We start from the raw sequence: 57,671 nt of genomic DNA, 5'->3' as shown, positions 1-57,671 counted from the left end.
CCCGAAAATATAGCCAAAAGTGCCACCAGACCGCTTAATAATATATTCTTTTTCATTTCGTATAATCTCCTATTCTTTAAAATGTAACATTCAGGCCGATGCTGAACGACTTCATCATCGGGTAATTATATCCATCACCACTGTTGCTGGAAGTCAAGTCCTTATCCGATTCACCGATATTCGATACATTGACATCCTTGGAATACTTGTAAAGCGGAGACCATGTAAAGAGATTTTCCCCGGAAAGATAAATTCCTACATTTGTCAAATGCAACTTCTTAATCCATTCTGATGGCAAATTATAGCCAACCTGTATGTTCTTCAAGCGTAGATAGGCCGCATTCATCAAATAGCGCGTGTTGGCGTTCTTATGACCTCCATAGAAAGGCGCATAGTAACCCGTGTAACGAGGCAAGAAAGCATCCGGATTCTCTGGAGTCCAATAGTTGTCCACATGCCAAGAGGGCATCTGGTTATACGGACGATTGTACTGCCCCCAGAACGTAGAGGCTTCATTAGACGGATACCAATCTTGCTTACCCACCCCTTGGAAGAAAGCACTTACCCAGATATTGTTCCAATCGGCAGAGAGCGTAAAACTATAAATATAACGAGGCTCCTCGTTACCAATGATCTTACGGTCGCCCGGATCATCTACCGTATTCTGTCCGCGGTCAATATAGCCGTTGCCATTCAAGTCTTCGAACTTAATATCGCCCGGATACAACTTATAGGTTTTCGATGTTTGCATAAGTGGGTTATAATAGGATTGCCCCGCAGCTTTCGCAGCGGCCTCAGCCGCATCGATGCCAGCTTGATCCTGCCACAAGCCATTGGATACAAACCCCCAAATCTCACCGATACGCATTCCCTCGTAATAATTCTTGTCGAGCGACTGATTTGCGTACTCGCTCAATGACATATTCGCGTTATTAAACTTGTCGATCACTGAATAGTAATCCGCCAATGTTCCCTTGATACTATAATTAAACCGCTTACCAGCTAAATCAAATCCATCTTTCCATTCCAAAGACAACTCATAACCATAGGTAGACATATCCGCATAATTACCTTTCGGCGAGGAAGCACCGAACACATCCGGTACGGTCGGGCCATTCACGATCATGTCGGTTGTTTTACGGATATAATAATCTCCGCTCACGGTCAAACGATTGTCGAAGAATCCCAAATCCACTCCGATATCATACGTCGTGGCGGTTTCCCACGTCAAGTTGCCGGGAAGAGCCGCCGGAGATGACATATAATTCTGCCGCAAACCGTCAAGAATATAATCAGACTTGCTGATACCCAATGTCTGGATATACTGATAATTACTCAATCCGGCCGCATTGCCCAAAGAGCCCCAAGAAAACCGGACCTTAGCGTTAGAGATATGTTCGGACTTAACATTCCACCAAGGTTCTTGCGAGATTCGCCAACCCACGGAAGCCGAGGGGAAGAAAGCCCAACGCTCATCACTCGGGAAGCGGGAGGAACCATCGTAACGTCCGTTTACCTCCAATAGGTAGCGATCGTCAAAGGCATAATTCAAACGGAAGAAAGCGCCACCAAACTGATAAGCCTTCCATTGTGAGGTAATGCTCCGGTTATCAGTACCCATCACCAGATTCATGTTGTCCACGTCATCCGTCAACAGGTCATCATTATAAGCATAGATACGTTTGAAGCTAGATTTCTCGTAATTCCATCCAGCCATAGCCTTAAAATAATGTTTCTCGGCAAAGGTTTCCTCAAACTCCGCAAAAAGGTTCGTTGCTAGATAGTTCGTATGATCAGTTGTCTCCGCCAAGTTGGAGTAAGTACCCGTGATATATTCGATCTTACTTTCGCCATTCGCATCGGCCGACCGCGCATATGGCGAACGCACCTGTTTCTTAGTCTTCTCTTGCGTCTTCTGTTGATAAGTAAAATCACCATTCACACGCAAACGGTCACCCAAGAACTTCGCATTGAATGTCGTAGTATTCTTCAAGTTGGAGTTCTTTGTCGTAATACCGCTACGTCCATAAAGCAAATCGCCTACGGTATAGACGGCAGAATAAGTCATCGTACCATCAGGGTTGAACAGTGGCGATGACGGGTGTCCCTCGTCCGCGATATTTCTCCATACCACACCAGAACCTTCCGAATAGGTAATCGGATTGTAGTATTTATTATGGGAAAACTCAAAGTTATTGTTGATCTTCAACCAAGGAGTCAACTGATAACCTCCTTTGAAGCGCATATTATAGGTCTTGAACTTATCCGTTTGCTCATCGCTATCGAAAAGTCCATCGTAACTATAGAAACGTCCTGACAAATAATAATCAAACTTCCCGTCGGAACCCGAGATGGAAAGATTTTGATTCTGCGCAAAGACACTCTTCTTATACATCAGATCATAATAGTCGGTTCCTTCCGGATAATATACATAACGGCCTTTTGTACCGATAGAGCCATCAGAGATCACCGTCCCGAAATCGCCCGTCTCATGACGGCGCTTATACTCGTCCAGCCAAGCCACGGAAAATTGCTGTGTCTTGTTGATACCAGAAGGATTCGCTTGATTGTAATTAAAATAAGCGTCATAAAAATGCTTTGCCCAAATATAACCATCGGAAACTACATCCGGCACATTCTGTGGTGATTGTAATGAATAGCTAGAAGACCATGTCACCTTCGGCTTACCTTCCGTAGCGTTCTTCGTCGTGATCAAAACCACGCCAAATGGAGCACGTGCGCCATAAATAGCGGAAGCGGCAGCATCCTTCAATACGGAAATACTCTCAATATCATTCGGATTTAACATAGAAGGGTCTCCTTCCACACCATCAATCAACACCAAAGCACTACCCCCATTGATAGAACCGGCACCACGTACGTTAAAATCCGCCGTACGCCCCGGTTTACCATCAGACAAGGAAATATTCAAGTTCGGGACAACTCCTTCTAACATCTGAGTAGCGTTAGCCGTAGGACGCCCCTCGAATACATCACTAGTCACTTGCTCTACCGCACCAGTCAAATTCACTTTTTTCTGGGAACCATAACCCACCACGACTACCTCATCCAGCTTCTGCGTGTCCTCATGAATAGATATAACCAAATTATCTTTATTGCCTACCGGAACATCTTGAGCCACATAACCAATATAAGAAACCTGAAGTATCGCATTCGGAGTTACCTCAATAGAGAAATGACCATCTATATCCGTGATGGTACCATTGGTAGATCCTTTCACGACCACATTCGCCCCGATGATTGGTTCCCCTTTCGGGTCTGTAATCGTACCGGTAACTTTCTTATTACCTTGTTGCTGAACAGTTTTTACCGATGATAAAACGATCTGATGACCCGATTTCAATACATAAGCCACATTCGCTTGCTTTGCTATCGCATCCATTACAGCATTAATATCCGCATCTTCCACGTCAACAGAGATCGGAGAATTCAGACCTTTGATCCCATCATTATAGAAAAAACGATATTCAGTCGTTTCCTCTAATTCTTTAATAACCTCCCGCATCGGTCTATCCTTTACCGACAACGATATCTGGGCGGCAATCGCAACTCCGGAAAAGCCCGACAATAATTGGGCATACAAAAGTGTCCGGAAAAAAGAGTGCTTGAAATTACTCATTTTTAAAAATTTTTTAATAATACATAGATTTTAAACAGGTAACTTTACAAGCAAATCATTTACATATTCTATCTTATTTATAACCGGCTAGTTATTTCCTTGAAGATATTATATACAAGTGATTTTGCTTAAGAGGAAGAAGGGCCTTGCCTTTCTTCTTTTTTTACTACAATCATCTAGCTCATCTCATAGGCTTCTTCTTTATTAGGTTAACACTCAACTTTCTATTTCTCATTTAAATAAATAGTATCACCTACCGACACATACGTAATCGGAGCCGTAAGGCTTATTATTTCAAATACATTATCCAGACTATTATTCCGGATCACCCCCGAGAAACTGTAGCCTTTAATCTTATTGGACAAAAAACGAACTTCAACATTATACATTCGATTCAACAATACCACGATCTCCTCCAACGACTCGCCAGAGAAGGCCAGTTCATTCGTACGCCAAAGACGGGCATAAGAAGCATTTGTCGGGTGATTAACAGATAATATATGACTAGACTTATTAAAAACCGCACTCTCATCCGGAGACAGAATCACAAACTCTTTTCCAACCGCTGTTCGTACACTGCCTTCAAACAAGGTCGTAACCACCTCGTCATCTTCCTCATACGCCTTCACATTAAAAGCTGTGCCTAGCGCCTCGACTTCCATATCCCCCGCATTTACCAAGAAACGGCGCAATGTATCTTTCGAAACTTCAAAATAAGCCTCACCAGATAAAGAAACTGATCTTTCTTTCACGCCATAATCACTCTTATAATTAAGTTTAGTATGCGAATTTAACCATACTTTCGTCCCATCAGGAAGAACCACGCTAGCACGTTGCCCATTATCTGCCAACACCACATAATCCAATGGATCAGGTGGTGGGACCTGTCTCATATTATACCAATGGGAGCCAATTCCAAGGCCTATACATATTAAAGCCACCGCCGCATAAGAAAGCCACTTCCATAAGGTATGCGGTTTCTTCTTTATCTCCAGAGTTTTTTTCTCTTGTCTCATCCGCTTTTTAATCTCACAAAACATCTGTCCTTGTAGCTTAGGAGGAAGCTTTTTCCCGGAAGATTCTTCCCATCTAGACTTATAAAAAGCCATGATCTCTTCCTTATGATCGGGATCTCTAAACCACGCCAAAAGAGTTCGCTCTTCTTCCGGTGAAGTCTTACCACTCATGAAGCGATCCAATAATTCGATATGTGTATGCATTTTTCTCATCGTGTAATAAGTATATCCCGAAAAAGAACTTTACCCTTACACGGAAAAATCAAGAAAGCCTTGATTTAACACAAATTAATACCACACTTGTTTTCCGCCTTCATAAGTAAACGGGCGATGTTCTTTTCCTCGTGTATGGTTATGAATACGAAAAATAGATTCCCGTGGAATATTTTGATAAATTAATTTATTGTCTTCGGCATACTGTTTACCTAATGATATCCACTTTTTGTCCCAATAGAAGAGTTCATATAATTCTCCCGTTACGATCTTATTATCATCATTCCTCGGATAAAATTCCACCTTCGCTATCTGTTTAGGTTCGCCTAGATCTAGAACAACAAATTGATCTTTTTGAAATTGATCTGGTTGATAATAAGACACTCGGTCCTGATCTGTCACCAAATCGAGACCATGTCCTTTAGTCCCTTCATTTCCACCCCACTCTCCGGAAAACTGCTGGCCATCGCCTCCAAATACTTTTATTTCCGCTATAGCGTAAAAATAGCCCAATGGCTGTGTTTCTTGAAAATCACAGATCAAATAACGATATTTTTGGGAAACAGATATACGGAAACTATCCACATAAAAGGGAGGATTTTCAATAGAATATATCAAAGAACGATCCGAAAGATCTTTCTTGTTACAAACATAAAAGCGGGTTCCTATCGTTCCTGCGGCTTGAAGCGCCGTATTCATTCTATATGGAACTTTTGAATAGAATGTAGCAGAACTTTCCGCTTTTTCAAAATCTGGTAATAACTTACGTAATTTACCTTCACGAGTCAGAATAAACGCATCTCCAGCAGGTCGTATCTCTCCATCATTATAATAAGCGGGAAGATAGAGCATGTTAACCCCCATTTTAGGAAAACGTACCTTGGAACCTTCCGGTCGCCCCCAACACACTGGATTCCAACCAATAATATCATAGCAACATAAATAGACATATTCTTTGGGATGTTTCTCATTCCAAAGTGGTACCTCTATATCTTCGCATACGACATACTGGTCCGTGATATCTTGAATCCCCGGATTTTTGAATAAAGGAGGTATTTCTTCTTTAGACAAGATAGCGAGCGAGTGGGGTTGTATCCGATAGTTATACCTATAGACTTTAGGAGCAGTCCTACAATATTGAATAGTAATAGTCGACGGAAACATATCAATTTTAGATTGATAGACATCTCTCCAAAACATCCCGTCTATCTTAATGTCATCCTTAGTAAGGAAAGGTCTTTGTGTATTATCATATATCATGCCGAATTGCTTACTCCCTATAATCTCGACCCATGAATGAGGATATTGTGAATTTCCCCAACAGGGAACCATATTTAATGCAGCAGGTATACCATTCGCCCTCAATGCAGCAATTTTATATGTAGACTTTTCTAAACAAGTTCCCATTTGAGTGGCTACTATATTTTGGAAAGTCATAGGGCGCAATCCTTGATATTTACCGGTAAAGATTATCCATTCATTGAGAAAGCCCTGCTCTACCTCATCCGATATAGCTTTACCAATTTCTTCATACGAACACATATACATAGAATCTCGTAGTGAAGCATATTTTCGATCAAAATAACTCCCAGCATGTTCCCAATGACAATTATCTGTAGTGTAAGGGAGTACATAATCAAAGAAAATATCCCAGTCCATATTCTTACACCAAGGATATCGCTCTTTATTTTGAAAACACTGATCTATATGATGTATAAGATAATCAGAAGACAATTCTTTCAAATCAGATAAAAAGCGAGGATTTACTTTTGTATAAGAATACAATTTGTTTATACTATCATATATAGCGTATTGGATATCATATAAAAAGGAACCGTATGTCTCTCTATAATTAGCGAAAGCATCGAAATACACATGGTTTCCTTTCACCGAGTTACTATCTAATACTTGCTTCCCTATCATATTACTTATTAGAAAGCGGGCAGCTTCCTGTTTCTTCTGATTATCCTTATAATGATCTAGAACAGCTTCTAACTCCGATCTATTTTCTCCGGAGTTATCCAACGCTAATTCCAATAGAACATTTTCATTCGAAGAACAAGCATAAAAAGTTAAAATAATAAAGAAAAAAAAGTATCTTACTATCATAGCTAAAATGCTTTTTTACTACCATGTAAATGTAACCTTTGATAGATCAAAAGAATACAGATGATAATCATCATCCCAGCCCAAGGCTATTAGTTCTTTATCATCGTTTGTCACACAAATATTGAATAGTTTTATATCAGTAACTAATCGACAAATACATTTTCCACTCCAATCATATACTAAAATGTCATTACTTAACATAGTATCTAACATTCTTGTATTAGTATGCTGATTCAACTTTTTCCCTGAATATAAAGTATAAATATAACGATCAGTCGCATATATATCCGTATAACCGATTACATTCTCTTTGCCATGCTTTATGCCGTTCCTGCCAGATCTACTATCATCAATGTATATAGGATAAATATCGTGATAACGTTTTATGAGCATTGGAATCGTATCTATCTGATATAGTTCAAAGATAGCGCCAGAGGCCGCAACCGTAGCCAATCTATCTAATACTGAATTATAAACCATATAGCCTTGATAGGCAAATGTTTTACTTTTACCTCTACTATCGTTCCCATCATTTGGAAAATCGCCAAAAGACTTCACATATTTACCTGCACAATCAAACAAAGCATATCTCTTAGTATTTGTTTCCTCTTTATCAAGGAGTCCAGAAACGACATACCCATGCTTTGTTTGAATAGCAGAGAGAAACATATATTCCAAATTCACAATAGAAGAAATACTTTTAGATAAACTTTTGGTTATAATTTGTTTCTTTTGTATATCCAATATAATCACATTTGATTTATCTTTCTTTTGCATCAAACGAGGTATGATGTTTTCATCTGGGCCTTCTCCTGTTTGGGAAAAAGATAGAATACTGTCTTTTGTATAATATATTTTATCCAAAAGAGAATCACCTAAATAATTCTCTTTGATTAGACATTTCTCACTCTCAAATAGCATCATCCTCCCAAACGAACTTAACTTATAAGTATCCGCATTGAGTTGATTTGCTTTTATATTAACGACTTGTAGAAAGTACTCTTTGGGATCTATTTCGTTCTGTTGACAAGAGGCAAAGTGTATAAAAATAAAAATTATAATTAATATATATTTCTTCATATTATTCTTTTCAAACAGCTGAATCATTATACTTCTCTTTGCTTTTACATAGCCTAAATAGTCTAAATATCAGTTTATCATCATCATAATTTGGATTTTTATAATGATTTTCAGAAATATACAATCCTTTTTCATCAATATACATCAGATTTGGATTATATGTATATTCAGGAAAAACAGTCTCACCTATTATATTAAAGTTTTTATCTAGAATTATAATAGAAAATATCTTTCTTCCAAAATCCCACAATTCCATATAGTTTTCTCTATTATCTATCTCTGTTTTCAAATAGCAAACTCTATAATACACATCACGGTATTTATCATATAATAAGTTACCATAATTTGGATTTTCACACATAGATTTTAATGTTCCATTATAATCATTCGGCATCACAACCCTATCAATATAATTACTTTTTACATTCACTCTTTCAACAATATTGTGATCTATAGAAGTTATAAATATATCTTCTTCATAGAAAAAAGAATAGATAAATTTATCACCATTAAAACATCTACTAAAATACAATTCTACACCAGCATTCTTTTTTTTATTATCTGCACCACTAAATCGGGGATATTCAAATGGAAGTTCTTGTACATTCCCTGTATTTAGATCAATCATTGCAGATACAGGGTTGGGATATTTCCATCGATTACACTCCGACAATACAAAAAGATTATTATTAAATTTAAGTATAGGGTGATAACTAAACGACAAAGAGTTACATGCGTTTAAAACATTTCCATCTTTTGATTTTCCATAATAAATTTTTTTATTTATTTTCCCCTCTTTATTTACACTATATATTTCCGGGAGCTGTAAACTCGTCAGATAAATACTATCTAGACTGTCAATATAATACCCTAAGAAAAAACCAACTCCATTATCTCCCTCTATATCAAGATCTATTTTGAAGGCCATTTCTTTTGTCTGTATATCATAAAAAACAATCTGATTTTTGAAACCATTTTGAAAACTAATATATTGATGTCCATCTTTATCTGTATAAGGAAATAGAGCTTTAATATATGGTTCTACATCATAATTCAAATCAAATGTCATATTACTATCCTTTTCCAAGTAATACATATAATTTATTTTTTCACAAGACAAAAGAGCAATTAAGCTTGATAATATTATTAGTAAATAATATCTTTTCATTTTATAAGTATTTGAGATAAGTTTCAATCGTAATAATTAGGTTCTACAACGAATTATATAGATAAAAACAAAGTTATTTTATTACATATTTCACTACAAAAACGTTATAGAACCATAAAATTAATCACATGGAGCACAACCGATAGACCCACTATTACAACAAGCTCTTGTATCTAAGTTCAACCAGCAACTCCAATGAGTAGTACATTCTTCACCCGCAAGAGCTTCTATATTGCTTAACGCTAATCCAGACAAAGAAGGATCAATATTATTTTTTAGAATATTAATCATCACCAAACAGAAAACAATAACAATAAGAATAATTCTTAATTTCTTCATAACGCTCATAATATAATTATTTATAAGATCTTTATATTTTGCCTAATCCTCTTTAGTTAGAATAAGATATCCTCTGTATCTTTTTTTACATTTAAATAAATTTTAGACTTTCGCATCACCTCCTTTCTGATAATATTTTGGAGCGAATAACTTGCTGTGATAGCTTCTAATATATCAGGCAAGTTTCCCTTTTATAATTTGACTTTATCAAATCGTATTTCCCCGTATATTGAGTTTAATTAATTGATTTGTATTACATTTTACCGTGATTGTCTCATCAAAGAGTCCCTTATTTTCAGGTGTCACTCCCACTTTAATATGAAGAGATTCACCGGGCTGAACTGGATGTTTATCAAACAAAGTTTGAGCACATCCACAAGTGGTAGTTACATCTATAATAACTAAAGGTTGGTCTCCTGTATTGACAAGCGTAAACAAAGTGTCTTTACTCTTCCCTAAAGGAATAGTTTCTAGTAAGAGTGATTCCTTTTCCACTTTTACGGTTGTCTGAATTGGTGCAACAGGTTGTTTCCTACTTATTTCTTCCAAATATAATTCTTTTACGTTCGGGTTATGGACAGGATTACCTATCACTACCACTTTATTATTCTTGTCTAATAAAAATACTTGAAACCGAATATCTTTTGGAAAATGATTGAGCTGATTTAGACTGTCTGATCGATCCAAGCAAATCGGCTTGTCAAAATTCTCTCTTATTAATAAAGAATGTATCTCCCACTGATCATCAAACTGAAAAAAAAATAAGAAAGGGATATTCTTCTGACTGATAGAATCTGTATATCGGATAAATTCTTTCCAACGGGATAATTGCAATTTACAACTCGTACAACCAATTGAGTCTACAAAAACCAAGACTTTGTAATCCGAAGTCGGGATTACGAAATTAGTTGTATCAGATGCAAATCTGGTAAAGACCATATTTTCCGGAAATAGAATCTGCTTACCCTGCCATTCTTTAACCAACAATGTTATTATTTCCTTTTGCTTATCTTGACAAGCTGATAGGAAAATTGTTAATAGTAATATGATTAGATCTAAAGGTTTCATTTTATGTAAATGTATATACGTTTGTTCATCATATAATATAATACGTATATCCGATAAAAACTATCTACCCCTACAAACCACAAGATATTTAATGCTTATTAACTATAAAAAGAGTGTTATAAGGCAAAGAAAGCCATCAGAAGAAAGTCGATCTCGCAAAAAACGCAAAGCCCTACTCAACTGTGTCTCCACAGTCTTTTCTGAGATAGAGAGGCGTTCCGCTATTTCTCTATATGATAAATGTTCATGACGGCTCAAACGGAATATCTCCCGACGTGATGGCGGTAATTCTTCTATCAAGCTATTAATATATTCCCGTAAAGACTCTGCGTCGATTCGTTCTTCCATAAGCGAATCGACATCTGATAGCTGTCGTTGTAGGCTTTCCGTCAGTTTTTCAGAGAGTAACCGGTTTTCTGTCTCTTTATAAACCAAGTTACGGGCTATGGTGAATAGATAGGCATCAAAGTTTTGTTCCGGATCTATAGTCTCATGCTTCTCCCAGATTTTAAGAAAAACGTTTTGGGTCAAATCCACCGCCATAGATTTATCATATAGCAACGAATAAACAAAATGATATACATGCTGATTATATTCCCAAAATAGAGTTTCAAAAGCCTTTTCATCTCCATTCTTCAGATCTATAAGCAAATTTCCATCCATTTTCATATCACATATATATTATATATCCCCGCCATACCAACTTATCTCCATTCTGCTTATTCGCAGTTCATATACTTTAGTTCTGATGAAACTACGTTGATTTGAATAGAGGATAAAGGTGATAAGAGATAGAAAATCAGTGAGTAACTAAATGGTAGAATAACCAATAGCAGTATAGATCTAAATAAAAATAGATATAGATGATTGTTATTTAGGGACTTACATTAGATAAAAGACGTAGTTTCATCAGAACCTAGAACAAGGTTACAAGTGAAGATTCAAATATAAACAAACATCATTACATATCGCAAATATACAAAAAAATGTAAATACAGTATGAGTATCCTTGAAATCTAGTTAAATTCTACTTGAGGACAAAGAATGTCCTCACTAATTATCCGCTTCGCAAATGATATATTGATAAAGGTCGGAATGCCCGGTTTTATCGATTATCTTATGCTTTTCGAGTTGGAATTTCAGTTGGGCCAAACCAAGAGCGCCAAAGCCGGGAAGGTCTAATAAAGAGTCGAGTCCGTTTTTGAGGGCGTAACGTAGAATATCTTCTATGGTTTCTATTTTCAAGGTTGTAAGGCATTTACGGATATAGGGCGCTAAGGTGAGACGGGTAATGGGTTGGCATATCCGTTTCGCGGCATTTAAGGGAACGGGGGTAAGTGATCGGGGAGATTCGATACATAGACCGTTTTGGAGCGCCTTTTTATATAATCTTCTCAATTCGTATTCCATGTTCCTGTTCTCTATCCACAGACGTTCTATCTCAAGGTCTTGGTTCGTGATTGTTTTCTTGTATTCGGTCAGGAAGCCCATGTTTTCTTGCAAGCGGAGCGATATGACCTTATATCGGCGACAGATTCCGTCGTAGGATATACCACAACGTTTGGCTACGTCTTCTATCTTGGCTCCGGAAGTTATTTCCGTAAAGATAAGTCGGTCTTTCTTGTCGTGTATGAATGTTGATAGTTCGGCGATAATGAGTTTAAGTAGGGGAGAGATGTTTTTAAGGGATCGCAGGCAGAAAAGGTAATCATCGAATTGGGAGATGATCTCGTTTATCTCTTCTTCCTTGTCTTGGATGATAAGTTGCAGGTATAGCTTTTGTATTCCCATACGCTCGATATGGGAAATGAATTCACGCAAATTGGTCAGATCGACTAGGCGAACACCTTGCTTCACGACGTAAGATGCTATTTTTTTAGATATCGCCCATTGCTGGATTTCTTCAGATGGAAAGCCGGTGATACGAGCGGCTTCTTCAATAGTAATAAACTCAGGCATAACTATTTGATTAAAGTAAAACTTATACTATTTATCTTTAAAAAGGGCGTTATTTGGCGTTATATTGAAGAGCTGGCCTTTCATTATAAAATAAAGAAAGGGCGATTGGCTGAACATTACGTTGACAAAGGTTCCGCTAAAAACCCACATTAGAGTAAAGTCAGCCGCACGCCCCCTTTATCTATATACAATAATCTTATCCATACTTTAACAGCATAGATAACACGTATATTCGGTAAAGGGTTGCGGGGCCTTCTTTGCGCTTCTCTAAAGTTGAAAAATTTAGCGGATTCTGTCAACTCGCACAAATATCGCACGCAACACAAGGCTTCTAACTTAAAAGCCTTTTATTGTCGCAAATATACGTATTTAAAAATATTTTAGTCTATAATAATCCATACGTTTTCTATTTTATCATTGTTTTACTACCAACAAAGAAAGAATAAGTAGATAAAAACCTACGCTTTTACCTTTTGCTTTTCTGTCTTAATTACTAGCTAGGCAAATATATGATATATTCTTTAATTATAATTGATTATTAAGAAAAAAATCAAGATGGCAATCCATTAAACAGTACGAAGACTACTACCCTAAAGTCTACGGAATGACCTTACAAAACTCTTTTAACTCTTCCTTTATACTACTAAGCTCTCTTTCCATAGATTGTTTGCTGCTTTTCACCTCATCTTTTACAATGTTCAAGACACGCTTAAAACCATAATAAGGCATAAGAAACGGGAACAACAGACCGCTGATCAAGACAAACAAAATCACAGTGATTTTAAGCGCAACAAAATCCTCATAGGTAAAACAAACAGAAGATACATCATCTGATAGCGCACACCCACCGGTCGTTACCACAGCAAAAAGAAATGATATAAGAAACAATCCCCCAAAGTGTTTGAAAACATATTCATAAGTATAGAAGCCAAACTCATAATGGCTCTTAGCTTTTAACCATGCCATTACACATATAGGTATTCCTATAGTGAATGATATTAAACATTTAGCCCAGATAATAGGGATAAAAGTTGACAAGAACAAACAAGTCGCATAAAACATAGGAAATGCGAAACACATCCATTTCCACCTTATCCACCTAGAAACAAACACTTTCGTTTTTTGAGAAGAACCTTCTTCAGTCTCTATCCGTATATCTCTAAAGAAAATCTTCCACATCATCAACCAGAAAATACCCGAGAAAACCACAAAGATAGTCAAAAAGGAAACAACAAAATCGCTCGTTCCCGCAACTCCCACAACAATCTCATCACAAATAAAAACTGTTAAGCAGAACAAAAGCGCATATAACGGAGCTATAACCTGTTCTTTTGACCTTTGAATTTTCTCTATCAAGTCATGAGCTGGCTTCAAGAATTTAGAGGAATATCCGGATTTAAGTTGATCGAACGTAGCTTGAAGTTTCATATCCATAGCCATAGCACTAATTAGCAACTGCTTGCATTCTGGTCTTGTTTTCGCCTCTACACGCAATTCATTTATATAGCGCTGCAATAGTTTATAATCAGAGTTTGCCGGCACATCGTTGATCACATCGAACCCCACTGCTTTATCCAAAGATTTGATCTCTTCATCAATACGTTTTCCTATCTCATCAAGAATACTATGTATAAAATTACTTTTGTCCAAAATGACACATAATACAATCAATGATGCCAATATACCAATAAATGTCTGGCTTCCTCCAAGAAACAGCATACCAACCTTCTACTAATTCAACTTGATCTCCTCACCTACCAACGACATCGACTTAAAAGTAGCTTTTACCTTGCTCAAAATCTCTTCAGGTGGATTTATCGCACATGTAGCTTCGTGCGTCTGCGGATTTCTTTCCATTCTAACAATGTTGGTATCCGTATATGAGACATGCGCCATATCGCTTTTCAAGAATAAATTATCTTCCAATTTAAAAAGACGTATCTTCTCGGAACTTACTCCATCACTAAAAACACGAAGATCGATTAAATCTCTCAAGAACTTACGATCAAACCTTTCAAAATAAATATTCAAGGATACATTGGGACGGTTTATGAACTCTCTCAAAGACTTAATAACCTTTTTCTTGATCTCATCTCCTAATGCAGTCTCTCCTTCCTTGAGATCATAATTACTATCTTGATTGATATGATTGTAGAATCCCTCACGGAAAACAGACATTTCGCCACAATACATATTAATCACATTTGATTTATTAAGTATAAAGCATTCAATAACAGCATTATGAGCACGGTCATGGTTCATAACAAAATCCATCTCTCCACGGTCAAAAGTATCGCAGAGATTATCATAATATTCATTTAGATCTTCTAATCTCATCAAAAAGCACAGTATTTAACTATATGGGAAACATCGTTTTATCCTTAAACATCTGGCAAAGATACTAAAAAACACAAACAAAATACTTTTATAGCGCAAAAAAGATTAGGTACATTGCCAAATGGCTTTTTTAGGTAGAAAGTTACCAGTTAACTAACATTTCAAATGTAAGTTAGCTTCAACGGCAAAGTAAGTTAACTTCATTGGCAAAGTAAGCTAACTTAAATGACCAAGTAAGTTAACTTCATAAATCCGGGTTGAAATCCGCAAACGACATACAACACGCGTCTACACTCCCAACACTATATAACCGCTATGGATATTTAAAGTATTGATAATAGGAGGTTTACTTCTGTTATCCGTAACTCCAATCTTATCAGTCAACAAGCCTTTCATTAAAAGATAAGCACATCATAATGGCACGACTGTGCCATCTCAATGGCACACCATTGCCATAAGGAAGGCACAGCTATGCCACGCTGATGGCACAGCCGTGCCACGATATGGAAAATGATTGGCACTGCGGAAGTCTGTTAACTAGACAGTTAAGGATGGATAAATAATTATTCCCCTAACTTATCAAGCAACTCATACGACGGAACGAAGAAAAGAGTTCCCGTTATCGGCGTGCTGAAGTCCAGCAGACGATCCGTATTGCCTACAGGATCACCGACGAACATATTCTCCAGCATTCGTCGGGTGGTGCTGAACGTGCTGGCATAGGCGATAAAATAGGTACCGTATTCACCTTTGGAGGTATGGGCGAATGGCATGTTAGCACGGACTATTTTCAGATCGTCTCCGATGTTCGTCACGGCGTTATGGGCGTTCTTCGGTTTTTCCTCATCTGATAGCTCAACATCGTTGAATTTACGGCGACCGATGACTTTCTCTTGCTCTTCCACTGGAAGCGCATTCCATGCCACCATATCATGAATGTATTTTTGCACAAATACATAACTTCCGCCCATAAACTCGGGGTCCTCATCGCCTATTACCGCGAAACGATAGGGGTCTTCATCCACGGCAGGATTCTCCGTACCGTCCACGAAACCGATAATCGCCTTACCGTCTCTATACCGAAAACCGTGGGTCTCATCGATCGATTCCACGACACCTCGCAGTTTCTGGTCTATAATGGAGGCGAACTCAAAGCACAGTCCCATCTGCTTACAGCGGATGTGGAATAGTAAATCCCCGGGGGTAGAAACAGCCGTAAGCTTAACTCCTTTGATCTCTTCAAACGGTTGCAATTCTTTGGGGTTTCCTTGCTCCGGAAAGAAACGTTTCCAAGCATCCGCCCCGAATCCTATCGTACAACTGAATTGCATATCAGGATAGCGATTGCGCATACTACGTATCAAAGCGGAGAAATTAGCGCACACATCCTTTACCTTATCAATCGTGTCGGGGAGATCTTTTAGAGCATAGACAATGAAAACCGCATTCTCGCCCGGTTTTTGGGTAACATCTTGCGGATAGTTAGCGTTCAATGGATTTTGTAGAGAGTTCATAGCACATCTTTAATTATATTGTTATTATATGGATATAACTCTATAGATGCGCTCTTGTTCAAGGAAATGTAACGAAAAATGTCCTAGCGGTTATTTTTCAATATCTATTTGTAGAGACGGGGCACGCCCCGTCTCTACAACTGGGTAGTTATTTCACCTCCACGCTGATTCTCTGCTTGATATCTGAGGCGGAGGCTCCTAGTTGGAGGATGAACTCGCCGGGTTCTACGACGAATTGGCTTTGTGCCTCACTATAGAAAGCTAAAGAGGATACGGGGATGTCCAACGTGATTCGCCGACTCTCACCGGGTTTAAGGAATACCTTCTTGAAGCCTTTTAACTCCTTGACCGGACGCATCACGGAGCAAACCGGATCGCTTACATACAATTGGGCCACCTCAGCTCCTTCACGGTCTCCGGTATTGGTTAGGGTGAAAGTCGCTTGGATCGTGTCCGCTTGATCATACGTCTTTTTATCCGTATTCAGATTGGAATAGTTGAATGTCGTATAGGATAAGCCGTAACCAAACGGATAAACGACCGGAAGCCCCTTCGTATCGAACCAGCGGTAACCGACCAAGATATCTTCCTCATAATTCACTTTCAGATCCCTGCCGGGGAAGTTGCCCAACGCATGCGCCGGAGATTGATCCAAGCTCACGGGAGTGGTGAACGGCATCTTTCCGCTTGGATTCACCTTGCCGGATAATACGTCTACCAAGGCATTTCCTCCTTCCATGCCGTTGAACCAAGCCCAAACGATAGCCGGGGAACAAATATCTACGGCAGCCATATTCAACGGCGATCCGGCGATCATGACCACGATCGTACGAGGATTCGCCTTTACCACCTCTTGAATCAACTCAACCTGCCCGTATGGGATATCCATATTCAGACGGTCGAACGACTCGGTATCATAATCATGGTTCAAACCACAAACCAAAAGGGCCACGTCACTCGTGCGGGCAACCTCTACCGCCTCTTTCAATAATGCGTCGCTTTCCTGTGTCTTGGAAGAGAAAGTACCAGAGCTTTGCCCATTATTGCTTCCCTCCACGAAAGTAGATAACTTCTCATAGCCTTGGGCAAAACGGATATCCACCTTATCGCCCCATTTCGCACGAAGCGCCTCTAATGGAGTTACCTCGTAAACCGCCTTGATCTCGGAACTCAAGCCACCATTGGAATGTTTGCGGGTAGCGTTATCGCCAATTACCGCCAAACTCTTGATCGAGGAGAAATCCAACGGGAGAAGATTATTCTGGTTCTTCAATAAGACAATGGCTTCGGCAGCCGCGTCGTAAGTGGCTTGCTGATGCTCTTTCGTATTCATGGAGCCGGGACCGAAACGCTTTTTCGGGTCCAAGACATTCGTCTTGATCATCACACGTAAGACATCGCCCACCTTCTCGTCCACCAAGCTCATAGGAATCTTACCAGATTTAACAGCCTCGATCAAGGGGTTGGCATAATACCAATCCTCATATTTATCGATCAGCGTGCCCATCTCCAGATCCAAGCCGGCCTCCATAGAAGGAACCGTGCTATGGGCGGCTCCCCAGTCGGTTACATATACGCCATCGAATCCCCATTCATTCCGAAGGATCTTGCGAACCAAGTAGTTATTCTCCGCGCAGAACTCCCCACAGAATTTATTATAAGCGGCCATTACCGTCAAGGCGCCTCCCTCCTGTACGGCCGCCTTGAAAGCGGGTAAATAAATCTCACGCAAGGCACGCTCGCTACATTCCACATCGACAGTCGTACGGTTTGTCTCTTGGTTATTCACGGCGAAATGCTTTACGCTGCAAGCCACGTCACGGCTCTGCAAGCCTTTGATATAAGCGACCGCCAATACGGAGTTCATATAAGGATCCTCGCTCATATACTCGAAGTTACGGCCACAAAGCGGGGAGCGAATGATATTCACACCCGGGCCCAGCAACACATCCTTCTTACGCCAGCGAGCCTCCTCGCCCAGCACCTCGCCCCGACGGTAAGCCAACTCCGGATTCCAAGCGGCGGCGAAAGCCGTGCCGGTCGGGAAATAAGAGGCGGAATCATTTGTCCAACCCGCATATGCCCAGTCGTGGCGATTGATCTCCGCACGTACCCCGTGAGGCCCGTCGCTCAAGCTCCACTCGGGAATCCCCAGACGCTCTACTCCGGCAACATAGAATTTTGAGTTACCATGCAATAATCCGACCTTTTCCTCCAAGGTCATCTTCTTAATCAGTTTCTCGATACGTTTCTCCATTTGTACCTTCTCTTTATCCGTGACCTGCGAGCTTGCGGCAGCCGCGTTCAAGAATAGCCCGCAAGCGATCACGCCTATTATCTTTTTCATTTCCTTTTTATTTATAGGTTTATTATTGCGCTTGAATCGTTACCGTCGCCTCGGGTAAGCCCTCGGCTATGGCTTTTAAGTGGATGTCGCCTTGTCCGCCCTTGTTCCGGATCACGACCAAGGCTTTTCCATAGTAAGCTTGCCGTTTCGGTTTACGGAGGCTGTTCGGATCGTTCGGATCTCCGTTATCCGTTCCGGCGATCTCACCCGGGCCCTCCACGAAGAAACGGATCAATGGAGTAGCGTCGGGAACCCGGTTACCATCGATATCGCATACATCTACGGTTACAAACGATAGGTCCGAGCCATCCGCTTGGATGACGCTACGATCCGGTGTCAAGACCAAACGGGCCGGCTCTCCTGCCGTATGGATCTCTTTCACCAAGACCTCCTTACCCCCTAAGCGGGAGACGGCTCTCAAGGTTCCGGGCGTAAAAGGCATACGCCAAGAGACATGATAGGTACTGTCCGTTTTTTGTCGTACGCCTAGGCTCTTTCCGTTTAGGTATAGTTCCACCTCATCGGCATTGTTATAATAGGCCCAGATATCCACCGGTTCGCCTTCTTTCCAGTTCCAATGCGGGAAAATGTGCAATACGGGTTCATCCGTCCACTCGCTTTTATACATATAATATACATCCTTCGGGAAACCCGCCAGATCCACGATACCGAAGAAGCTGCTCCGGCTGGGCCACCAATAGGGGGTAGGCTCTCCCAAGTAATCGAAACCCGTCCAGACGAACAGGCCGGATACATGCGGAAGCGTCTTCACCAGATGCCAAGTCTTCTCGTGCGTAGAGCCCCAAGGTACATGGCAATTATCATAAGAGGAGCAAACATGCTCGGGAGCCTCGAAAGGCTTGTCCCACGATTCCGGACGGATATAAATATGATCAGACGGCATCTCATAATAGCCACGGGTCATCAAGGCCGAGGTAGATTCGCTCACGATCAGTTTCTTTCCGGGGAAATTCCGGAGGAACGGCTCGAAATATCGCTCATGGTAGTTGAAGCCCAGCACATCCAAGGCATCCGAGCGGAACAGATGATTCGCAGGGTTTACCTCGTTACAGCCGGCGGTAACGACCCGGGAGGTATCTAGCCGTTTCACGATAGCCGCCAGATGACGGGTGATCAAGGATTGACGGCTAAGGGTCGTATCCTTCAGCAAAGCGGGATCGATGGCATGGCCGGCATTCAAGATCAGGTTCGCCGCTTGCAGATCCAGCTCGGTAGCGTCGGCATGACTCCATTGCTCAAGTACCTCATTGCCTATACTCCACATGAAAACAGAGGCGTGATTCCGGTCACGCAAGATCTCGTCCGTCAAATCCCGCTCGTGCCACTCCGCGAAATACCGGGCGTAATCGTATGGGGACTTACGGCGTTCCCACATATCGAAAGACTCATCCTGTACCAGAAGGCCCATACGATCGCAAAGATCCAGCAACTCGGGTGCCGGGGCGTTATGGCTGGTACGGATCGCGTTCACACCCATCTCCTTCATGATCTGTAGCTGGCGCTCGATAGCCCGTGTATTCACGGCGGCACCCAGACAGCCTAAATCATGATGCAGGCAAACCCCTTTTATCTTCAAAGGCTTATCATTCAAATAAAAGCCGGTAGCGGAATCCCAACGGAACGAGCGAAGGCCGAATACCGTCTCGTAACGATCTACCACCTTACCAGCCACTTTCACTTCCGTGACGGCCGTGTAGAGCGAGGGAGAATCGGGACTCCAAAGCTTGGGATTTGGGATCGAGAACTGATGATCGACAGATGCCTCCCGCATACGGGCGTCGTAACAGGGCGTATACGGTACCCGTAATAGAGTTGTTACGGGTGCCGTAACAACTCTGTTACGGTCATCGTAAATAGAGGTAGAGATTTCGGCATCCCTATCCGCCTCCGAGCTATTCCTTATTCTCACCTCCAACGAGAAGGTAGCCTCCTCCGGCGAGATCCTCATGTCATGCACGAAAGTACCCCAGTTGTCCACATGTACCGGATTCACCTTTACTAACCATACGTTACGGTAGATACCGGAGCCTGAATACCAGCGGGAATTCGGTTGCTCGCTATTATCCGCCTTCACGACAATCACGTTCGGTTGGCTTCCATACCTCAAATAAGGCGTCAAGTCATAACGAAACGATACATAACCATTCGGACGGAATCCCAGCGAATGACCATTGATCCAGACCTCGCTATTCCGGTAAACCCCGTCGAAATCAACATAAACAACCTTACCCCGATCCGTCTCCGGAAGGGTAAATGTCTTTCGATACCAACCAATCCCGCCCGGTAGCGCGCCGCCGCCCGGGGTAGACGGGTTATCGAGGGAGAAATCCCCCTCGATACTCCAATCATGCGGTAAAGATAAGATACGCCAAGTGGAATCATCGCTGTCCGGGGATGAATAATCCTGAACGCTATCCGACAAGGCAAATTTCCAATCGTCATTCCATGGGCTACGTTCACGCACCTGCTCCCCGGTGGGGGAACAGGCGGTGAGCAATAGGCCCAGAAGCCACGCAAGTGGCCGATTCATCAGTGGTATCATTAGTGATTATATAGTTTAATTGATACTACCCAGTTGTAGAGACGGGGCGTGCCCCGTCTTAGCACAGACTGATGGGTATTATTTAAAGTTACCATTTAGAGGGGTTGAGACGGGGCACGCCCCGTCTCTACAACTAGAGGTTTACCTTGGTAAGATATTGTCACGTCCTTGCCAGCGGGGTTCTCCGGCGTGATGAGACGTACCGTGATCTGACGCTCGCGGATCATGCCCGGATAGTCGCCCTCCCGTGCGCCGATCGTGAGCGTTCGCCTCGCATCATCATAAACAAACGGGATGGTAGCGTAATTTCCTTTCTCGTAATCGTAGGTCACGCCATTATCCTCATATAAGGTGAAGGAACCGTCGGCACCGGCGTAAACAGAGACGATTAAGTCTTTCTGTTCCTCTTTCGTAGACTGGATTACCTTTCCGGTCGGTACGATAGAGCCGGCTCTCACGAACAAAGGCATATGCTCGTAAGGAGCATCCACGTCCATTGTCGTTCCGCCTTGTATACGCTTGCCGTTGTAGAAATCGTACCAAATGCCGGCCGGGAAGTACACCTCACGGTCGCGAGCCTTATACTCATACACCGGGCATGCCATGAAGGCCGGGCCAAACATAAACTGGTCGTCTATATCGTAAGTCTTCTCATCGTCCGAATAATCCATCACCAAGGCACGCATGATCGTATAATCCTCAAAATGCGTCTTGGAGGCCAAGCTATAGATATACGGCATCAATTGATAGCGCAACTCGGTATAATACTTCATCGATTGGTACGTAGGCGATCCTTCCGGAGCGATATTATAGATCTCGCGGCAAGGATATTGCCCGTGGCTACGGAACAACGGACAGAAAGCTCCGAACTGATACCAACGGTTGTTCAACTCCCTCCATTCCCTCAAATCCTCGCTACCTTCCTTAGCGGCCATATAACGGTTCTCCACGCTGAAGCCACCGATATCCATCGTCCAGTAAGGGATACCGGACATGGCGAAGTTCAAGCCGGCGCTGATCTGCGCTTTCATATCCTCCCAGCGAGTACCGATATCGCCACTCCATGTAGCGGTAGAATAACGTTGCTGGCCGGCGAAACCGGAACGGGTCAATAGGAATACACGGTCATCCGGGTTTACGCTACGTTGTCCGTCGTAGATCGCCTCGGCGTTAGCCAAAGCGTAAGCGTTGAAGTATTTCGTGGACGGGCCCAGATAAGTCGGTCCGCAAAGCGCCTTGCGATACTCGATATCCGTATTATCCTGTACGTTCGGCTCGGAAGCGTCCATCCACCAAGCGTCGATGCCCAAGGAATACAGATGCTCGTTCATCTGTTCCCAGAAAAGCTTGCGGGCTTCCGGGTTGTACGCGTCATAGAAAGAACCGATATAACCCGGATAAATCCAGTCGCGGATACTATCCTTAATCGCCTGCTGATACATAGCACCCAGTGCGTCCAACTCTTTATAATGCTCTGTCGTATAATAGAACTTCGGCCATACGGAGATCATGATACGGGCATCCTTATCGTGGATTTCCTGAATCATGCCTTTCGGGTCCGGGAAGCGTTCCTTATCAAACTCGTGGCTACCCCATGCGTCTACCGGCCAATAGCTCCAATCCTGTACGATCACATCCAAGGGAACCTGCCGCCGGCGGTATTCGTTCAAGGCGGTCAATAGCTCCTCTTGCGTCTTATAACGCTCACGGCTCAACCAGAATCCCATCGCCCATTTCGGCATGATCTGGCTCTTGCCCGTAACCGTGCGGTAACCGCTGATCACCTTATCCATGGAAGACTCTCCGTTGATGAAGTAGTAATCGATATCATCCCCCATTTCCGACCAGAAAGCCAACCGCTCCCGCTCCTCCTCCGGTAGCGGAGATAATACCTTCAAGCCGATATAAGATACATCTCCATCCGGCAACCATTCGATACGGATCGGATAACGTTTGCCCTTTTCCAGATCGGCCGTAGCCTTGTAATCATTCGGGTTCCATGCCGCACGCCAACGTTCCGGGATGATCTCCTCGTTATTCACAAATACCTTGGTATAACCGGCGTAATGTAGTTTGAAATGATAAGTACCCGTCTCTTTCGCCTCGATCTCACCCTCCCAAGTAGCGGAAGCGCTCGGCTTCGGGAAGTCTGCCGGCAGGTTCTTGATGGTTTTCAGATTCTCATAATCTACCTTATCTTCATCCCGCTGGATTAAAACGGAATTCTTCGCCTTATCCGTATAGTAGGTAGCGGTCAACGCCCCTGCCCTCCCGTCTTTTCCGTATAGACCAAAGACATCGCCCAAATCGGCGTATGGACGCTTGTCGCCGAAACGGCTCAAGGAATAGTTATGCCAAAGTACACCATACCCTTTTGAGGAAACGATAAACGGCACGCTCACCTTCGTGTTATATTGGAAAAGCTCCTCGTTCTTGCCTTTATAGTTGAACTCATCGCTCTGATGCTGTCCTAGGCCGTAAAGCCCTTCCTCGTCCTCACTCTCAAATACCTGACGTAAGGTATAGCCTTTGGTTCCTTCCACCTCGATCGGCGTAAATTCCTTGCCTCCGTTTGTCTTCTCACGAAGGATCGTGTGTCCGTTGGCGTCGGTAAAGCGAACCTCTCCGGTCTCCCGTGAAAGACGGGCCTGTGTGGTTTGCGTACTTACGATGATCGTATCCCCCGAGGTCGTTATCTGAAACGATGGGGCGGGCAACGATTTCGTGTCCTTGATCAAGTTCACTTGGTTGGAAAACTTACCATCCGGAGAGGCGATTACCCGGATAATATCATCAGAGATTACTTCCAATTTAACAGCCTTCGCCTGTCCGGAACGGATATCGGCGACCAAGCCATTCTCGACCTTCCGGTAAGCGGAATCAGTCATGCAGGAAGTCAGCAGGGAAAGCCCTAACGTGAATACCGCGATGTGTTGTTTCATATTCTATAGATTCTTTAATTATTTCCGATCAGCAATGAGTCCGAACAGGTTTTTCCATACAAGAAAAATGGTTCTTCATTCGTTGGCAAAATTAAAGGGTTTGCGGCGGACAGGAAGCCATAAATGTTTTGGGTTACGGGGAGAACCGTAAAAAGGTAGGGGAAGAATGTTTATTTTAAGGGGATATTTTGTTATATCCCCTAATTACGTGGCATTTATTTAGAAGAAGTTTATTTATGATAGTCAGAGGGAAGCCTTCCGAACTCATCCTTAAAATACTTCCGGAATAACTTCACATCATTGAAACCGCACTCCAGCGCGACCTCATTGACCCGCATCTGGCTCTTCTCCAATAACTGCGCCGCACGCTTCAAGCGCACCGTACGGATCAACTCCACCGGAGTCTTACCCGTGATGGAAAGGCATTTCTTGTAGAAGTTCACACGACTCATGCCCATCTCCCGGCTCAACCGTTCTACAGACAACTCCGGATTGGCGATCTGCTCCTCGATATAGGCGATGGCCTTACGCATCAACTCCTCATCCATGGAGCTAGCTTGTACCTCCGTCAAGGCGATGCCCATGGTAGAGGACTGCATAAAGGCCTTTTGCATCTTCTTCTTCATCTCGATCAAATGCCGCACCTTCAAGAGAAGCATCTCCATATTGAATGGCTTGCTGATATAATCATCCGCACCGGCTTCCAGACCGACCAGTTGGCTATCTTTAGCGGACTTTGCCGTCAGTAGGATCACCGGGATGTGGGAAGTCCGGATGTCTCCCTTGATCCGGCGGCATAAGGTGATACCGTCGGTGATAGGCATCATCACGTCGCTGATCACCATATCCGGCAGCTCCTCCGGAATGAGTTTCCACGCATCTTCTCCATCCGCCGCCGTGAGTACCGAATAAACGCCACTCAAGCTTAACTTCATAAATTCCCGGAAATCCGTGTTATCGTCTACGACCAGCAACGTAGGTCTTCCCGCCGGAGACGCATCCTTATCGGCGATCTCCGCATGCTCCTCAACCGGAGGCAAGATATCCCCTTCGGCAATTCCTTCCGGAGCCGAGATAATATCTTGGTTATCCAAGGGGATCACCGGCAGCGTAACCGTAAACGTACTACCCGCTCCCGGCTCGCTTTTCACGGTTATCGTCCCATGATGCATCCGCACGAATTCCCGGCATAGGTGCAGGCCGATACCCGTACCTACCACGGGATTTCCCTTATCCGGGGAAGACACCTGATAAAAGCGATCGAAGATAGCTCCTTGTTTATCCGCAGGAATACCGATACCGCTATCCGACACCTCGATAACCAGTTTGTTCTCTCCCTCCTTCTCCAACCGCAAGCTAAGCGTCACCGAGATAGTACCTCCCTCCGGCGTAAACTTAAAAGCGTTACTCAGTAGATTAGAGACGATCTTGAAGACCTTATCCGTGTCAAACTTCATCGGGAGAGACGTGAAGACCGAGGAGAAAGAGAAATGAATCCGCTTTTGCTCCGAAAGCTCCTTGAAGGAATAAGCCACGTCACGCACGAACGGGACAATATCGCCGGTAGACAAGACCAAGCTATCCCCTTGCATATCGATCTTGCGGAAATCCAATAACTGGTTCACCAATTTAAGCAACCGGTCGGCGTTCCGGTAGATCAACTTCAATATTTGCTGGGATTCCAAGTCTTTCTCCGTTTTCATCAACTTCTCCAAAGGAGTCATGATCAATGTTAGCGGCGTACGGAACTCATGGCTTACGTTCGTAAAGAAACGAAGCTTCATCTCGTCCACCTCATGCTGCTGACGCACAGTAGCCCGTTCTTGCTCCTCCTCCAACTTCTTTTGCTGGATACGGAAAATAAAACGTATCACGCCATACGCCAATAATATACCAGCTATGATATACAACGCTATTGCCCATCCGGTAGCCCAGAACGGAGGCAAGATCGTGATCTGCAAGCTCGTGATCTCCTTGCTCCAAATCCGGTCGTTATTCATCGCCTTTACCTTGAAAGTGTAAGTTCCCGGGTTCAAGTTCGTATAGGTAATACGACGTTCCAAGGCGCTTACGGTAGTCCATTCCGAGTCGAAGCCCTCCATCTTAAAAGCATATTTATTCTTCAAAGGAAGGAAATAGCAACAAGAAGAGATGGTAAAGGAGAAATTACGTTCCGTATAATTCAGTTTCAATTGCTTGGTACAGGTGATATCTTTATCCAAAATCACATGCCCGTCATACGCCTCTCTCGCCGTTATCGGGACATTATTCACCATAAGTCCGGTTATCACCGCCGGTGGAGCATAGCTATTATAACGTATCCGGGCAGGATCAACGAAGGTAAGACCGTTTGTCCCGCCAAACGCCAACTCACCCGTTTCCAGTCCGCAAGCGCTATTCACGTTAAACACACGTCCTTGAACGCCCTCATTCTCATCATAGCTATTCCAATCGAACGTATAATTATTATCCGTATCCCGATTCGGAACGATATTCAATAAGCCGTTCTTCGTTCCCACCCAAACCGTATGATATTTATCCTCCAGAATAGACATGATGCTGTTATCCGGTAATCCGGAAGAATGGTTCAACCGATACATCTTATCATTCAACCTATCATATATATGTAGCCCATGATTACTCCCGATCCATACCCATTGACGGCTATCACAAAATACGACATTGATGATTTGATCCTCAAACACGGAACGTCCATCCTTCGTGCCGTTAAAAGAAGTAACAGCCCCCGTCTCCGGGTTGATCCAGTTCACTCCTAAAGAAGTTCCAACGACAATATTCCCCTTCTCATCCCCGGAAAGGCTATATACGATATCCGAGTTAATCGCATTCTCCTTATCCCCCATGCGATAATACGTCCATTTCCCGGTAGATTGATCCAAGCAATCCAGGCCGCCTTCCAACGTACCGATCCACAAACGATTCTTGGCATCGACATACAAACTATACACGCTATTATTGGATAAGCCGTCCTTACTGCCCGGGATATCCCGATAATGCTTGAAACGTTTCCCGTCAAAACCGGTCAACCCCTCCATATAAGTACCCAGCCATAACTTGCCATCCAAATCTTTCGCCATACTAATCACGACATCGCCGGAGATAGCGTTCTCGCTTTCCCGCCCCGCCCGGTAGCGGACATACTCCCCGGTTTCCCGATCGTAACGTAATAGGCCGTTTCCGCTAGTACCGATCCACAGATCCCCTTCTTTATCTTCTACGATACAATTAAAGTCATTGTTAAAGATATCCCGCATCAACTCCAAAGGGTACCGGATAGTCTGGAATTTAAAAATGCTCTCATGATAATAGTTGATGCCGTTTTTATAAGTGCCGGCCCACATAATCCCCGTATCATCCCGATACAAGCAGATCACGCTATTCTGGCTCAAACTCGTTTGGTTAAACGGGTTATTTCGTATATAACGCATCCGGTCCAGACGTTTATCCAAGATATTGATACCGCCATGATCGGTAGCGATCCAGATATTACCGTTCATATCCTCCGCCACGTCACGCACCATTATAGAGGATAAAGCGACCGGGGTTTCGGTCGTATAATGTTTCCACTCCTTGCTTTTGGGATTTAGGCGAAAGAGACCTCTACTATATCCGGGATTTAAGAAAAACCACAGATCCCCGTCACTATCGGCGAACACATAGAATAACTGGGCATTCGCATATTGAGTCAGATACTCATCCCGATAGACAGGTTCTCCGGATGCCTTATCGATCCCCTCTACCACTCCCGAGGTATGGACTACATATAGACGATCGCCCACGTCACTCATATCACAAACCCGGCCATCCTCTTTATTTAGCGGATACGAATAAATCTTTCCCCTCGCTTGATCATAACGGCAAAATTCATTCGTATAGGTAGCGAAATAGAGTTGTTTATCATTGTCGACAAATATCTTAGCGGGAGGATTCTCTAGACGTAAGCTATCTAATATTTCCTTCTCCGGAATAAAACGGTCATTACCGGGCTCATATACGCAAAGTTGGTCCGTATTATAGGTAATCCAAATACGCCCATCGGCGGTTTCTTGAAGCTCGGAGACATGCTCCTCCCTAAAAGGCAACCCGCTTTCCTTGTATTTATAATGCTTAAACTCATACCCATCAAAACGGTTCACCCCAGAAGTGGTACCCAACCACATAAACCCCTTCCGGTCTTTCAGGATACAAGTGATCTCATTGGAAGACAGACCGTCCTGTACTCCCAGACGGTTGAAAAGAATATCTTCCGCCGCTAGTCCGGATCCCAACATTCCCCAAGACAGGATCATTATAATACAGAGTAGAGTTTTCGTTTTCATACTTAGCAAATATAGATATTTCCCGAGAACGAACCAAACCAACCTGTATCTAATTCTGCTGCAACGCGGGTTGCAGTAAACATACACGTAAAGTATCTATATATAAGAACATGATTATTAAAAATTATCCCGTACATTTGTCTTTCGATTGGAATAGAAATGAATAAGGCGCAATGATTGTTGTAAGAGATTTTGACAGACTGAAAGGAAAGGAACTGGTAGCTACGATCGGATTTTTCGATGGTGTGCATCTAGGACACCGTTTTTTAATCGACGAGATGAAAGAGATAGCCAAAGCACGTAACCTGCCATCGGCCGTAATCACCTTCCCGGAACATCCCCGGGCCGTATTGCATGCGGATTACCAACCGAAGCTATTAAATTCTTTCGAGGAAAAGTTACAGCAATTAGAGACTACCGGAGTAGATTATTGCATCGTATTGGATTTTACGATCGAGCTATCCCGGCTCTCGGCCAAGGAATTCATTACCTCTATTTTAGCGAAGAGCCTGCATGTAAAGACCTTATTGATCGGATATGACCATCGTTTCGGGCACGATCGGACGGATGGCTTCGAGCAATATGTCGTTTATGGCACCGAATGTGGTATCGAGGTGCTGAAGGCATCTCCCTATGACGAAGGGAATACGGCCGTCAGCTCTTCCGAGATCCGGAAATTACTTCAAGCCGGAAATGTAGCGGAAGCCGCTTATTTACTGACCTATCCCTATCAATTGCTGGGCCATATCGTCAGCGGCTATAAAGTAGGACGCACGCTAGGATTTCCCACGGCGAATATACGGGTAGATGAGCCTTTTAAAGTCATTCCGGGTATTGGCGTATATGCCGTATGGGTGGAGGTGGAAGGCGAACGATATAAGGGAATGCTTTATATCGGTGACCGTCCGACACTCAATAATGGGAAGGACATATCCATGGAGGTCAATATTCTGGATTTCTCCGGAGATATCTACAATGATAGCATTCGTGTCTCATTCGTTCAATACGTACGCGGAGACATCAAATTCGATTCCTTAGAAGAATTGAAAGCCCAACTGGAGAAAGACAGATGCACCGTAAATAATTTATTATAATATGGAAAGATATTACGAAGCGATTGATTTATTAAAAGGCATGATCTCCCGTCCGTCTTTCAGCCGGGACGAGACCGCCGTAGCGGATTTCCTGCAAGCAGAATGGCAAAAGGCCGGACAAAAGGTGTTCCGCAAAGGCAACAACCTGTGGATCATCGCCCCGGATTTCGATTTCGGTAAACCGACCCTTTTACTCAACTCCCATATAGACACCGTCAAGCCCGCTTCCGGTTGGACCAAAGACCCGTTCACTCCCGAAGAGACCGAGGATGATCAATTATATGGACTGGGCAGTAACGATGCCGGGGCGAGCGTAGTCTCCCTCTATGAAGCCTTCTGCATCTTAAGCGAGAAAGAGCAACCTTATAATCTAATCTTCCTCGCGTCTTGTGAGGAAGAGGTATCCGGGAAGAATGGCATTGAAAGCGCATTGGCCGAGCTTCCTCCTATCTCCTTCGCTGTCGTAGGTGAACCCACGGGTATGCAACCCGCCGTAGCCGAGAAAGGGTTAATGGTACTGGATTGCACCGCTATCGGAAAGGCCGGACATGCCGCACGTAATGAGGGCATCAATGCCATCACTTTAGCGATGAAGGATATAGAATGGTTCAGCACCTATCAATTCCCGGAGAAAAGCGACTTCCTCGGACCGGTGAAAATGACTGTCACCATCATCCATGCCGGTACGCAACACAATGTCGTTCCCGATAAATGCGAATTCACAGTAGATATTCGCACCAACGAATTTTATACGAACGAACAGTTATTCGAGCTAATCAAGGAAAAGGTTCATTGTGAGATCAAGGCCCGCAGCTTCCGCCTTAGCTCCACCCGCACGGATCTGGATCATCCTTTTGTGCGACGGGCGATCTTGATGGGAAAAGAGCCTTTCGGCTCTCCTACGCTTAGCGACCAAGCCTTGATGCGTTTCCCCTCCGTAAAGATAGGGCCGGGAAACTCGGCACGTTCCCATTCCGCGGACGAATACATCAAGGGACCGGAGATCCGGGAAGCGATCGATACCTATGTAAGGTTACTGAATGGATTACAACTATAGCTTATGTTAAAAAAGATACTGGGGACAATAGGCTCGCGTTATCTGATAGCCTTCCTTAACCTAGCGCTGATCTTCATCAACGCAAAGGTACTGGGAATCGAGGGCGTGGGGATGATCGGGTTGATCGTGGCCTCGGTAAATATAGCGGTAATCGTCAACGGGATTTTATGCGGGAATACGATTGTCTATTTCATGAACCGTTACTCCATGCGGACAATTTTCCTTCCCGCATATCTGTGGACACCTATCGGCTCTTCCCTAGCTTGCGGCTTCATGTATCTTACCGGGCTTTTACCCACCGGCTATCGGCTGGATATCTTCTTGTTGGCGATCTTGAGCTCTACGGTAAACGCCAATGCCCGCTTCTTGTTGGGTAAAGACAATATCAAAGGGTTTAATCTCACGTTTATATTGCAAGGAGGACTGCTATTTTTCGTCTTACTCTATTTCTATTATATATTGAAGCGCCCGGACGTACGGTCGTATGTCTGGGGATTATATGTCACGAACGGCATAGCCTTTATTGCCAGCCTATCGATGCTTGTTCCTTATTTCTTAAAGGAAACATCCCGGTCTTCCGGCAAATCACTCTACGGTCTATTAAAAGAAATGTTTGCCTACGGCCTGTGGGCCGGTGCGGACGGGTTGGCGGAAACCTGTACTACCCGACTCAATTATTTCTTGATACAACGTTTCGCCGGGTTGGGAAGCGTAGGCTTGCTAGATGCTGGGACCAAGATCTCCGAGAGTGTATGGAATATTAGTCGCAGCGTAAGTTTCATCGAATACAGTAGCGTGGCCAAGACCTCAGAGGCAACGGAACAAAAACGTATTACCTTACAGCTTTTCAAATTGACCTTTTGCGCTTTAGCCCTCGTGATGGGATGTATCCTATTGGTACCGGAATGGATATATACGGATTATCTTTTCAGCGCCGAGTTCAAAGGCATACGTAAAGTGATAGGCGGATTATCGATCGGAATCGTAGCGTTAGGCTGCAACAGCATCATCAGCCATTATTTCATCGGCAGCGGAAAGATCCGGTACAGTACGGCAAGCTCGTGCGTAGGGCTTATTGCCTTATTAATCTCCGGCTTTTTACTCATCCCGTCTTACGGGGTCGTAGGTTCCGCTATCACGACCAGTATCGCCTTTACCTCTATGCTGGTTTTCTCATTGACGGTCTTCTCCCGGCAAACACTTACACGCTGGAATGAGTTCCTTCCGAACAAAAAAGACTTCCAAGCTTGCAGAATTCATATACAAAAATCCTTGTAATTCTATCACGAATTTTATCGATAACGCCATCAAGTTCACGGAAAAGGGGACAATTACGCTTGAAATGATTTCGTGCAAGATACAGGTCTCGGGTTATCAAAACATGGACTGTACCTTATAAACAAACTCCATCCAAACCCAATAACGGATCGCTTTTCCTAAGAACATGGAGATCGCCACGACCCATATATTAGCCCGCAAGAAACCTAGAGCGACAGCGATAAAATCACCGATACCGGGAAGAAAAACAAAGAAGCCCATCCAAGAGCCTTTTCCCTTGATCCAATCCTGCACCTTCTGTAGTTTTACCGGATCGAGTTTGAGGTATTTCTCGATCCACTCTACCTTTCCCAGCATCCCCAGCCAATAGCAGCTCATTCCACCTAAGAAATTACCAAGCGTAGCAGCGATCATGCAAGGCCAATATGCCGAACCCGCCAATAATACACCCGTCAATACGACCTCACTGCTAAACGGCAAGATCGTAGCCGCTAAGAAAGAAGCGATAAACACCCCGATATACCCGTAGGCTATAAGAAATTCCATATACGTATCATTAATAATGCGATAAACATAACTACCGAGAAATGGAACAGCCAAAAGATATATTTCCCCCGGTTCACCGTAAAAAAATGGGCGATCAAGATAGACGCCGGGACACAGGCCATTTCCAGAAATTCCTCGGACGACTGCTCATAGATAAAGAACAATCCAAACGACCAAATGGCCATGACAATCAGAAAAGAAAGAAACTGACGAGTACGCAAATTATCCTCATACTCATGTGTAATGATGTTTAATGAGGCAATGATCGTTAATCCCGCCACTAAAACAATCTGTATCCAATCTATAATTCCCGTCCCTAGTACCGCAAGGAAACGGATCTTGAATAAGGAGGTGAAAGGTATGGTAAATGCCGTGAAATCCCATTCCCGGACACACCATCCGAAAACAAACCAATAAACCGTCAAGATTCCGAACAAGGAAGCGACAAATGTCCGGATATTCAATGTCCTGAAATTATACATCCCCAACCAAAACAGCGGCAAGAACCAAAGGATGTGTATCCACAACAGACTTCCGATACTGATAATCAAGGATGCGTTATAAGCCTTATCCGTAGCGTCCGGGTCATGATAAGAGGTAAATAACTGATAAAGGGCCAATATCAAACAAAACACCCCGACAGATGTTGATTTCAAGGGAAAGAAATCCGGGTTTGTACTTGTCAACAAGGCATAGAAGAGAAAGGGAAGCAATGTCTTCTCACGAATCAACATCAACGCATAGTTTACCCGATGCACCAGAAACGCACCACCGGCCATCAGCAAAAAACCGATCAAATAGGTAAACAACTTACCCGGAAGAACCAGACAAAGGGCATTCCATAAAGGAGGAGCCGTCACCTCTCCATACACGGGATAGCCTACCGAATCCACATACCCCACGATCCAACAAAAAATACAAGCGCAAAGCATGTACAAATGGGTCATAGGTGTCGCTATAGTATATCTACGTCCGTAATATGAAGTTGTTCCTCTTGCCATATACCTTATTCTTTCATATTCACATCCTAAAGGAATGAAATAAGTGGCAAAGGTATGAAAATATAACAAGTAAACTGCATCGGCCAACAAAGTTTACTAACCTTGTCATTTCAATTAACTGATTTGGCCGATGCAGCTAACAGACTTGGTCAATGCAGCCAACTGCAAATTAGCTATGTCTTTTTACCATATCACTTAAATATTATATTTACATTTGAAAAATATTCTCACAGAGCGTTGCATTGTTCAAAAAGAAACGTATATTTGTGTTGTCTGGCTAAAGAGCGGTCAGAAAAATAAAAAGAAAGCGTTTTTTGCTTTATCCTTGGTTCGAAGTCTGGAAAATTTCAAGCAAGGAGGATGAAGACAATGTAGCGCTCATTCTGTTAGTGCATGTACACGGCAAGCATTCGCTATGCCAATACATAACTTTACAGCGTGGGAATATTGTTTACTTATTCATCCTTGCAAGGTATTTCCAGACACCCGAATCAGATGAATAGAAAACAAGTCTCACGCTTACTTTGTTTTAAACCTAAAAATTTATATTACCCATAGGAGACAGAGGGAACTTTATTCAGGAAAGGACTTATGGGTACACAACGTCGGTGTTATGAGATCCAAGCCAACGTATCCCACTTGTAATTCAGGATCAAGAGGTACTCCCTCTAACAATTCATGTAAACAATTGCTCAAAGCCCTCACGGCTACTTTGTTAACGTTAAGAATAAGCCCTTAAACGTATGTTAAATTGATTATTTATGAGCAAGATTTAATATAGAGAAAACCATATAAAAGCGCTTAGATTCAAAATCTTTCTTACTATGCAACTCTAATGTAATCTACTTGTCACATGAATAGTCGTACTTTGTAATAGCTAAAAATTAAAACGATTTATGAAAAATTGCAAACATGTAGTCCCTATTCTGGGAGCCTTTTGCTTGATGGCATCTTTATCCTTTATGCCAAAGGAAGCTTGGGCAGAGTCTTCATTAGCACCTATCAGCCAGCAACAAGGCAGTTATCAGTTAACCGGTACCATCCTCGATGGAATGGGTGAACCTGTAATTGGAGCCAATGTATTGGTAAAAGGAACAACGAATGGAGTAGTAACAGACTTAAATGGAAAGTTCAGTTTACAAGTAAAGCCAAACGACATTCTACAAATCAGTTATATCGGTTATAATTCACAAGAAGTGGCAGTCAAAGGCCAACATACACTTAATATTACCCTGAAAGAAGATGTGGAATCTTTAGATGAGGTAGTGGTAGTTGGTTATGGGACAATGAAGAAGAAAGACCTAACCGGCTCTGTGAGTAGCGTGAAGGCAGATGAGCTGACAGCCTTTACCGTAGCCAACCCAGTACAGGCTTTACAAGGAAGAGTTCCCGGCGTAGTACTCTCCCAAAATACAGGTGATCCTTCCGGAGACTATTCTATTAGGATACGTGGAGTAAACTCTATCAAAGGTGACAACTCACCCCTATACATTATCGATGGTATTCCTGCCAGCACAGCCTCTATCAATACCTATGATATTGAATCTATGGAAATTTTGAAAGACGCATCCGCTACTGCCATCTATGGTTCACGTGGTGCTAATGGTGTCGTGATGATCACGACCAAGAAAGGGAAAAGTGGAAAAGCGAAAGTCTCATACGATTTTGAATATGGATTCCAAAAGCAAATCAAGAAACTGGATTTGATGGATGCCCAAGAGTGGGCCCGTTTTTATAACGAATACCTTGTAAACGCAGAGATACTGGAAACCGCTCCCTTTAGTGAAGCTGACATAACCGCCATGGGGAAAGGTATGGACTGGCAAAAAGAGTTCTTTCAAAATGCTCCCATTATGAATCATAACATCAATGTATCTGGAGGTACCGATGACCTAAAATATTTTGTCAGTGGCTCTGCCATGACTAAAGATGGTTTGATCCCGAACAGTTATTATAACAAGTACAATTTGCGTAGTAGTTTGGATATGACTATGAGCAAGATGATAACCGCTTCCGTCAGTATGGGCTATAGTATGATTAACCAGATGAACCAGTCTGATGGAGGTGGTAATGGCGGTTCATCTATGATTGGTGCTGCTTACTCCGCCTCACCAAACTTTTATCCTTATGATGAGAATGGAGATTATAAAGATCTACGCTCTTGGTACAGCTGGTCTAGCCATGAGATCAAGAACCCTTTATGTATGGCTTATGAGTCCACTTATAAAACCGTGACAAATCTGACCAACATCAACGCCGCCTTGAACTTCAATCCGATTAAAGGCTTAAGCATACGGACCAGTTTCGGATTGGAAGGATCTGATGCCCGCTACGATGGTTACACCACCAAAAAGTATATTTACAAAAATAATACTGCCGATGTCAACCACAAGCGTAGTACGAACATCATTAACGAAGATATCGTGACCTACGATTTTTCGTTAAACAACATCCACAGTTTTAACGTAATGGGCGGCTTTACTTACCAACAAAATGTTTACAAATCGATCGCAGCCTCAGGCAACACTTTCTTGAGTGACGTTCAAGAAACGAACAACCTGTCATCAGCAGGAACAGCCAACACACCAAGTACAAACTACAGCAAATGGGTCTTGATGTCTTATCTTGGGCGTATCAACTATAGTTTATTAGGACGTTACCTCGTAACAGCCAGTTTCCGTGCTGATGGATCAAGCCGCTATTCGGAAGGATCAAGATGGGGATATTTCCCTTCTGGTGCTGTGGCATGGCGTGTGTCTGAAGAGCCTTTCATGAAAGAATTTGAAAGTATTTCAAACATGAAGTTGCGTGTTGGCTATGGAAAGACAGGCTCAACAGCTATTGATCCCTACATGACACAAAATCTACTAACCACAGGCAAGACTGCTACTGGAAGCGAGAACGTACCTTACTACTCACCCAGCAGTACCTATCCAGAAGATCTGAAATGGGAGACGACCTCGCAATGGGATGCCGGCGTGGATTTGGGATTCTTTAAACAACGTCTACGTATTACCGCAGACTACTATTATAAGAAAACCACGGATCTACTGAATACAGTATCACTTCCTTCATCATCCGGTTACAAGTCCACCGTACGTAACATCGGTAGTATAAGCAATCAAGGCGTCGAATTATTGATCGAGGGTGATGTGGTACAAAACAAGGACTTTGGCTTAACCTTACAGTTCAATATAGCTCATAATAAGAATCGCGTCGAAGAATTAGCTGATGGTAAAGATATCCTTGGCACAACTTATAGCAACTATGGATCTGGTTCCATCACAATTATCCGTGAAGGTGAGCCATTAGGAGCTTTCTATGTCTACAAAGACACTGGTTTAGACGAGAACGGTTCTTTATCTTATGAGGATATGAACGGAGATGGCCAGTACACCGATACGGAAGACCGTTACATCGCAGGTTCTCCTTTCCCTGATTTTACATATGGTTTGAACTGTGGTATCCGCTATAAGAACTGGGACTTCAACTTCTTTTTACAAGGCAGTCAAGGTAACGACGTGTTTAACTTGAGTGAGATGCGAAACTACAGCTATGGCCAAGGCATGAATATTGAGCGTAAAGTATACTACGAGAGTTGGCGAGAAGGTCAAGACAACAGTCATGCTGCCTATCCCAAGATCAATGCCGTTGGTTCACTGAAATACTCTGACCGCTTTATCGAGAATGGTTCCTATCTGCGTCTAAAAAACATCAGTTTAGCTTACAATCTGCCATGTGACAAGTGGGCTACCAAAAATTGGCTAAACGGTATTCGTATCTTCGTTAGCGCACAGAACTGGTTGACATTAACGAAGTATAAAGGTGTAGATCCTGAAGTTAGCTCAAAAGGCAGCGACGTGAATGCAGGTATAGACCATTTGACTTATCCAAACAGTAAAACCCTTTCCATGGGTGTGAGTGTTAAATTTTAAAATAAGCGAAAACAATGAGACATCTAATAATAATAAGCGCAATGGCCGGAGTTACTCTACTAACAGCTTGTGACAACGCCTTAAATGAGACCGATTATACTTATTCGATCTCAAGCGAGACATTTTATAATACTGTAGAAGAAGCAAATGCTGCGGTATTAGCACCGTTAGACGCAATGCGGTCAGCCTATAATTCAAACTTCTTCGCCACATTAGAGATCAATACAGAATATTGTTATCCAAAAGGAGTTTATCAAACATACAAACAATACAATGGCTTTGTGAACGCAACACATATGAACCGGAGTGATTCAAACTGGCAGAGCCTCTATAAGGCTATTATGTTCTGTAACACCGCTATCGAGCGGATACCTAACGCTACAAAGATGACCGAAGAGGAAAAGTTGGCCTATCTGGGAGAGTTACGCTTTTTACGAGGCTTCAACTACTTTAATCTCGTGAAATACTGGGGTGGTGTACCTTTGAAAACAGATAAAAATATCACAGAGTGGAATATTCCCAAGAGTAGCAAAGAAGAAGTATACAACTTCATAATCGAAGATTTAAAATATGCTTTAGATAATTGTCCTGACAAAAAACGTTATTTGGCTACTCCAGATAAAAATACCGTACGGGTCTGCCTAGCAGATGTATATATGCATACAGGAGATTACATCGAGGCAAAAAAGCTAAGTGGAGAAGTGGTGAACAGTGGTACATACCAATTAGTACAAGTTGCGGAACCACGTGACTTTGACAAGGTATTTGGCGCAGACTTGACCACCTCTACAGAGGAGATATTCTACATCAAGACTTCACGTATTGATGGTAAGACATGGGACTACCTATCCTATACCTCACATCCAAAGTATGAGTTCGTTCCCGGTAAAACCATGTTAAATGGTAACGGCTATTACACGCACTATACAGACCTGCGTAACCATATCATCAAGAGCTGGGACACGAATGACCTACGTTACGGTATGAACATAGGTTTTTATGTATTCGGCAAAGACGCTTACGGTGAATATACTTGTCTACTCACAAAATATACGGATCCGAACGCACAAGGTAATGGCGCAAATGTATCTATTCCTTTGATCCGCTATACAGATGCTATGCTGATCTACAGTGAGGCTTGTGCCCGTGTTGCCAATACCCCAACTATGGAATCCATTGAAATGTTAAACCAATTGCGCCGACGTGCCTATGGCAAAGATCCTAAAGTACCTAATGCTGAACTGGACTATAAGTTGAGTGATTACGCCAGTATGACCGCTTATATGGATTTACTATTAAAAGAAGAGACTTATGAACACTTCAATGAGGCAAAGCACTGGGACTTCATAGTCCGTCAAGGTCGTGCTCAAGAACTGGTAGGTAAGTACTTTAATGTGGAGACCGGTGAATATACACAGATTCAAGAACGTCATTATTTATGGAAAATACCAGACAGCGAATTCAATTATAACAAAGCAATGGATCAAGTTAAAGATCAGAATCCGGGTTATACCAGCTCCAATTAAAAAAGAAAAAGATAAATTTGTAACAAACCAGTCCCGGGTTACTTACGCCCGGGACAAAACAAATCAGATATATTATGAACAGAAACAAATTTTTAAAGACATTATCCGCAGTCTGCATCTCCACTCTCTTAATCTCTTGCGGACAAAAAAAAGAACAGAAACCATTACGTCTACTCTACTGGAATATACAAAACGGTATGTGGTGTGGACAAGATGATAATTACGAGAAATTCACGACTTGGGTAAAACAACAAGATCCTGATATTTGCGTATGGTGTGAGGCTCAAAGCATCTATAAAAATGGTACCGCGGATCCTTTGGATTCCCAAGAACGTTTTCTGGTAGATAATTGGGGAGTATTAGCCAAACGGTACGGACACCCTTACTGGTACATAGGCGGACATCGGGATAATTACCCGCAGGTCATCACCTCTAAGTATCCGATCGAAAATATAAAAAAAATAATAGGTGAGGAGCCAAACCAAGTAGTAACCCACGGTGCCGGTTGGGCAAAGATCATTGTAGACGAAAAGGTTTTAAATATAGTAACACTACACACATGGCCACAACAATGGGCTTTTCGCACTGAAGACCAAGAAGCAAGTAAAGCTGAAAACGGTGGTGATAAATACCGTCGCATGGAAATAGAGTATATTTGTAAGCACACCATTGGTACTAGCACGAATGCTACCAACGAATATTGGATGATGATGGGTGACTTCAACAGCCGCAATCGCACAGACAACGCCATCTATCGATATCCGGAAGATAGTCCTAAGTTTTTGACGCAAGACTATATCGCTCAAGAAACACCTTATGTAGATGTCATCGCTAAGAAGTATCCAAATGAATTTAAGACAACAACCGGTAAAGAAGCCCGCATTGATTACGTATATTGTACACAGCCTTTGTTTGACATAATCCAGTATGCAGACGTAATTACAGATGAGTACACGAAGCCTGTACGTGACCCGAAAGAGCTATCTAATTTCTGGTGGCCATCCGATCATCGTCCGATTATTATTGATTTTGATCTGAGTAAATTAAAATAATACTATCAATAATCTTACCCAAGCTTACAAACTTCAATGTAAACTTGGGTAAGTATAAGCTACTTATTTAACGATCTGATACGAACCCGCACGATACTCGTGAGCTTGGCTTTCGCCCGGAAGTGTCACGAGAGCGACCGCTCCTTCGGGAATGGTGAAATCCCAAATCCACTGGTCTCCCTCATACTTCCAAGAGCTCTTGATAATCCCTGCCGCCGAATTGTACTCCGCGTTTACGAACTCCAGACGCTTATCGGGAATCGGCTTCATGATAATGCGCTTGAATCCTGGCTCCGACGTATCCGCAGAGATACCAGCCATGGTCTCCCACATCCATTCACATACACATCCATAGGCATAGTGATTAAAGCTGTTCATGCCTTGCGGTCCCATGCCTTTATCAAGCATATAGCTATTCCAACGCTCCCAAATCGTTGTCGCCCCATTATCTACCGAATACAGCCAACTCGGATTCTTGCGCTGGAAAAGAAGCTCGTAAGCGATATCGCTCATTCCATTCTCCGTAAGCGTAGGCATCAGGATAGAAGTACCCAAGAAACCTGTCTGAAGGCAATTGCCATGCTCGGCGAAGTTGTCACGCAGTCGTTTCATCATGTTCTCCTTGGCTACCCCTTCGACCAGCTTGTTCTTCAAGGCGAATAGGGCAGGCGTCTGCATGGTATTGAATATCGCCGTCTTAAATTCTCCGTCAACATTCAGGAATTTATCCAATATATACTGTTTCGCTAGAGCAGCCATCGCTTCGTATTTCTCGGCATCCCGTCCCGTCGCACGAGCCATATCGCTCATCATTCCGGCATCTATAAGCCAGTAATTCGCACTTAGATAATTCCAATAATCATAGGCTTCCGGAAGCGTTCCGGATCCATCCTTCGCTGTATGTCTGCCGCTGCAACTCTCAAGCGGCTCGTAACTGAGCCAGTCGGCCCACTGGTAATTGCCATTCTCCGCGCTGAGGGCATGATGGTCATACTTGGTCTCGTTGATATGATTGAGATATTTCTCCATCGCCGCCCAATTCTCATCGATAATCTGAGTGTCACCAAATTGTTTCCAGACAACCCAAGGCACGATAACTCCCGCGTCCGACCAGCCCAAGCGGTTCATATCAGTAGGAGACGCACCGTATTGAGCCAATGGAGCGACACCGGGATACGCACCGGTTGGTGATTGTGTGTCACGCATATCACGCATCCATTTATGGAAGAAATCAGCGGTATTGGCAAAGAAAGTACCAGTCTCAGCAAATACCTGCGTGTCGGCGGTCCATCCCAGCCGTTCGTTGCGCTGCGGACAGTCGGTAGGAACCGAAAGGTAGTTGGAACGTTGTCCCCATAGGGTATTTGAAATCAACTGATTGACTAGTTTGTTGCCGGTCGTTATTGATCCGGTCTCCATCTGTTGGGTAATCGAGGAGACAGGAATCGACTGGATCGACCGGATACGTACCTCCTGATCGGCCGTGATCGATACGAAGCGATAACCATAGAACGTGCGAAGAGGGCGATAGGTCGTATAGTCCTTATGATCCGCAAAGGTATAGTCGAGTAACATCCCGGTATCCGGAGTGCGTAGATTCAAGCGATGGCAACTACCTTCAGGCCCATCCATTCCTCGGCTCTTCGCACCATTTCCATCGTTCAATATCTCAGAAGGACGACAATTTAGTTGGGTACCCTCCTTTGCCATGAACTCGAAAGCAGGAACCGCCGCGCAATTCTGGCCAAAGTCCACGACAAGTGTCTCGCCCGGATGAACCACCATTTCCTCGCCAGCCGCATATTCTTTCGTTATAACAACCTTTCCATAAGCATCTTCACTCTCTCCGGTGACCCCTTTCCATAGATAGGCCTTTTGAGGAGAAAGCGCCAAATCTTCACGAAAATAGACCTCACCTCCATTTGAAGGAAGTATCTCTCCCTCAAATTCCGTATTCTTTTCCGGTGTCGAAAGCTTATCGAGCGTATCGTATCCCGGTAACTCACGGGCATCATATTCCTCACCATCAAAGATAGCGGCATGTTTGACCGGTCCGGCGATCCCGGCTTTCCAATCGCTCGTATTGGAACCTAAGTACGCCTTGCTACCATCCGCATAGGTAAGCTCAAGCACTCCACGGAAAGCGACCTTGGTACCCACCATTCCTTGCTGGCCGCTGTATGTGATGATCTTATCGGCCCACCATCCCGGTGTCACCTGCACAGCGAAAACATTCTCCGCTCCCGCTTGTTTCGACAGGGCATTGCTTACCTCATACGTAAACGAACGCTTCGTCTTGTAGGGATGCGTAAAACCCGGTTTGAGAATCTCTTCTCCGATCAACTTCCCATTCACGTATAACTCGTACACACCCAAGCCCGTGGTCATCCAGCGTGCCGAGGTTATCTCTTTTTCATTCCTTACGACACTCACGAACCAAGCGGCACCATCGGCCGCACGCTCATTCGATCCGTTGATCTCACCCGTTATAACAGGAGCATTTGCCACGGATATCCATTCGGAATGGTTCCAAGCGGCATCATCCAATGCGGAGACACGCTTCCCCGATTCGTTCGTCTGATCAGTCGAACATGCATAGAGAGCCGCACAAACAACCCCTAAAAGCAATAGTTTTCGTTTTTTCATACGTATATTCTCTCTAATTGTCATTTACAGATCAAACCCGATATCCCGACGGAAATACTTCTTATCGAAATCGATCTGCTTAGCTCCGGCGAAAGATTGGGCCAAAGCCTCTTCCTTAGTAGCCCCATACGAACTGACCGCAATCACACGACCGCCATTCGTCAGGATCTGGCCGTCTACCAGCTTCGTTCCGGCATGGAACACTATATTGTTCGAGGATACGCCATCCAATCCCGTGATTACCTTATTCTTCTCGTAAGCCTCCGGGTAACCGCCGCTTACCAACATAACCGTAACCGCCGCACGAGGGTCCTGTACCAATGTACGAGCCGCTAAATCGCCTTCCGCTACCCCTTCCAGCAAATCAACCAAATCGCTTTGGATACGAAGCATGACTACCTCTGTCTCCGGATCGCCCATACGACAATTGTATTCTATCACCATCGGCTCATTCTTCACGTTGATCAGACCCAAGAAGATGAAACCTTTATAATCGATATGCTCCGCTTTCAATCCCTCTACGGTAGGACGGATAATACGCTCGTCCACCTTCGCCATAAAGACCTCATCAGCGAAAGGAACCGGGGAAACGGCTCCCATGCCACCGGTATTCAATCCCGTATTGCCCTCGCCGATACGCTTATAATCTTTCGCTACCGGAAGCACCTTGTAATCGTTGCCATCCGTCAAGACGAATACGGAGCATTCGATACCATCCAAGAACTCCTCGATCACGACCGTCTTGCTCGCGTCACCAAACATTCCGCCCAGCATATCTCCCAACTCTTTCTTGGCTTCCTCCAAGTTATCGATAATCAGTACCCCTTTACCGGCAGCCAATCCATCCGCTTTCAAAACATAAGGAGCGGAAAGAGATTCCAAGAACGCATAACCTTCCTCTAAGTTTTCAGCGGAAATACTCTTATAACGAGCGGTCGGGATATTATGACGCATCATGAACGCCTTGGCGAAATCCTTGCTACCTTCCAATTGGGCACCTTCCCCACTCGGGCCGATCACGGGGATGGAGCTTAATGCCTCATCCTTCTTGAAATAATCATAAACACCCTTCACCAATGGATCCTCGGGACCTACCACGACCATATTCACTTGGTTCGCCAACGCAAAATCCTTGATAGCGGCAAAATCATCCGCTTTAATATCCACGTTGGTTCCTACCAACGCTGTTCCCGCGTTACCGGGAGCGATAAATAACTTATCAACTTTCGGGCTTTGAGCGATCTTCCAAGCGATCGCATGCTCACGCCCACCAGAGCCTAATAACAATATATTCATATCTCTTCTAATTTTCAATTCTCAATTCTCCATTTTCAATTCCCAAGGTAGTCATCAAAATACCTCGTAATCTTCTCATGCAAATGCGGACGGTCCTTACCGGTCACATTATGCTCATGGCGAGGATACACAAAGTAATCCGGATACGTATCAGCCTCTACGCAAGCCTTTAAGAAACCAAGGCTGTGTTGCCACACTACCACCGGATCGATATCCCCATGTATCATCAACAGATGGCCTTTCAGATTACCGGCCTTCAGTTTCAGGTTCGCGTTCTTATAACCTTCCGGATTATCCTGCGGGCGATCCATATAACGCTCGCCATACATAATCTCGTAATTGCTCCAGTCGATAACCGGCCCTCCGGCCACGCCCACCTTAAAGATCTCCGGATAAGTCAGCATCAAGTTCGTTGTCATAAAACCGCCATAACTCCAGCCATGTACCCCGATACGGTCGGCATCCACATAAGACAAAGATTTCAGGAACTCGACACCCTTCACTTGGTCCGCCATCTCATTGATACCCAAATTACGATGAATCACGCTCTCAAAAGCATGTCCACGATTTGCCGAGCCGCGGCTATCCACGGTAAACATCACATAACCTCTCTGTGCCATATAAAGATCCCAACCACGAGCCCCGTTTTGCCAGTCGCCCGTAACAAGCTGTACTTTAGGACCTCCATATACATAGACAATCGTAGGATACTTCTTCGTCTCATCCAAATCCGGCGGTAAAGTCAACCGGTAATTCAAGCGAGTCTTACCATCGGCAGCAAGGATATGTCCAACCTTGATCCGCGGCATCCGATACGATTTAAAGGGATCCGGAGCGGAAAGTAAGGTAGAAATCACCTTAGCGTCCTTTACACGGATTAAATCGATATCCCTCGGGGTAGAAGGAGAACTTACATAATCAATCGCATATTCGCCGGAGGGACTCAGCAACCAACGGTGCACGCCCACTTTCCAACTCAAGCAATTCATGATATCACCCGTTCTCAAATCCGTCTCCCAAATATAACGTTGCATCCCCGTTCCTTGCATATTCGGAGATACGGGATGAGGTGCCGTTCCCTCGAAAATCACCTTATTTCCGTCTTTGCTAAAGCCTAGCACCTTGGTAACCACCCATTCCCCACCGGTTAGCTTCCTTAATTCCTTTCCAGTCGTATCATACAGATATAGATGGTTATAGCCATCCGCCTCACTCTGCCAGATAAACTTATCCGGATCGTTCGGCAAGAAAAGCACGGGATGCTGCGGCTCCACATAACAACGATCCGTCTCGGTAAACAGATCAGCCTCTTTCTTTCCCGTCAAGGCAGAGTACCGCACCAAATGCATCTCGTTCTGCTCACGATTCAACTCAGCGATATAAATACTCTTCTCATCCGGACTCCAAGCGATATTTGTTAAATATTTCTCTTTCGGCAAGCCTGTCTCCAACCAAACCGTCTGCCCGGTAGCTACCTGATAGACACCCACCGTAACCTCATGGCTCTTCATTCCAGCCATCGGATATTTATGAGGAACCGGCGTAGCGCAACGAGTATCGATATTCACCAGCGGGTAAGCGGTCACCATACGCTCATCCATACGATAAAACGCTAGAGCCGAGCCTTTAGGAGACCAAAACATACCTTTCGTAATCCCGAACTCCCGTTGATGGACAGCCTGTCCGCATACGATTCCATCCTGTGTTTCACGTGTAACAATCGTATTTCGTCCATCCGGGGATAAAATATGCACATTGTTTCCCTCCGTAAAAGCTAAGTTATTCGTAGCCGGACAAAAGTCATAATTCGCCCAGTTATTCTTCAAAGCATAATCAGCGACTACCTTATTCTTCTTATAGTCATAATGAATCCGGTGCTGTTTGCTAGTAAAAGCCAAGACCGAACCTCTTTCATAGGGTACCGAAAAGCTAGGCAAGGAACCAACCGTCTGTAGGTTTGCCGCCGTCAAGGCCCCATTCAGTCTTTCCAACGAAAAAAGGACCTCTTCTTTTTTCCCCGGCTTAGCTCCTAACACGCTATCTCCCTTAACATATAAGTACTCGTCCCCGCACCATCGTAACTGTTTCAAGTCACGAGGTACGAAGCGGCTATACGTCTTCCCTCCAGGAATCAAGTCGTGCAAGGAGAGTTGCTTATCTTGGGCGGTAATCGACATCGTTAATAAAATCAGACATAGGCTTATGAATAAAGATGATTTAATCCTCATAATCATCATACCCTCTCCGTTTTATAGGCTTTATAGGTTTGCTAAATGGGCGCTTTCCATCCCGCTTATGATCGCCAAACCCTTTCTTACGGTCATCCTCATCCCGATAACGCATTTTCACAGGACGTTCTCCTTTTGGCTTGATCGGCTTACGAACCGGGGCATCCACGAATTTCTTGCGGACCGGACGGTCCTCTCCCCGATCCTCTCCAAAGATACGTTTCCCCGGAATGGAAGCGAAACGCTCCTCATCATCCTCGCTATGGGCAGCGGCGAAACGACGCTCCGGACGATCCACACGACCCGTACGGAAGTTTGGACGATCATTGCCTCTACGCTCGAAAGAGCCTTCCGATCTGTGCGGACGCTCCTCTCCATCCTCATTCAATGCCTTTTTGAAGTCCTTATTGGTTCCCTCAAATAACTCATAGCAACGGTATTCGCACTCCAAGGAACCGTTCATCAATTTGATCTTCTCGCTCGGGCGCAAGCCGATCTTATCGAAACATTCATCTTTATAGCTCAAAATCCAAGCCTTATATCCCATGAACACATGTTTCAAACGCTCGCCGATCATATTATACAATCCCAATAGATCACGAGATGATATACGCTCTCCATAAGGTGGGTTCGTCACCAATATACCTGGCTTCGGAGCCTCTGTATATTGTTGGAACGGTTTCACCTTCAGATCGATATATTTCATCAAGCCAGCGCTACGGATATTCTCCAAGGCGATATCGATAGCGGCTTGGGAAATATCGGAGCCATAGCAATGGAAAGCGAACTCACGCTCCCCGCTCTCATCATTATAAATACGATCGAACAATTCCTCATCATAGTCCACCCATTTCTGGAAAGCGAACTCTTTCCGATGGATACCCGGAGCGATATTCAAGGCGATCATGGCAGCCTCGATCAACAATGTACCGGAACCACACATCGGATCTACGAAATTAGATTCTCCTTTCCAACCGGTTTTTAGGATCATGCCGGCAGCCAACACCTCATTCAACGGAGCTTCCGTTTGATCCACCCGATAACCACGCTTGTGCAAAGACTCGCCGGAGCTATCGATAGATAAGGTACAATCGTTATGCGAAATATGGATATTGATATATAAGTCCGGGTTATTGACACGAACGGACGGACGCTTCTTGAACTTCTCGATGAAATAATCCACGATAGCGTCTTTCGTACGGTAAGCGACAAACTTCGAGTGATTGAAATCCTCGGAATAGATCACCGAGTCGATCGCGAACGTCTTGTCCAGCGACAAATACTTCTCCCACTCTACCTTTTTCACCTCTTTATAAACGGTATCAGCATCTTTGGCCTTGAAATGATAAATCGGTTTCAGAATGCGCAGGGCAGTACGGCAGTGGAAATTCGCTTTATAAAGCAATTCCTTATCACCCGTAAAGGAAACCATACGACGACCGATCTGCAAGTCGTTGGCACCTAAAGCTAATAACTCCTCGGCCAAGATCTCTTCCAACCCGTATAGGGTTTTGGCCACCATTTCAAATGTCTCGCTCATTTTAATTGAAAATTGAGAATTGAGAATTGAAAATTATTCCCAATTGCGTATTACGTTGTTTATTATTAATTATTCTCATTTCGCTCTCTGACATGCTTCGATCTCCTTCCAGCTACCCTCTTGATAATTTTCAATTCTCAATTTTCAATTGTGTAACCGTACTCCCTGCCGGTACATCCTCCGCTATCCAGACGTTACCACATATCGTAGCCCCTCTGCCAATCCGGATTTTACCGATTAAGGTGGAATTAGAATATACTGTCACATGATCTTCCAAGATAGGATGACGGGCTACGCCACGGATAGCGTTACCGTTCTCATCGGGGGGAAGTTTCTCTCCCGCCAAGCTGACGCCCTGAAAGATTCGGACGTAATTGCCGATCACGCTCGTCTCGCCGATCACCGTACCCGTCCCGTGGTCTATCGAGAAATGATGACCGATCTTCGCGCCCGGATGGATATCGATACCGGTCTCGGAATGTGCCATCTCCGTAATCATACGAGGAATATAAGGAACCCCGAGCTTATACAATTGATGGGCGATCCGGTAATTACCGATCGCCCGGAAACCGGGATAACAAAATATGACCTCACCTAGATTTTGAGCGGCGGGATCGCCATTGAAAGTCGCCTCCACATCCGTAGCCAGCAGACCGCGAATCTCCGGAAGCGTAGAGATGAAAGCCTCCGAAATAGCCTCTGCCTCAGCGGAGATCTTTTCTTCCGGGCAAGTCACGCAAGATGTATCCGCGAAACAAAGTCCCGCATAAACCTGCTTGGATAATAAAGAATGAAGAGTCTCAACATTTACGCCCGTATGAAAACGGATCGTCTGTTTACTGATACGGGCATTCCCATAATAACCGGGGAACAGGATCGCACGGCATAGATCGATGATCTCTTTCAGCACCTCGCCCGAGGGCAGCGCCTCCTCATCCCTGTACGCATGGAACAATTGTTTATACGATGCCTCATCCGATAGCTTCTCCACCGTATCGCCCAATACGCTACTATGCCTCTGTATATCCATTATTTGCGGAATATTCTTTATAATGCGCAAAAATAGTATTTTATTTGAGAACACCTTCACGAAGAGGCATCAAAAATACAGCCAACGACTAATATTACGTTCTATAGCGCTAAATTCCACGCCAACCTTTATCAACTTACGCCCATCCGCCTGATAGGGAACCAAATAACCTTTCTCATCGATTTGCCATATGGCTTCCTCGGCGGTTCCGTTCAACTTGAACTCAAAGACGTAAATGTATTTTGGTGTTTTAACCACCGCATCCGCACGTCCTCTGGCACTTCGCACCTCCGCCTCAGTAAATTGCCCCATCAACTTAAAGACCAAATAGAAAACCACTTGATAATGACGTTCGGTCTTATCATTCAACTCATACGGGAAATCAGCGAAGAAAGCTTGGAGACGGGAAAGGAAAGCATCTATATCCTTTGTCCGTAATTCTTGTACAAATTTACCAATATAAAAACTCTGCTCTTCCTTGGAAATGGAGGTATAGTAAGGGACTAAGAAATTAATAAAACCATATTTTACTTCTTCGTTCGGAAATTCCAATAAATAATTACGAAATTCCCGATCATAATCCTTTATCGTCAAATATCCACTCTGATAAATCAACGGAATCGGATTATTGGTGTTTACTCGATATTCAGTGAATGAAGCAGCAGGCGCCTCGATACCATCTATCAAAAGCCGTAAATCATAATTACTTTTACGGAGGAGGCTCACCAAAAAGGTCGGCGTACCCGTCTGAAACCAATAACTCTCCAACTCCAGCTTATTGAACGCATTCAGTACACTGAACGGATTAAACACTCCCACTCCATCTTGATGAAAATGATACCCATCATAATTACGTTCCATCCGCTCTACCACCTCAACAAACGACCAATTATTCTTTTTCCCGAAGGCTTCTATCTCCGGTACAAAATTCGTCGCTAACTCTTCCCGTGTTATGCCACAAAGCGTTGCGAATTGCCAGTCCATGCTAATATCGTTCAACTGGTTCAAGTCACTAAACACGCTAACTTGAGAGAACTTTGTCACCCCGGTTAGGAATACAAAGCGCAAATAGCGATCCGCACTTTTCAACACCCCATAGAACGCTTTCAACATTAGGCGATACTCCTCTTGCAATTTCTCATTATCAAATGATTGCAAAAGAGGCTTATCATACTCATCCACTAAAACGACCACCCGTTTTCCTGTCTGTTCACAAATCAAGCGTAACAAGGTAAACAAACGGTCATCAATCGTCTCATCCGCATCACTAGAACCATATATAGCCTCGTAAACAAGCAACTGCCTATCCACAAGACGAATCAGATCCTCCCCTGTATCAAATTTCTTGGCATTCAAATCCAAATGGATCACCGGATACTCAATCCAATCCTGTTCCAACCGTTCGATAGCCAATCCCTTAAACAGATCTTTTCTTCCTTTAAAATAAGCCTCAAAAGTAGAAAGCAAAAGGCTCTTTCCAAACCTACGGGGACGACTTAGGAAAAACGGTGTCTCCAACGAGGCCATCCGCCACACCCATTCCGTCTTATCCACATATACATAATTCCCTTCCCTTATCTTCTCGAAGGTCTGTATACCTATCGGCAGTTTGCGTACGATACTGTTTGTCATTATCTTTTCACTTTTGTTCCAAAGATAATTACTATCTTTGGAAGAATCACATAATCCGCTAAGAATAAAAAGTTTATGCGGATCATCAAAAAACGAGGTAACGAGTTGGCAACCGTTCTGGTTTCTACATACTTGCATCAATTGCGTTGATGTGCAACTCACTTTATGCAAATGTACGATTTTTTACGGAACATGCAAAACACCTTTGATTTTTCTTTTCAGCAACCGTCAAAAACAATTTCCCGGTTTCATATCCCGGTCACAAAGGCGGTACAGTCTCTTTACTATTAAGTAAACAAAGGTCAGGCAGGATTGGGACAGACTGTTACGGTCGTGTCCGCTGCGATTCAAGATAGCCCGTACTTTCCGACAGGAGGCAAGGTCAGGCGGCATAGCCGTTGCGTGGCAAATCTTCCACGGCTTCGCCGAGCGTATTTGCCACGCAAACCCTTGCCCCCGTCGAAAGTCCGGGCAAGATAACGTGTACAGCGGAAACGACCGATCCGACGGGAACAGTCAGAAAAGGATTGCATACAGGAATTACAGTCTGATACCGGGCAGGGGACGACTTTGTGCCAAAGTCCCAAAAGAGGTTCTTTTTTCCAGACGGCAAACTCCCTCACCTCAAAGAAACAGTCTGTGGCCGGCGCACGAAAATGTCCGGCCTTATGCGGACAGTCTTAATGCCCGCAGCCTGCACAAGTGCGTAAAAAAACAGGTAAATGGAATCTTCATCCGCTTCCCCGCGCCTTGCCCACACACCTGTATTCCCGTTCCAACACCTGCTCGATCTCGCTCCTCTTGTACAAGACCTTGCCGCCGAGGACGTAGTAAGGCAGCGTGCCGTTGCTCCGGTACTCTCCCAGTGTTCTGCGGCTGACTTTCAGCATACTCGCCACCTCCTTGTCGCACAGATACTCATCCTTTTGGGGCAAAACCATTCCGTCGGAAATGCCGTCAATCATCACCGACAGCCGGTCGATACGCTCGTGGACGGACTGCATCCACGCGTCATCTTTCGTCTTCAATTCATTATACATACTCATTGTCTTTAGTTGATACCTCTGTTCAATCCCTTCAAATGGTGCGCCCCCTGTAGCGTGCATCCTTGCGTCTGTCCTCCACTTTCGTGACGACACGCTCCACGTCTTCCGGCAGGTAGTAGGTACGGTTGCCTATCTTGGTATAGGCGAGCGTGCCGTTATCACGCAAGGTCTGCAAGGTGCGCTTGCTGATTCTCAGCTTCAGGCAGACATCCTGGTGGTCGAGCCAGCCGCCCGTCCCCTTCACGCCTTTCAGATTCAGATGGGGGATTTCCTCCACCCTCTGTATGAACCGTTCGATCTTCATGGCAAATTCCTCGAACGCCTTCCTTTCAAAACATACGATTTCCATAACAATCCGATTTTATGTTGATACTCCAAATTCATACCATCCGGAGAAACGTTCGCTTGTGTGCCGGTATCACCATATCAGGCAGTCCCGCACCGTCCCCAACCGTTTCCCCGTTGCAAATAAAAGCAGGAAGAACCGTATTACAATGGACCTGTCCGCACATGTCATGTCCTGGCGTGATGTTTCATGACGGATGACATGACGGCATATCAAAATCTTCATTCTGGAGATGCAACGGGGGCAGATGATTTTTTCAGAAGGAAACGACACCCCCGTTTCTTTGAAGCAAAGGTAGCCGCCCCCCACCGGAGCGCAAGGCCAAGCCCTTCGGGTCGGCGGGGAAAAAATCATCCTCACGCTCCGCGCTCCGGTATTTTTTCCTGCCGAGCCTTGACGCCGTTCCGGCGGGAGAACGGCTGTAAGGCATACAAAGAAACAGGAGTGCCTGCACAACAGGCCGGATGTATAACCGATAAAATGAAAGAGATATGGCAACAAAAGACATGAAAGACTTCAACGAATGGTTCAACCGTTCATACGCGAGACTGAAGGAGAGAATCTCCATCTACCACGGGAAAACAGACGAGGACGTGTTCCACGACGCCTACCTGGTAGTCAGGAAGCAGGTGATGTTCTCAAGGGAAGGGATAGAGAACTGGGAATCCTATTTTTTCGGCTGTTACCGGAAAATGGTGCAGGCCGGAACGAGGGACAACAGCCGTTACTCCTGCCCCGGTGACGAGTATTTCATCACGCTGGGAGAAACGGACGACAGGGAAGAGACGGAGGAACGGGAAGAGATGCTTACCGGGTGCGACATGCTGGTAAGGGACATACAGAAGTTCCTCAGGCGGCATTTCTCCTACGAAGACTACCGGATGTTCATGCTGCGCTTCTACGAGACGGGCAGCTCGTTCCGTACCATCGCCAAACACATGGGCGAGAAGACATCGGTGATAACCCGCCGGGCACAGGTCATGCTGGAATCCGTCCGAGCCAACCGGACGTTCACAGCCCGGAGGAGGATGATTGCAGCCGGAGACGCGGCATGATGATGACTATATAATAATGTATAACAAACCAATAAAAAAAAGTTCCTATGAAACTGACAGTTTACAACAAGAGCAATTCCCACCCGGCACTGACCTACAAGGGCAAGCGGGTGATCACGGTATGCCGCGACGGCAGCATGTACCTCAGCAGGATATTGAGCAACGAGCTCAGCCTTCATGCCGGCAACCGGCTGTGCATCGCCCATGACGAGGACAGGCCGAAGGATTGGTACATGTTCGTATCCGATGACGAGAACGGCTTCACGATCTGGAACGACCCGCGTTGCGCCCGTTTCTCCAACAGCTTCATCGCCGGGATGATACTCGACGCTGCGAAAGTGGAGAAATGCGCGGGATTCATGGTGGCGAGAGACCCGGTAAGGGTGGACGGCAAACTCTGCTACAGGATCATCCTCGACAACCCGATACCGAAGGGATTAAGGGCCATCGGCGCGAGATAGGCACCGGACCACGACAAAAAAAGCGGAAGGGGCATCCGGCAGCAGGTAGAAATACCCGTTGTCGGATGTCCCTTTTCTCGTGCACCTGAAAAAACATAATAACATAATAAAATATGAGGCTGTCCTTATAACGAACTAACCAACCAACATTACAACCAACTAACCAACCAATGTTACAACCAACTAACCAACCAACATTATAACGACCTTATAACTGCCCGTTCAACCTGGGCAGAACCGGGAAGCCGTCACCGTTCCTGAACCTGTCTATAAAGCAACGCCTCACATAATAGCCAGCCTAAGCCCAATAATTTGTACCTGAGCATGATATGCGTTTCTTTTGCAGCCGACAATAGTCATGTTGTGTTGGCAACATCGACCTCTTTATTAACCATTCAAAAATCAAAGGATAATGAAAAAGAGACAAGAAGCAGAAGCAAGTGGCGGGCAGCGCAGGCTTCCGCCGGAGGAGTACCACAACACCTTCATGCGGCCCTACAGGATTGAAGACCGCAAGCTGGTTCTCATCAACCGTAAATTACGTGACACGCTCGACCGTTTCGCCTGCAAGATTGGCGGAAACCGCATGAGCCTTTCAGGTTTATTGGAGAATACCGTCCGGCATCACATCAGGTTCTATACCGGGGATTTTGAGTTTTGTAAGAAGCTGCAAGTCCTTATTTCCATTCAATTAAAAGGCCTTCCGGCGGGATTCCTTTTTCGGGGGCCTAAAAATGGAAACTTTCATTTTTTGGGCAATAGCGAGGTTATCTTTCGGGCATCCCGAAAACCCCGCTCCACTCCCGGAGTCGTGGAGGCAATCAGCTCCCAACGGTCGCAGATTGTAAGACGCATCATTACAGTAAAATGACTAATCACAATAAACCGGGTAGTATGAGTAACAAAGATAAAATCAAACCGAGAGGGAGACCGAAAGCAAGCGGTATCCGCAAGCTTTCCAAATCCGTAACGGTAAAGTTCTCCAGGATTGATTACGAGCGGTTGCTGCATCGTAGCAGACAGGCGAACAGAAGCCTTGCGGAGTTTCTCCGGGAATCGGCTTTCAACGCACAGATAGTGGCGAGGCATTCGACGGAGGAAGTAACCGTCATGCGTAATCTTGTGGGAATGGCGAACAACTTGAACCAGCTGACCAAGTTGTCGCATCAGATAGGGTTCTACCGAACAAAGAATGTCGTAATGGAATTACTCGAAAAATTGAAAGTGATCATGAACGAATATAAAATCGTGGAAAGGAGGAAAACATGATAGGTAAGATAAGGAAAGGCACATCCTTTGGCGGCTGTGTCCGCTATGTGATGGGAAAGGACAATGCGGAAATCATCGCATCCGACGGTGTCCTGTTGGGCAATAACCGCGAAATAACGGACAGTTTCAACTACCAATGTCTGCTTAACCCGAAGATAAAACAGCCCGTCGGGCATATCGCATTAAGCTTCAAACCGGAAGACAAGCCGGTATTGAGCAATGAATTTATGGCTAAAATAGCATTGGAGTATATGGACTTGATGGGGATAAAGAATACCCAGTTCATATTGGTAAGGCATCACAATACGGACAATCCGCATTGCCATCTGGTCTATAACCGCATCGGATACGACGGAAAGGTAATCTCCTCGCAAGGTGACTACAAACGGAATGAGATTGCCACAAAGAGACTTAAAGACAAGTACGGATTGACCTACGCCGATGACAAGGGCAAGACCAACGTGGAGAAACTGCGCGACTCGGAACGTGTTAAATACGAGATTCATAATGCCGTGAAGAAAGCGTTGAAACACTCCAAGACATGGGAAGAGCTTGTGGCCGGTTTAGCCTTGCAGGGTGTAAAGCTGGAATTTGTCGGAAGAAGCGGTAAAATGAAAACCGCCGGTGACATTCAAGGCATCCGCTTTACCAAAGACGGCCTGACATTCAAAGGCTCGCAAATCAGCAGGGAGTTCAGTTTCGCCAAATTGAATGCCATTTTGGGCGGAAACAATCCGGAAACCGGACAGGATTTTGAGGTTAAAAAGCAAAAACAAGAGCCGATGGAATATGGCAGACAAGTACAAAGTCCGCTAAACAACGCTCTTATTGAAAGCAACGGATTGGGACTGTTTTCCTCTTTTGGCGAGTCTGTTCCGGAAGAACGGATTCCGTATGACGAACTGTTGCGCAAGCGCAAGAGGAAAAAAAAACGGAAAGGGCTGGGATTATAAGTCCCCAAAAAAATCAATTATTAAAGTGTAAAACATTAAAATCAATGAAATTATGAAACAGGACGAGCTCATGGAAAGCATCTACGGATGCCTGGAGAGAATCGAAAATAAGATAGACGGTCTGTCCATACCCCAATCGGCGGACGGTAGTTTCGAAACGGATAACAGCGTAAACGGGGTTGCACTGCAAGAAATTACACAAGAACTGAATACCTTAAAGACTGGGTTCAGACGTGTCCTGGAGGCCCTTGTCATGATCAAGGGCGATACCGCGAATTTGCTGAAAAGGAACTCCATGCCGGACAAGTTCATGGAAACCCTGTCCGTATTGAAGGGCGAACAGCAAGAGAACCACAAGAGGCAGGGCGAGTTTCTGGAACAATTTACCAATACGGAGGCGGAAACCCTGCGACAGATATCGGAGAGGATGGAGTCGCTTTCCGCCTCCGTTAGGAACAGGATGGACAATCCCGATATTGTCAGTCACAGACATAGCATCAGCATAGATACGCCCTATGTATTCTGGACCATAATCATATTGGCAGCATACTCGATAGTCGCATCGGTTGCTCTCTATCTCGAAAAGCGGCCCGATTACGACCGCATGGACAACGATTTGAAATACCGCTACATCAAGATGAAGGGTGAAGCCACCCCGAATGAGATATCAGAGTTGGAAAATATCTTTGAACCTGACCGTGACAACGCCAGGATTGAGATGGTACGTGAGGATGTGGAGGCATACGAGGACGCCGTCCGGAAGCAGGCCGCCCTTGCCGAGCAGGCACGCCTGAAAGAACAAGCCGCAAAGGAGCTGGACGACAAGGCAAGGTCCATCAAGGGCAAGCCCATTCAGACGGACAAACTTGAAAAGTAAACCTATGGCAACAGTAAAAATCAAGTTCAGATCCTCCTCGGTGGGCGGCAAGGAGGGTACGGTTTATTACCAGGTGATTCACGCACGTGTGGCAAGACAGATCAGCACCTCATACAGGCTGTTCCCCGCCGAGTGGGACAGGAGGCGGTCCCGTATCGTCGTCACTCCGTCCGATGGGGGAAGACGGCAATACCTGTCGCTGCTGGAGGGAAAGATAATGGAGGATACCGACAGGCTGGAGGGTATCATCACAACCCTGGAACGGAAAAGGGAGGCTTTTACGGCCGACGACGTGGTTTCCGCTTTCAACGGCGGAGATTGCGGCTTGTCTTTCCCTGTCTTCATGCGGGAGGTCATAAACGGTCTGAAACGCCTAGGCAAGATACGGACCAGTGAGACCTACACCTCCACCCTCAACAGCTTCATGCGGTTCATGGAAGGGAGGGATGTGTTACCCGACGATATGGATTCCGACCTGATGGTCGCGTACGAGGCATGGCTGGAATCGGGCGGGGTTTCCATGAACACCGTTTCCTTTTACATGCGCAACCTGCGGGCGGTATATAACCGTGCCGTGGAGAAGGGGCTTACCGTCCAGCGGTTCCCTTTCAGGCATGTCTATACCGGAGTCGAGAAGACTACGAAACGGGCGGTACCCCTGCATGTGATAAAACGGCTCAAGTCATTGGACCTGTCACTTGAGCCCGCAAAAGCCTACGCGAGGGACATGCTGCTCTTCAGCTTCTATACAAGGGGGATGTCCATGGTCGATATGGCGTTCCTGAAAAAGAAGGATCTTGACAACGGCATCCTCTCATACCGACGGAAGAAAACCGGCCAGCAGCTCCTTATAAAATGGGAACCGTGCATGCAGGAAATCGTGGACCGTTACGACATCCCCGGATCCCCGTACCTTCTTCCCGTTATCGGCAGACCGGGCGCAGACGAGAGGAAACAATATATCAACGCCTCCCACCGTATCAACAGGCATTTGAAAGCCATAGGGAAAGAACTGGGGATGTCCGTCCCCCTGACTCATTACGTGGCCCGCCATTCCTGGGCCAGCGCGGCCCGGAGCAAGAACATTCCGATCTCGGTGATCAGCGAGGGTATGGGACACGATTCGGAGACTACAACGAGGATCTATCTGGCCTCATTGGATACCGCC

41 protein-coding genes (2 of these 41 only partly in view) are annotated in these 57,671 nt (G+C 44.5%); 13 read left to right on the top strand and 28 right to left on the bottom strand.

Annotation, left to right across the window (positions count from 1 at the left end):
- The 17 genes from ACYIA1_RS16835 to ACYIA1_RS16755 all read right to left on the bottom strand — a co-directional run.
- Positions 1–56 carry the 5' end (the start) of a RagB/SusD family nutrient uptake outer membrane protein gene (locus ACYIA1_RS16835; protein ID WP_005863546.1) on the bottom strand. It extends 1,774 nt beyond the left edge of the window, so only the first 56 of its 1,830 coding nucleotides appear in the window; the start codon lies at positions 54–56; its stop codon lies off the left edge, out of view.
- A 20-nt stretch (positions 57–76) separates the two neighbouring features.
- Positions 77–3,640, bottom strand: coding sequence for a SusC/RagA family TonB-linked outer membrane protein (locus tag ACYIA1_RS16830; protein WP_005863548.1), 3,564 nt, complete (start codon positions 3,638–3,640; stop codon positions 77–79).
- A gap of 224 nt (positions 3,641–3,864) precedes the next feature.
- Positions 3,865–4,869, bottom strand: a complete 1,005-nt coding sequence (locus tag ACYIA1_RS16825) for a FecR family protein (protein ID WP_008777720.1) — start codon at positions 4,867–4,869, stop codon at positions 3,865–3,867.
- Between the two features lie 75 nt (positions 4,870–4,944).
- On the bottom strand, positions 4,945–6,978 hold the full coding sequence (locus ACYIA1_RS16820; protein ID WP_005863552.1) for a transglutaminase domain-containing protein: 2,034 nt from the start codon (positions 6,976–6,978) through the stop codon (positions 4,945–4,947).
- Positions 6,979–6,996: 18 nt separating this feature from the next.
- Positions 6,997–8,058, bottom strand: coding sequence for a BF3164 family lipoprotein (locus ACYIA1_RS16815; RefSeq protein ID WP_480336010.1), 1,062 nt, complete (start codon positions 8,056–8,058; stop codon positions 6,997–6,999).
- Positions 8,059–8,068: 10 nt separating this feature from the next.
- On the bottom strand, positions 8,069–9,226 hold the full coding sequence (locus ACYIA1_RS16810; RefSeq protein WP_083434090.1) for a DUF4221 family protein: 1,158 nt from the start codon (positions 9,224–9,226) through the stop codon (positions 8,069–8,071).
- Between the two features lie 120 nt (positions 9,227–9,346).
- Positions 9,347–9,565, bottom strand: coding sequence for an NVEALA domain-containing protein (locus tag ACYIA1_RS16805; RefSeq protein WP_157257407.1), 219 nt, complete (start codon positions 9,563–9,565; stop codon positions 9,347–9,349).
- A gap of 207 nt (positions 9,566–9,772) precedes the next feature.
- The gene (locus ACYIA1_RS16800; protein ID WP_057319839.1) at positions 9,773–10,633 is read right to left on the bottom strand and encodes a DUF1573 domain-containing protein; all 861 of its coding nucleotides are present in this window, start codon (positions 10,631–10,633) and stop codon (positions 9,773–9,775) included.
- Positions 10,634–10,735: 102 nt separating this feature from the next.
- Positions 10,736–11,302, bottom strand: a complete 567-nt coding sequence (locus tag ACYIA1_RS16795) for an RNA polymerase sigma factor (RefSeq protein WP_057319840.1) — start codon at positions 11,300–11,302, stop codon at positions 10,736–10,738.
- Positions 11,303–11,686: 384 nt separating this feature from the next.
- Complete coding sequence (locus ACYIA1_RS16790) at positions 11,687–12,592, bottom strand: transcriptional regulator (protein ID WP_008778999.1); 906 nt, start codon at positions 12,590–12,592, stop codon at positions 11,687–11,689.
- 597 nt (positions 12,593–13,189) lie between these two features.
- Entirely contained in the window at positions 13,190–14,311 is a 1,122-nt protein-coding gene (locus ACYIA1_RS16785; RefSeq protein ID WP_480336007.1) for a hypothetical protein, read from the bottom strand.
- 12 nt (positions 14,312–14,323) lie between these two features.
- Positions 14,324–14,929 carry a hypothetical protein gene (locus ACYIA1_RS16780; RefSeq protein WP_480336005.1) on the bottom strand — a complete coding sequence of 202 codons (606 nt, stop codon included), beginning with the start codon at positions 14,927–14,929 and terminating at the stop codon, positions 14,324–14,326.
- Between the two features lie 563 nt (positions 14,930–15,492).
- Complete coding sequence (locus tag ACYIA1_RS16775; protein ID WP_005860205.1) at positions 15,493–16,443, bottom strand: Dyp-type peroxidase; 951 nt, start codon at positions 16,441–16,443, stop codon at positions 15,493–15,495.
- 148 nt (positions 16,444–16,591) lie between these two features.
- A complete protein-coding gene (locus ACYIA1_RS16770; RefSeq protein ID WP_480336003.1) occupies positions 16,592–18,790 on the bottom strand; it encodes a glycoside hydrolase family 3 C-terminal domain-containing protein in 2,199 nt (732 codons plus the stop codon).
- A 22-nt stretch (positions 18,791–18,812) separates the two neighbouring features.
- Entirely contained in the window at positions 18,813–21,341 is a 2,529-nt protein-coding gene (locus tag ACYIA1_RS16765) for a glycoside hydrolase family 2 TIM barrel-domain containing protein (protein ID WP_005863570.1), read from the bottom strand.
- A gap of 107 nt (positions 21,342–21,448) precedes the next feature.
- A complete protein-coding gene (locus ACYIA1_RS16760; protein WP_480336000.1) occupies positions 21,449–24,295 on the bottom strand; it encodes a TIM-barrel domain-containing protein in 2,847 nt (948 codons plus the stop codon).
- 230 nt (positions 24,296–24,525) lie between these two features.
- Entirely contained in the window at positions 24,526–28,605 is a 4,080-nt protein-coding gene (locus tag ACYIA1_RS16755; protein ID WP_005863573.1) for a hybrid sensor histidine kinase/response regulator transcription factor, read from the bottom strand.
- A 203-nt stretch (positions 28,606–28,808) separates the two neighbouring features.
- Here ACYIA1_RS16755 and ribF point away from each other — a divergent pair, with 203 nt between their 5' ends.
- Genes ribF through ACYIA1_RS16740 form a run of 3 tightly spaced genes read left to right on the top strand, consistent with a single transcriptional unit; the run spans position 28,809 to position 32,064 of the window.
- Entirely contained in the window at positions 28,809–29,729 is a 921-nt protein-coding gene (gene ribF, locus ACYIA1_RS16750; protein WP_005860214.1) for a riboflavin biosynthesis protein RibF, read from the top strand.
- Position 29,730: 1 nt separating this feature from the next.
- Positions 29,731–30,786, top strand: a complete 1,056-nt coding sequence (locus ACYIA1_RS16745) for a M20 family metallo-hydrolase (protein WP_005860216.1) — start codon at positions 29,731–29,733, stop codon at positions 30,784–30,786.
- A 3-nt stretch (positions 30,787–30,789) separates the two neighbouring features.
- On the top strand, positions 30,790–32,064 hold the full coding sequence (locus tag ACYIA1_RS16740; RefSeq protein WP_005863577.1) for a lipopolysaccharide biosynthesis protein: 1,275 nt from the start codon (positions 30,790–30,792) through the stop codon (positions 32,062–32,064).
- Positions 32,065–32,160: 96 nt separating this feature from the next.
- Here the strand turns inward: ACYIA1_RS16740 and ACYIA1_RS16735 are convergent, their stop codons facing one another.
- Positions 32,161–32,610 (bottom strand): YqaA family protein, encoded by a 450-nt coding sequence (locus ACYIA1_RS16735; RefSeq protein WP_005863579.1) that lies wholly within the window; start codon positions 32,608–32,610, stop codon positions 32,161–32,163.
- Entirely contained in the window at positions 32,595–33,611 is a 1,017-nt protein-coding gene (locus ACYIA1_RS16730) for a hypothetical protein (RefSeq protein ID WP_480335997.1), read from the bottom strand. Before ACYIA1_RS16730 ends, ACYIA1_RS16735 begins: the two co-directional genes overlap by 16 nt.
- A gap of 896 nt (positions 33,612–34,507) precedes the next feature.
- Between ACYIA1_RS16730 and ACYIA1_RS16725 the strand changes: the two genes are divergently transcribed.
- The 3 genes from ACYIA1_RS16725 to ACYIA1_RS16715 all read left to right on the top strand — a co-directional run bounded on the left by ACYIA1_RS16725 (position 34,508) and on the right by ACYIA1_RS16715 (position 40,124).
- A complete protein-coding gene (locus ACYIA1_RS16725) occupies positions 34,508–37,546 on the top strand; it encodes a SusC/RagA family TonB-linked outer membrane protein (protein ID WP_005863583.1) in 3,039 nt (1,012 codons plus the stop codon).
- 14 nt (positions 37,547–37,560) lie between these two features.
- Positions 37,561–39,072, top strand: coding sequence for a RagB/SusD family nutrient uptake outer membrane protein (locus ACYIA1_RS16720; protein ID WP_227154381.1), 1,512 nt, complete (start codon positions 37,561–37,563; stop codon positions 39,070–39,072).
- A 74-nt stretch (positions 39,073–39,146) separates the two neighbouring features.
- Positions 39,147–40,124: an endonuclease/exonuclease/phosphatase family protein gene (locus ACYIA1_RS16715; RefSeq protein WP_005863587.1), complete on the top strand. Its 978-nt coding sequence runs from the start codon at positions 39,147–39,149 to the stop codon at positions 40,122–40,124.
- A gap of 63 nt (positions 40,125–40,187) precedes the next feature.
- Here ACYIA1_RS16715 and ACYIA1_RS16710 read toward each other — a convergent pair whose 3' ends face one another.
- From ACYIA1_RS16710 to ACYIA1_RS16670, 9 genes are all read right to left on the bottom strand, one after another.
- On the bottom strand, positions 40,188–42,770 hold the full coding sequence (locus ACYIA1_RS16710; RefSeq protein ID WP_005863589.1) for a family 78 glycoside hydrolase catalytic domain: 2,583 nt from the start codon (positions 42,768–42,770) through the stop codon (positions 40,188–40,190).
- A gap of 24 nt (positions 42,771–42,794) precedes the next feature.
- The gene (gene purD, locus ACYIA1_RS16705) at positions 42,795–44,066 is read right to left on the bottom strand and encodes a phosphoribosylamine--glycine ligase (RefSeq protein ID WP_217773380.1); all 1,272 of its coding nucleotides are present in this window, start codon (positions 44,064–44,066) and stop codon (positions 42,795–42,797) included.
- A gap of 35 nt (positions 44,067–44,101) precedes the next feature.
- Entirely contained in the window at positions 44,102–46,303 is a 2,202-nt protein-coding gene (locus tag ACYIA1_RS16700; RefSeq protein ID WP_129984318.1) for a S9 family peptidase, read from the bottom strand.
- On the bottom strand, positions 46,284–47,834 hold the full coding sequence (locus ACYIA1_RS16695; RefSeq protein WP_005863595.1) for a THUMP domain-containing class I SAM-dependent RNA methyltransferase: 1,551 nt from the start codon (positions 47,832–47,834) through the stop codon (positions 46,284–46,286). The genes ACYIA1_RS16700 and ACYIA1_RS16695 overlap by 20 nt, the downstream gene beginning before the upstream one ends.
- Before the next feature lie 130 nt (positions 47,835–47,964).
- The gene (locus tag ACYIA1_RS16690; protein ID WP_005860231.1) at positions 47,965–48,864 is read right to left on the bottom strand and encodes a serine O-acetyltransferase; all 900 of its coding nucleotides are present in this window, start codon (positions 48,862–48,864) and stop codon (positions 47,965–47,967) included.
- 69 nt (positions 48,865–48,933) lie between these two features.
- A complete protein-coding gene (locus ACYIA1_RS16685) occupies positions 48,934–50,496 on the bottom strand; it encodes an ATP-binding protein (RefSeq protein WP_005863597.1) in 1,563 nt (520 codons plus the stop codon).
- Between the two features lie 731 nt (positions 50,497–51,227).
- The gene (locus ACYIA1_RS16680; protein WP_480336325.1) at positions 51,228–51,536 is read right to left on the bottom strand and encodes a helix-turn-helix domain-containing protein; all 309 of its coding nucleotides are present in this window, start codon (positions 51,534–51,536) and stop codon (positions 51,228–51,230) included.
- A 37-nt stretch (positions 51,537–51,573) separates the two neighbouring features.
- A complete protein-coding gene (locus ACYIA1_RS16675; protein WP_480335991.1) occupies positions 51,574–51,891 on the bottom strand; it encodes a helix-turn-helix domain-containing protein in 318 nt (105 codons plus the stop codon).
- A 253-nt stretch (positions 51,892–52,144) separates the two neighbouring features.
- On the bottom strand, positions 52,145–52,342 hold the full coding sequence (locus ACYIA1_RS16670) for a hypothetical protein (RefSeq protein ID WP_480335989.1): 198 nt from the start codon (positions 52,340–52,342) through the stop codon (positions 52,145–52,147).
- A gap of 37 nt (positions 52,343–52,379) precedes the next feature.
- On the opposite strand from ACYIA1_RS16670, the gene ACYIA1_RS16665 reads away from it, so the two are divergent.
- The 7 genes from ACYIA1_RS16665 to ACYIA1_RS16635 form a co-directional block, all read left to right on the top strand.
- Positions 52,380–52,943: a sigma-70 family RNA polymerase sigma factor gene (locus ACYIA1_RS16665; protein WP_480335987.1), complete on the top strand. Its 564-nt coding sequence runs from the start codon at positions 52,380–52,382 to the stop codon at positions 52,941–52,943.
- Between the two features lie 47 nt (positions 52,944–52,990).
- Positions 52,991–53,404 carry a hypothetical protein gene (locus ACYIA1_RS16660; RefSeq protein ID WP_480335985.1) on the top strand — a complete coding sequence of 138 codons (414 nt, stop codon included), beginning with the start codon at positions 52,991–52,993 and terminating at the stop codon, positions 53,402–53,404.
- Between the two features lie 412 nt (positions 53,405–53,816).
- Positions 53,817–54,275 carry a DUF3408 domain-containing protein gene (locus tag ACYIA1_RS16655; RefSeq protein ID WP_480335983.1) on the top strand — a complete coding sequence of 153 codons (459 nt, stop codon included), beginning with the start codon at positions 53,817–53,819 and terminating at the stop codon, positions 54,273–54,275.
- A 23-nt stretch (positions 54,276–54,298) separates the two neighbouring features.
- Positions 54,299–54,673: a plasmid mobilization protein gene (locus tag ACYIA1_RS16650; RefSeq protein ID WP_480335981.1), complete on the top strand. Its 375-nt coding sequence runs from the start codon at positions 54,299–54,301 to the stop codon at positions 54,671–54,673.
- Positions 54,670–55,626: a relaxase/mobilization nuclease domain-containing protein gene (locus tag ACYIA1_RS16645; RefSeq protein ID WP_480335979.1), complete on the top strand. Its 957-nt coding sequence runs from the start codon at positions 54,670–54,672 to the stop codon at positions 55,624–55,626. The genes ACYIA1_RS16650 and ACYIA1_RS16645 overlap by 4 nt, the downstream gene beginning before the upstream one ends.
- A gap of 52 nt (positions 55,627–55,678) precedes the next feature.
- Positions 55,679–56,503: a hypothetical protein gene (locus ACYIA1_RS16640; protein WP_480335977.1), complete on the top strand. Its 825-nt coding sequence runs from the start codon at positions 55,679–55,681 to the stop codon at positions 56,501–56,503.
- 4 nt (positions 56,504–56,507) lie between these two features.
- Positions 56,508–57,671, top strand: the 5' portion of a protein-coding gene (locus ACYIA1_RS16635; protein ID WP_480336324.1) for a tyrosine-type recombinase/integrase. 51 nt of this gene lie beyond the right edge of the window; 1,164 of the gene's 1,215 nt are visible here — the first part of the coding sequence; it begins with the start codon at positions 56,508–56,510; the stop codon falls past the right edge of the window.

This window comes from Parabacteroides sp. KHUB-02 (assembly GCF_056640955.1).
The sequence above is the reverse complement of the archived record's forward strand: the minus strand, read 5'-3'. Positions and strand labels throughout refer to the sequence as shown.

Excerpts from the sequence above, each read along its gene's own strand:
- ACYIA1_RS16720 (WP_227154381.1), top strand. The coding sequence starts at position 37,561 with ATGAGACATCTAATAATAATAAGCGCAATGGCCGGAGTTACTCTACTA.
- ACYIA1_RS16770 (WP_480336003.1), bottom strand. The coding sequence starts at position 18,790 with ATGAAAAAGATAATAGGCGTGATCGCTTGCGGGCTATTCTTGAACGCG.
- ACYIA1_RS16760 (WP_480336000.1), bottom strand. The coding sequence starts at position 24,295 with ATGAAACAACACATCGCGGTATTCACGTTAGGGCTTTCCCTGCTGACT.
- ACYIA1_RS16755 (WP_005863573.1), bottom strand. The coding sequence starts at position 28,605 with ATGATCCTGTCTTGGGGAATGTTGGGATCCGGACTAGCGGCGGAAGAT.
- ACYIA1_RS16735 (WP_005863579.1), bottom strand. The coding sequence starts at position 32,610 with ATGGAATTTCTTATAGCCTACGGGTATATCGGGGTGTTTATCGCTTCT.
- ACYIA1_RS16675 (WP_480335991.1), bottom strand. The coding sequence starts at position 51,891 with ATGGAAATCGTATGTTTTGAAAGGAAGGCGTTCGAGGAATTTGCCATG.
- ACYIA1_RS16740 (WP_005863577.1), top strand. The coding sequence starts at position 30,790 with ATGTTAAAAAAGATACTGGGGACAATAGGCTCGCGTTATCTGATAGCC.
- ACYIA1_RS16825 (WP_008777720.1), bottom strand. The coding sequence starts at position 4,869 with ATGAGAAAAATGCATACACATATCGAATTATTGGATCGCTTCATGAGT.
- ACYIA1_RS16810 (WP_083434090.1), bottom strand. The coding sequence starts at position 9,226 with ATGAAAAGATATTATTTACTAATAATATTATCAAGCTTAATTGCTCTT.
- ACYIA1_RS16645 (WP_480335979.1), top strand. The coding sequence starts at position 54,670 with ATGATAGGTAAGATAAGGAAAGGCACATCCTTTGGCGGCTGTGTCCGC.
- ACYIA1_RS16820 (WP_005863552.1), bottom strand. The coding sequence starts at position 6,978 with ATGATAGTAAGATACTTTTTTTTCTTTATTATTTTAACTTTTTATGCT.
- ACYIA1_RS16715 (WP_005863587.1), top strand. The coding sequence starts at position 39,147 with ATGAACAGAAACAAATTTTTAAAGACATTATCCGCAGTCTGCATCTCC.
- purD (WP_217773380.1), bottom strand. The coding sequence starts at position 44,066 with ATGAATATATTGTTATTAGGCTCTGGTGGGCGTGAGCATGCGATCGCT.
- ACYIA1_RS16640 (WP_480335977.1), top strand. The coding sequence starts at position 55,679 with ATGAAACAGGACGAGCTCATGGAAAGCATCTACGGATGCCTGGAGAGA.
- ACYIA1_RS16700 (WP_129984318.1), bottom strand. The coding sequence starts at position 46,303 with ATGATGATTATGAGGATTAAATCATCTTTATTCATAAGCCTATGTCTG.
- ACYIA1_RS16665 (WP_480335987.1), top strand. The coding sequence starts at position 52,380 with ATGGCAACAAAAGACATGAAAGACTTCAACGAATGGTTCAACCGTTCA.
- ACYIA1_RS16745 (WP_005860216.1), top strand. The coding sequence starts at position 29,731 with ATGGAAAGATATTACGAAGCGATTGATTTATTAAAAGGCATGATCTCC.
- ACYIA1_RS16785 (WP_480336007.1), bottom strand. The coding sequence starts at position 14,311 with ATGCTGTTTCTTGGAGGAAGCCAGACATTTATTGGTATATTGGCATCA.
- ACYIA1_RS16830 (WP_005863548.1), bottom strand. The coding sequence starts at position 3,640 with ATGAGTAATTTCAAGCACTCTTTTTTCCGGACACTTTTGTATGCCCAA.
- ACYIA1_RS16680 (WP_480336325.1), bottom strand. The coding sequence starts at position 51,536 with ATGTATAATGAATTGAAGACGAAAGATGACGCGTGGATGCAGTCCGTC.
- ACYIA1_RS16685 (WP_005863597.1), bottom strand. The coding sequence starts at position 50,496 with ATGACAAACAGTATCGTACGCAAACTGCCGATAGGTATACAGACCTTC.
- ACYIA1_RS16730 (WP_480335997.1), bottom strand. The coding sequence starts at position 33,611 with ATGGCAAGAGGAACAACTTCATATTACGGACGTAGATATACTATAGCG.
- ACYIA1_RS16800 (WP_057319839.1), bottom strand. The coding sequence starts at position 10,633 with ATGAAACCTTTAGATCTAATCATATTACTATTAACAATTTTCCTATCA.
- ACYIA1_RS16690 (WP_005860231.1), bottom strand. The coding sequence starts at position 48,864 with ATGGATATACAGAGGCATAGTAGCGTATTGGGCGATACGGTGGAGAAG.
- ACYIA1_RS16795 (WP_057319840.1), bottom strand. The coding sequence starts at position 11,302 with ATGAAAATGGATGGAAATTTGCTTATAGATCTGAAGAATGGAGATGAA.
- ACYIA1_RS16710 (WP_005863589.1), bottom strand. The coding sequence starts at position 42,770 with ATGAAAAAACGAAAACTATTGCTTTTAGGGGTTGTTTGTGCGGCTCTC.
- ACYIA1_RS16660 (WP_480335985.1), top strand. The coding sequence starts at position 52,991 with ATGAAACTGACAGTTTACAACAAGAGCAATTCCCACCCGGCACTGACC.
- ACYIA1_RS16725 (WP_005863583.1), top strand. The coding sequence starts at position 34,508 with ATGAAAAATTGCAAACATGTAGTCCCTATTCTGGGAGCCTTTTGCTTG.
- ACYIA1_RS16650 (WP_480335981.1), top strand. The coding sequence starts at position 54,299 with ATGAGTAACAAAGATAAAATCAAACCGAGAGGGAGACCGAAAGCAAGC.
- ACYIA1_RS16695 (WP_005863595.1), bottom strand. The coding sequence starts at position 47,834 with ATGAGCGAGACATTTGAAATGGTGGCCAAAACCCTATACGGGTTGGAA.
- ACYIA1_RS16790 (WP_008778999.1), bottom strand. The coding sequence starts at position 12,592 with ATGCCTGAGTTTATTACTATTGAAGAAGCCGCTCGTATCACCGGCTTT.
- ACYIA1_RS16775 (WP_005860205.1), bottom strand. The coding sequence starts at position 16,443 with ATGAACTCTCTACAAAATCCATTGAACGCTAACTATCCGCAAGATGTT.
- ACYIA1_RS16815 (WP_480336010.1), bottom strand. The coding sequence starts at position 8,058 with ATGAAGAAATATATATTAATTATAATTTTTATTTTTATACACTTTGCC.
- ribF (WP_005860214.1), top strand. The coding sequence starts at position 28,809 with ATGATTGTTGTAAGAGATTTTGACAGACTGAAAGGAAAGGAACTGGTA.
- ACYIA1_RS16655 (WP_480335983.1), top strand. The coding sequence starts at position 53,817 with ATGAAAAAGAGACAAGAAGCAGAAGCAAGTGGCGGGCAGCGCAGGCTT.
- ACYIA1_RS16780 (WP_480336005.1), bottom strand. The coding sequence starts at position 14,929 with ATGAGATTAGAAGATCTAAATGAATATTATGATAATCTCTGCGATACT.
- ACYIA1_RS16805 (WP_157257407.1), bottom strand. The coding sequence starts at position 9,565 with ATGAAGAAATTAAGAATTATTCTTATTGTTATTGTTTTCTGTTTGGTG.
- ACYIA1_RS16765 (WP_005863570.1), bottom strand. The coding sequence starts at position 21,341 with ATGAATCGGCCACTTGCGTGGCTTCTGGGCCTATTGCTCACCGCCTGT.